The following is a 57,671-nucleotide window of genomic DNA, read 5'->3' as shown; positions in this document are numbered from 1 at the left end:
AATTCTCATGACAGATCAAAATGGTTACCGTTTAAATCTTTAATTCGAGATTTACTGTTTCAAAAATAATTTTAATATCCTAAATGAAAACAGAAACGAGATGAAAAAAACTTCGCGTATAATTCAAATGCTATTACATAAAACTTACTCTTATCTGTACTCTTATAACAAAATATATAACATTATGAATAAAAAACGAAATATTCAACATGAGAACCAGAAACAAAAATGCTTTCAAACCTCACGATATACTTTGTAACTTCTGTTTCACATGCTTTTGTTCTTTCTAAAATTTTTAATATGTTCCGCATATAAATAATCGTGATATCTTTTAGCAACATTCTTGATCATAACTATCATCTTTAGATGAGTGCTATTTATGATTATTTTTTTCAGAAAAACCGCTCCACGCAATGCTTTATCTCATATTCACTAGCCTAAATTGAGAGATGTTTTTTATCTTTATAGTTTTCCTCCATTCTTTATGATTTTATCTCCTCTTAAGAGGTTGTATAATTAATGATATAACGCTAAATGTTTATCCTAACGATAAAGCCACTGAGCACCACCATCTTTACCCTTATAAAAGAACAAGCCGGCACCATCACACACTTTGTTAGATTTCAATGTTGCAGAGGAGCCCTTGACACTTGAGAGATGGTTCATAAGAAGCATTTTAATCCTTCCTTGTACAGTTTTTAACCACCATGAACCATATTATGCAAGATCCCTTGGACTCTGCTATTTTTATGCTTACGAAGATACCAGCATTTTTTCTCTTAAAATGTTTCCACTATTCATGAAATATGGTTCAGTATATAGATACTTGAGATTTTTTATTCACATGCCAATTCCACATATAATGTACAAAAGAATATTTTTTAATTGTAAATGCAAAAAATTGAAATAAGAGAATCCTTCTATATTTGCGGTTCTTATGCCAAAGGCAAAATGATTAATTATCTTTATAAATTAAAATATTTCGCACTTGTGGTGATAACGCAGGAATAAAAATACGTCGCGACTGACGACGCTGTACGAGCAAACCCTGATAAACACGTTTTTGTGCCTGACACATTAAGAGTCCACCAAAATAAGGCAAAAGATAGCGTGCAAATGGCTCATAAAAAAATGAGAACAACCGCGAAACATAACCCGTAGAGGGCATATAATGTACAATTTCTTGTATTGGCCCAGAAACAAAATTTGTTTTTTCGAACAAACGAGTAATTTGTTGCCGACTATAGGGTTCGCCATAACCAAAGGGCGTAGTAATATTGCGCGCCCAAAAGCCAGAGCGATTAGGTACAATAACGATCAAGTGGCCATTGGGTGCTAAAACACGCCATATTTCATTCAACGTTTCAAACGAATTTTCTGTATATTCTAATGCATGTACCAATAAAATACAGTCAACTGACGCATCAGGAAGTGGCAAATCTTCTTCAAAAACAAGCGCTGTAGCAACTTGCTCAGCACAAGGCCAAGGCGAAGCACCCTGAGAAGCTGGCATAAAAGCAAAACATTGTTGGGCACGTTCACGCAATGTAGAAAGATAAGGAAGCGCATAACCCAACCCCATAATCCGTTTATCCGTAAGATCAGGCCACCATAAATTCAATTGGTCACACAGCGTCTTTTGCACACGCAGCCCAAGTGCAGAAGCATAAAAATCTTTCAGCGTAACGATATCCAACTCAACATACCATGTAGAAACAAATTTCAAACATTACAGATTTTCATATACCAAACTTATATGGACTTCTGCTCTTTTTCCGCAATAGCGAACATTTTAATATTTCATATTTTAAACTTAAATGATCAAAAAATCAGTACAGCAGGATAATTATTGCCTTACAAGCACTTTAATCATTTTTTGGGAGATGAACTCCATAGAGGTTCTTCATACACTGTTTTTGACATCAATTAAGAAAAAAGCCAACATTGGTTAATTAAAATGAAGCAATCTTTCAAGATAGTTTTTTTCTTCTTCTGAAAGATGCTCTTTACCAAGACGTTTGCGAATTTCATCCAAAATCTGCCGCGTACGCATTTGATCACTTTCTTGTGGTAGTGCCTCACCTTCTTGTTCTTCATCTGTTTTTGAAGAAAGTGGACGTCCTAACGGATCTTTAGGACCAGAATCAGCATTTTGATCATCTCTCGTTTCTTTGAGTGTTTCGCGCATTTTTTTCAAAACATTTTGTGCACCTTGCCTCAAAGATTCCAAAGCATCAGACTGATTTTGTATAGATACCTGATGATTTCCATTATCAAGAGCATTTTCCGCAGAATTCATTTTTTCTTCTGCCCTTTTCAACGCGCCCCCTGTTTCAAATCCTTGTTCTGATAATTCTTTTTCTAATGTTGATAATTCAGACTGCAATTCAGCTTGACGTTTTTTTAAAGATTTTTTTTGTGTTTCTGGCACATCTTCTCCGCGTTTTTGTTCCATCTCTAACTGATGTGTTTCATTGAGAATTTCTTGCTGACGACGCATTAAATCTCCAAGCTGGTCCATCTTTTCTTTCATTTGTGCAGATTGGCTTTTTTCTCCCTCATTTTGATTGCCTTTTTGCACATGCAAATGATCAAGCGTCTGTTCAACTTCCGCCAAGAGTTGTTCAGCTGCTAAAGAAGAGCCCGTTTTAGCCATTTCCTCAATTAAATTTAGCTTTTCTTGTAATGTAGATTCAGAAAGATTAGGACTTTTTGAGCTTTTAGAATTTTTAGAAACTTGACTATCCGGTGCTTTTTCAGCCAAAGCACGAATATACTCATCCATAGCTTGACGTAAATCTGCCATAAGCCGTTCAATTTCTGCCGCTGAAGCACCATAACGCAGTGCATCACGTAAAGCAGCTTGTGCTTGTTTTAACTTTTTTTGCACGGATTCAAGCTGATTATCTTCAATACCCAAAGCAATTTGCCATAAATAATCCACCACATCGCGCAAATCCTCGTCTGTTTGTGCTAAAGAAAGTCTTGTCCACGCACTTTGTAGAACAATAAAATGCGATGCATTTTGCAACCCCTTTTCTGGACGCACAAGCAAAGCAGAAAGCATATCCAATACACGCTCTTTCACAGAAGCATCAAGCGCTAATAGACGACGCAATTCAACCACTGCGCGTGCAACAGGATTCGAAAAAACACGCTGTGGTAATATCATAACAAAAGTTTTGCTACGCCCTTTCTGCCCCGCACCATCTTCTGCCACCAAAGTAATTTTGACTTGCGAACCTGCCCATGGATGCGCTGATATATCCTGCACCATTCGCATTTTCCCCTTTCCACCACGCGGAAGAAGAAGCTCTATTTCCGGAGCATTATAAAGAGAAGAAGCACTTTTATTCTGAGGAAGAAAAGGCTCTATTTCAACAAAAGCCTTTGTCACACCATAATCATCATCCACCACATATCGTAATTCCAACGATCCCGTTAAAATCCTCCCTGGTTTTTCTAACCAATGAATTGTCGGAAGCGTGTCCTTAATTATCTGCAAATGCCACTGCTGTTTTTTACGACGTGATGATACAAATAAATTTATTGAATGCTTTAAATGTGTTTCAAAATGAACGATTGGATCATTCAAAGCTGTTTGTTCCGTTTTCTCTAAAAACGAAACTTCCCTCCCATCTTCTACAGACTTTGCTTTTACTGTAATACCAGCTCCATTGACAACACGCACAACAACATTACTCCCTTCAGGGATTTCTAGTTGTGTTTTCTCATCTTTTGTCAAATAAATCGGTGCCACACCGGTATAAGCTGGGGGTGTTACCCAAGCATCAATCCGCATGAGTTTTTCATCAACGACAGGACGAAAATCAAAGGCATCAGCCAAACGCCCCCCTTGTGAACCAAAAGAAAAACTAAAAGCGCACACAAAAAGAAGAGCACACAAAGCCCTCAAAGCCAAAGGATCATAATCCGCACTATTAAGAGAGATAAATCCAGTTTTTAAATGGTATAATTGCTTTACCATTCGGCGTTGATGTTCACGCCAAATAACAGCACTAAAATCTTCATCATTTTCAGAACATAAACGATCTGTCTGAATATTCAAAGGCTGGTGTCTAAGATCATTGACGCGTTCAAGGCGGCAATTTACTTCCCGCATTGTGGGAAACCGAAAACGAATAAGAAAAAACAAACTTGCCCCAGCACAAACAAGTATAACCCCAAGTAAGAGCAAATGTGACCAATAGCCCAAAATGCCAAAAAGTCCCAACCAGCTAAACGAACAAAAGAGACTAAGAACGAGGAAAAATGGCAACAACCGTACCCACATCCGTTCAAATGAAAGGATCCCCCACATCAAAATGCGCACACACAAAAGCTTCATTGCAAAACCTTTGATGTTTTTATTTTTCATAAACAAGCATTTATCCCCTTTTATCGTGGTGCATTAAGATCATAAACCCCATACAAAACAATTTCTAGAAAATAAATTGTTTCATCAAAGTTTAGTAAAAATAAGACCCAAAATATTTAATAATGCTCAATCTAATTTGGGCTCAATCCAATCTGGAATATGATCACAGCCTATCAATTGTTCATAATCAAGGCGTGGACGAATGACTGCATAACGTGTATCCTGAACCAAAACTTCCGGCACCAAAAGTCGACTATTATAAGTGCTTGCCATCACTGCGCCATAAGCCCCTGCTCCTGTTAACATCAAAACATCACCCGCTTTCAACACTGGTAAAGAACGTTCCAAGCCTAAATAATCACCAGTTTCACAAATAGGACCAACAATATCAGCATTAATCAGAGGGGCATCTACTGGTGTTTTTTTCACTGGCATTACATTTTGCCACGCATCATAAAGCGTTGGACGCATGAAATCATTCATCGCCGCATCAACAATAACAAAATTTCGTCCTTCCCCCTTTTTTAAATACACAACCGATGTCACCAACACACCAGCCTCACCAACAATACTACGCCCAGGTTCTAAGATAATATTGATCCCTAAAGGCGCAATATGTTTCTTTACCAGTGCTGCATACTCAAAAGGAGAAGGTACTGGATGCTGCTCATAACCATAAGAAATACCAAGCCCGCCCCCAATATCGATATGGGTTATCGCATAACCATTATTCCATAATTGACGCACAAAATCTGCAACAATAACAAATGCATCTTCAAACGGTTTTAAATCACAAATTTGACTGCCAATATGGAGATCAACACCACACACATGAAGACCGGGCAATTGGGCTGCTTTTTTATATGCATCACCCGCCAAAGACAGTGGAATACCAAATTTATTCTCAGACTTACCTGTTGTAATTTTCTTGTGAGTCTTAGCATCCACATCAGGATTAATACGTAAAGAAATACGAGCCGTTTTTGAAAGCGCAGCAGCCCGCGCCGATAATTGTTCAAGTTCTGGCTCTGATTCAACGTTAAAACAATAAATATCTTGTGCAAGAGCAAAATCTATTTCTTTCACTGTTTTACCAACACCAGAATAAACAATATTCTGCGCAGGAATACCAACAGCAAGTGCACGCCGTAATTCCCCTTCTGAGACCACATCAGCTCCCGCTCCATTGTTAGCTAAAAGTTGTAAAACCGCTTGATTGGAATTCGCTTTAACCGCATAAGCAATTAAACTCGGCATATCATGAAATGCATTCTGATAATCTTTAAAATGTGCAACGATTGCGCTAGCTGAATAACAATAAAAAGGTGTTTCAACTTTCCGCGCAAGTTCCAAAAGCGAAAGACCTTCAGCGTGGAGCACACCCTGATGATAAGAAAAAAAACGCATAAAAATCCCTATTGTATCAACCTATCAAGAATAAAAGGTTTATCTGTTTTGCCTTGAGGAACAAAAGTTCCTTGTGAAGAATTCACTCCTGTTGAAGGAGGTAACTCTAATGACCCTTTACGCCCACACCCAACGATACCCAAGCCCCCAAAAAGGACAATCATCACCCCCTTTAATATAATTTTCATCTGTCCTCTTTCCTCATCTCGATCTCTTTTTTACCTTTAAAATACAATCACTCAAGCGCTCACGAGACGCTTTTTCCAATACGCAATTTGCCGAAAAACCTCTGAAGGCGCTGTTCCCCCAAAGCTTTTGCGACTTTCAACAGATTTTTCAACGGTCAAAACATCAAAAAGTGTCGCATTGATATCAGGACAAATTGCTTGAAGTTCATCTAATGATAAATCATGGAGGCGACACTGTTTTTTTTCTGCCAATGCCACAGCACACCCTGTGATGTGATGTGCTTCGCGAAAAGGAATCCCTGATTCGCGTACAAGCCAATCAGCAAAATCTGTAGCTGTTGCATACCCTAAATCCGCTGCTTGTTTCATGGCTTTTTTATTCACTTTCAAATCAGCAATCATCCCTGTCATTGCTGCTAGTGATAATTCCAAACTCAAAGCCCCATCAAACACATATTCTTTATCTTCTTGCATATCCTTTGAATAAGCAAGCGGTAATCCTTTCATCACCGTTAACAATCCCATAAGCGCACCATTCAATCGACCTGCTTTCGCTCGTACTAACTCTGCCGCATCAGGATTTCTCTTTTGTGGCATAATAGACGAACCCGTTGAAAAAGCATCTGATAAATGAATAAAACAAAACTGTTCACTTGACCAAAGAATTATTTCTTCTGCTAAACGTGAAAGATGTGTTGCACAAAGAGCGCCAGCGCTTAAAAATTCCAATGCAAAGTCACGATCTGAAACACTATCAATTGAATTGCGTGTAGGTTCGCGAAAGCCTAGCGCTTTTGCTGTCATAAAACGGTCAATTGGAAAGCCTGTCCCCGCTAAAGCAGCCGCTCCTAAAGGCGATTCATTCATTCGCTCAAGAGCATCACGCATCCGCGATAAATCTCGACCAAACATTTCAACATAAGCCATCATATAATGACCCAATGTTACGGGTTGAGCCAATTGTAAATGCGTAAAGCCTGGCATAAAGGTATCAACATGTTGTTCTGCGCGAATAAGTAATTGCTCTATCAATCCTTTTAAAGCTTGTGCTATCTTTTGCGTTGCTTCACGTACCCACAAGCGAAAATCAACAGCAACTTGATCATTGCGTGAACGCGCCGTATGCAAACGCCCAGCTACAGGACCTATCAATTCGCTCAGCCGCGCTTCAATATTCATATGAATATCTTCAAGCTTTCGTGAAAAAACAAATTTACCGTCTTCAATTTCTTGGCGAATAAGTTTCAAACCATGAACAATTTTTTCATAATCTGATTGTGAAATGATTTTCGTTTGCGCTAACATAGCTGCATGAGAAAGAGAACCTTCAATATCTTGTCGATAAAGTTTTTGATCAAAATCAATAGAAGCATTAATTTCTTCCATAATTGCAGCAGGGCCTGCCGCAAACCGACCACCCCACATTTGGTTCTTTAACTTCTCATCTGTCATATTCTGAAAACACCCATCCAAAGGACAAAATTATGATTTTTCAAATTTTCATCAGCAAAAAAAACAATAAAAAAAGGCAACTTTCCCTTGCATTCTTTATCATTGCATTGAGTTTATACGCAACCATAAACTACGATACCAAAAGAGAGTTTTTTCTTTTCAATTTCATTTCAGCAGCACAAGCACAAGAAATAAACATTAATAAAGCACGAGCAGAAAAAATGATGGCGATACGAAAAGCAGCAAAAGGCTTTTTTAGCCACATACGATTTGCTGATACGCCCTCAGATATGAATAAACTCTCTTTCAAGGATATTCTAGGAAAAGAGCACACACTCAGCGAATTTACTGGAAAACCAATGCTGGTCAATCTATGGGCTATTTGGTGTGCACCTTGCCGCACAGAAATGCCTGAACTTGCGCAATTAAAACGTGAATTAGGTGGAGAAAACTTTGATGTCATAGCTATTAATATCGATAAAACTGCTTCTCCTGAAAAAATTCAGCAATTTTTACAGAATATTCATTCAGATAATTTGCTTTACTATCGCGATGAAACAATGGATATTTTCAACAATGTTAGAAAACAGGGGCTCGCTTTAGGACTCCCCATTACATTGCTCATTGATAAAGAGGGATATCTCATTGCTTCTTTCAATGGTGCAGCTCCATGGGCCAATGACGATGCCAAAGCACTTATAAAAGCAGTCATTAAAGAAGCCCTATAACTTTAATAACCGCGTCTTTTTAAACGTTGTATAACAAGATCCAGTGCTGACAAAAAAGCAGAACGGTCTTTACGAGAAAAAGGACGGGGACCGCCTATTATACTGCCCTGTCCACGCAAATCTTCCATCAAATTGCGCATCGCCAAAGCCTGACCAATTGAATTTACATCAAAAATACGCCCCGTTGGCGAAAGACAAAAACCCCCAGCTTGCACAACCCGTGCTGCTAAAGGAATATCACTGGTAATAACGATACTTGCCTCATGCACATGTTCTACAATCCAATCATCAGCACCATTGAATTCACCAGCAACGACCACTCTTTCAATGAGTGCTTCATCTGGAAGGGACAAAGAACGATTTGCCACAACAAATGTCTTAAGCTGATAACGATTCATCACACGATAAACTTCATCTTTTACAGGACAAGCATCCGCATCAATCAACAAAGTGATAGCAGGCTTTATTGGGATATTCATACCTTGGCTTTCAAGCAATAATAAGCTCTTTCATTCATCTGAATGTTGCAAATCCTTGCGATAAAACATTATCGCCGCGTTTATTTCTCCTCCCAAAATAAAAATTGCACTCAATATGTAGAGAAAAATAATAGCAACCATAATAGATGCCAACCCTGCATAGGTAGAAATATAATCAAACATCGTTAAATATTGCGCAAAAGCGATAGAAGCCATAAACCATATAAACATTGTCACCACTATTCCTGGTAAAATATCTATAATTTTCCGCCGCCCTGCTGGAAGCCATTTATGAACAATCAAAAGACTGATAAACAAAATAACGATTGCAACTGTATAACGCCATACACGAATAACAGCAATATATTCAGTCATAAAAAAAGAATGATTTTGCATAATTTTGATCAACAAAGGCGCCAGAATCAATAAAAAGCTAATCACAACAAGACCAACAGCTCCAAGGATTACAAAAAACAGACTTTGAAAACGACAAAATAACAAACTCCGTCGATCAGTAACACGGTAAGCTTTATTTAAAGCCGTACGCAAAGCCTCTATCCCATTAGAAGCAAAATAAGCCGCTCCAATGACAGAAAGCGTCAACACACCTCCTCGATGAATGGTTAAAACATTGACAATTTCCTGAGATAAAGGCTCTGCAATAACATCAGGCAATAACTGCACCAGTGCTTTAATTTTTTGCGGTGTATAGGTAAAAGCCCCTAGAAAACGAGCAAACGATGTTCCAAAAATAAAAAAAGGGAAAAATGCTAAAAGCCCCGATAGCGCAACATGGCTTGCAAAAGCACTCCCATTATCACGCCAATAATGACTTACTGCGTCACCCAAAATACGATAGCTATACCAAAAGATATTTTTTAACAAAACTCAATACTTTCTGGTAAAACTCTTCCTCAGTCTATTTCAAGTTTTATAAAAATTATCAAAACTCTGCAAATAAACATTTTGCAATGTTGCAATATAAAGGTCAATAATCAATACGGTCAAGCCCGACTTTATACCAAAACAAAAACAATAACCCACTCTATGAAGTTCTACAACGACCTCATTTTTTTGTTACTTCTACAGATCAGTAACCTCTTCTGTACATCATATGCCCTATAGAGAGCTAAGCAAGATGATCGTGCACACATAAAACCTTTTGAAGTCATGATTATCTGTATCGGAGCAATCGCCCCTCCTTTTTATTGCAATCTATGACTGAATAAAGAAAAAACTTCTTATCGATTTCTAGAAAAAACCAACGAAATTCAACAAAACCCCCTTGCTTTTATTCACCCTTTTTTAGAAACACTCTGACGTCCAAAATCAGGAGCATCAATTTCCTGTCCAGCATCAATAATATTGCGACGTACAGCACGCGTACGTGTAAAAAAGTTAAACAGTGTCTCACCATCTCCTAAATGAATTGCCCGTTCTAAAAAAGCAAGCCCCTCACTAAAACGGCTCAACATTTCTAAAATAGCATCCTTATTATGCAAACAAATATCTCGCCACATAACGGGATCAGAAGATGCTAAACGCGTAAAATCACGAAAACCGGAAGCGGAATAAGCAATCACTTCCGAATTTGTTACTTTTTCTAAATCACTCGCTGTCCCAACAGTATTATACGCAATCAAATGGGGTAAATGTGAAACAATAGCCAAAACAAGATCATGATGCTTAGGTTCCATCTTTTCGACACGCGCACCACAAGCTTCCCAAAACGCTGTTAATTGTGCGACAGCAGCAGCATCGCTATCCGCAAAAGGCGTTAAAATACACCAACGATTCATAAATAAATCAGCAAAACCAGCATCCGGTCCTGAATATTCCGTTCCAGCAATTGGATGCCCTGGAATAAAATGAACCGTTTTTGGCAATAAAGGTGCCATTTCCGCAATAACCAACGCTTTCGTAGAACCAACATCACTCACAATCGCTCCAAGTTTTAAATGATCACGAATAGTTTTTGCCACTTCTGCACTAGCCCCAACAGGAACAGAAAGAATAACCAAATCTGCTCCTTCAACTGCTTTTGCATTATCTGTCGTATAAAAATCCCCAAGCTCCAATTCACGCGCTCTTTTCAGGGTTTCTGGACGACGTGTTGCAATAGAAATCTGAGCCGCAAGATTTTTCTTTTTAATCACTCTTGCTAAAGAAGACCCAATCAGACCGATCCCAATGAGTGCTATTTTTTCAAACTGAATATGGAGCATCTTTCACCTTCAAAGATTCTTTGCAAATGGCAATAAAGACAATTGTAAAATCACAATTTTCTTGTTTGTTTGTTCAAGAGTTATGCGTAAAACATTAAAAAATGACAACTAGGGAATAAAGAATAACGCAGTTTACCAATTACACCTGCGCAAGCTGACAACAGATCACTTTACCTAGAAAACACATAAAAAATAAATGACGAGAAATCTAACATCACGCTCTAAAACTCCCTCTTAATTACTGATCAAAGCGCATCACCGAAACAAAATAAAATGCACTCTCAATTAGGATAACAACGACTCTACATAAAATCCCATCAGTTTACTTTATCTTACTAATTTACTCACAAAAAAACACATCAAAAGCGTAAGCGGACACTAACTCTTCTCCAATTATCCCGATACGTTCATTAATTTGTACATTAGACCTATATAAAAACGTATTACGACTCCACCTACAACATCAACATAAGTTTCGCGAATATTGAAAACACCGTAAAACAACGCATACCAAAAGATACCATTTAAAACATTTTCCTCTCCCGATTCCGGATACCATAAATCAAATAAATATGAGAAAAACACGCCCTCTCAATAAAGAAAAAGTTTGGATAACAAAAACACTGAACATCCCTTTAATGGAATCACAACCCTCGCGTAAAATAGAACGCCCTAAATAGAATAGATTTGGATTACAAATTCATGCGTTTGTTTTAAAAAGGCATCTCGCTCCTCAGCCTATCTCACGACAATGTTCGTAAATATTATAACTATAAATCCATTAAACACGACCCTCTTTACACTTAATAAAACACTATTATTATATTTTCCTACCCCCAATGTTGCAAAAAACCTTGGAATTTTAGAGCATTCATAAGAGGCATTTTTAGTGCTTTCTTGCACAGTTTTTATCCACACACCCCCACTTATGACGTGTAAAAGACATTGTTCTGATTGATTCAATATAAAAAATAATAAATTATTAATAATAAACAATGGCTAGCTTTGTTTATGAGACACATTCATTGCTAAGATAATCATCTCTGTATCAAACATAAAAGTTTCCCCATAGGTGCTGTCGTTTTCATCATAATCTATTTTGACCTTCTCCTCATCCCACGAAGATTCTTAATTCATACAGATCTGCACACCGTTCATTTTCTTGTCTAAAAGATTCCTCTGGCTCACTATTTTATGTGATTCAATTAATCTATAGTATATTGATTTATAAAAATAATAATTTTTTTCAATTTGAATCATAACTTCGAATACTGTAAAATTCTTCCATCACAAACCCTCTTATCAATTAAAATCTCTTGTCTACACGTCACAAGAAGACATGTGAGCAAAATGATGAAAAACGCTCTCTAATGCTAAAAACTGTAGCAACATTAGAGGCTAGCAAAGTATATAATGAGTGTCGACTTGCACTTTATTAAGCGTAAAGATAGAGTTGCTCTATGGGTTTTATATTCTTCACAAGGAACTTTACTTCTACACCATTCATAAACACCGCCTCGAAATAGATATGACGCGCATTAAAAAATATTTCTAAGAAAGCGTATGAATCTACCATACAAGTGTCTTCTGTTGTTTGAGATACTCTGTTTTACATGGGGGTGTTACTCCATTAAGACTCTATGAACCAACCTAATATTCACCAAATATCCACACAAAAAAACATCGAATACATAAAATTTGATATGAGCCTCGTATCACTACTCTAAAAAACAGTACTTTACGATACAACAAAATAATAAAACTGTTTCAAAATGGCCTTTTGAAAATAAACTATTTCTTTTGAAGAAAAATTTCTATCAAGCTTTCAAGCTCCTAAAATGCATCCTCAAAAATACAAGTTCCACCAACCTCTACTTGATAGCATAACAGTTTTAATTGCTGAAAATGCCTCTGTGGTATACCAAAAATAAAAAATCATTATATTTCTAGTCTGTTAAGCTGCCATCTGGCGTCGTGCAATAATTGTAAGCCCTAACAAAACTTGACGAATGATAGCTTCGCCCAAAAGTGGATTTTTACGACTGTCTAAAACAGCACTCTGAATTCTTTCCATTGCATAAGAAATTTGTTCTAATTTCCAATATTTTAAAGCTTGTTCAACGATCTTTTTCCGTTGAAAAAAAATGGGAGGACGAGCTTCAGAAACCACCGTAAAAGGCGATTTTCCTTCAACCTCTACCTGATAACGCAATAGCTGTAATTGCTGAAAATGCCTTTGAGCTGTACTCAAAATTAAAAAAAGTGCCCCATGCACTGCTGCATGTCGATTAAAATGCACTTCAAAGCCTGATATATCGCCCAATAAAAGAGCATCAATGACTTCATCTTGAGAAAGAGCACTGACATCGCTTACAACAGCTTTCACATCTTCAAGAGTAACGTGAGCATTTGCAGCGTAAAGACAAAGCTTTTCTAATTCACCTCGTGATACAAGGCGATCCGCCCCTAAACTTTCATGCAACCATCTACGTGCATCCAAAGAAATAGTCTTCTTAAACTGCCTTAAAACCTCATCAATCAAACCGTCAAGAGAACGCATATCATCGGCAAAACAGGGCAAAGCCATCGCTTTTGACGCCGTTTCAACAGCATTGCGCAACCCTGTTCCTTTTTTTAAATCCCCTGATTCAATGAGTATAAAACAAGCTTCTGGTGGCTTCTCAATTAAAAGTTTTAAGGCAGCAAGAAAACCTTTTTGATTAGCCGCATTAGAGATCCATATCAAACGATCTCCCCCAAAAAGCGATAACGTACGCGCTTCATTTTCCAAACGCGCAGGATCTTTATCAATTTCAGCAGCATCCAAACGAATTGTCGAAAATGGATCTTCTATTGCTACCTGTGTAAGTTTTGCAAAACATTGTGCACGCTCACAAACAAGACCACGATCTGGCCCATAAATGAGAACAATAGGAAAAGCACGTGAAAAACGCGTTAAAAACTGATCAACTTCATGTGCTTTTTTCTGAGCCACATTATTAATCCATTAACAGTTCATCATCATCAAGAACTTCCCCGCGAACTTTCTGAAACATGCCAATTAAATCATTGACATTCAAGCCCTTACGCTCTTCATGACAGACATCCAAAATCACTTTTCCACTATGCAACATCAAGGTGCGATCGCCATAATCAAGAGCCTGACGCATAGAATGAGTCACCATGATAGTCGTTAATTTTTTCTCTTCAACGATTTTTTCAGTCAACCGCATCACAAAATCAGCCATTCCAGGATCAAGTGCTGAGGTATGTTCATCAAGCAATAAAACATCCGCATGTGCTAACGTTGCCATCACAAGACAAACTGCTTGGCGTTGCCCACCTGATAAACTATCCATAGGATTATGAATATATGCTTCAAGACCAATGCCTAATTGAGCAATTTTCTCTCGAAAAAATTGCCGTTTCTCATAATTTAAAGCCGCACGCAAACCACGACGACTTCCTCGAAGAGCAGCAAGAGCCAAATTTTCTTCAATTGTTAAAGAACCACAACTTCCCTCTAACGAATCTTGAAAAACACAAGCAATTTTTCCAGCGCGTTCACTGACTGATTGCCTAGAAACATTTTGTCCATTGATAACCACTTTCCCTGTTGAAGGAAGCGTTGCACCCGCTAAAACACTGAGCAAAGTTGATTTACCAGCACCATTTGAACCAATAACCGTAACAAAACTACCCTGATCAATTTTCAGGTTAATATCAATTAAAGCCTGTTTTTCCAAAGGTGTTTGCGGTTTAAATGTGACCCCAACATGAAAAAATTCAATCACGTTTACGCCTCCTCCAATAGCGTGGCACAATAAGGGTTAAAATAACCAACAGTGAAGTAATCAACTGAAGATCTGTCGACGTATCAATACCAATTCCATTTGCTTCAAATGCAAATTGCACCGCCACACGATAAAGCACAGACCCTACAATACAGCTGATTATAATCCAAAAAATATTGCGCGTACGAAAGAGAGTTTCACCGATAATCACGGCTGCCAATCCAAAAACAATTGTTCCAATTCCACCGGTAATATCTGTTGCAATCGCAGTTTGAATATAAAGAGAACCACCAAGTGCCACACACGCATTGGAAAGCCCCATTCCAAAATATATCAATGCTGATGTATGAACACCTTGCGCCGTCGCCATGCGTGGATTAGCTCCCATTGCACGCATAGCAAGACCAATTTCACTTTCCAAAAAGCGCCAAATCAAAAACGCCATAACGAGCAACACAATACCAACGAAAAAAGGACGCACAAAAATATCAGACAAACCAAACAGATTATAAAAGGGCGTTAACGCCGTATCAGCAAGAGCTAAATTAACATTAGACCCTCCCATAATTCCCATAATACGAAGATTAACCGTATAAAGTGCCGACATTGTTAAAATAGAAGCTAAAAGATTCAAAATGCCAAAACGCAAATTCAACATAGCCGTTAATAAACCAGCCACCATACCTGCACAAAAAGCACATGCCATAGCTGTCCATGCATTGAAACCCAAGAGAATCAAAACACCACAGACACAGGAACCAAGAAGAAACGATCCATCAACTGTTAAATCAGGAAAATCTAAAACCCGAAATGAAAGATAAACCCCTATAGCAACAAACGCATAAATAAGGCCTAATTCCACAGCACCAGAAAACGCAAATATATTCATGTAAAAACAATCTCCATGAAAACTTAACGTATTTTTATAGGATCAACACTTTGATCAATAAAAGTTATTGAATCACTTTTGTTGCACGGTCAATAACTGCCTGCGGAATAACAATCCCTGCTTTTTGGGCTGCTTTCAAATCAATTCGAATGTCATTATTAGCTGCCTGTACAACATCAATATCACTAGGTTTTTCACCCTTTAGAATACGCACGACCAATTTTCCAGCATCAACCCCTACATCATAGAAATTCACACCTTGCGTCATAAAAGGCCCGCGCCCGATAGTATTAGCATCAACAGTAAATACAGGCATATTGGCTTCCTCTGAGACCTTTATTGCACCTTCTAAAACAGATAAAATCGTATTATCAGCAGGAACAAAAATAATATCGACCTTACCGATTAAAGCGCGTGTTGCTGCCTGCACATCTGAAGGCTTTGGTGCCGATGAGGGAATAATTTCAATTCCAGCTTTTTTTGCTACATCCTTTAACGTTTTAAGTGTCGAAACAGAATTTGCCTCAGAAGCATTATAAAGATAACCAATTTTTTTCAAATCTGGTTTTACTTCTTGTAAAAGTCTAACACTTTCTGCAACATCTATACGATCAGAACTCCCCGTCATATTACCGCCAGGTTTGGTAAGTGAAGAAACGATTTTAGCTCCGATAGGATCAGAAATCGCTGCAAAGACGATAGGAATTGTTTTTGTTGCCGCAAGCATCGTTTGTGCTGAAGGCGTGGTAATTGCTACAATAACATCGGGTTTATCACCAACAAATTTACGTGCAATTTGCGTTGCTGTTGAAATATTACCCTGCGCTGATAAAAAGGTAAGTTGAAAATTTTCACCTTGCTTATAACCATTTGCTGCAAGCACATCTTCCACACCTTTACGAACAGCATCCGCAGCAGGATGGACCATAATTTGCGTTATTGCAACTTTAACGTGTTTAACTTGGTCATCAGCCTTTGCAACACTGTTCATCATAAAAACAGTTGCAATGATAATCCCTAATATATTTATTCTCTTCAACATTATATTCCACCCCTCTCCATGCAAAAATTAAAAAAGGAATAATTTATTACTGAAGAATTTTCTAAAATCAATCTTTATTTCATTTTATTTAAACATGGACAAAATAAATCAAACTAAAATGATATTTTTTTGTTGCAATTCGTAGAAGCCTACGCCATACAGACAAGACATATATCGAATCGGTAAGCGGGTGTAGCTCAGGGGTAGAGCACAACCTTGCCAAGGTTGGGGTCGTGGGTTCGAATCCCATCGCCCGCTCCATTGAATTTTGTATTTATTCGTTCTTGTATGGAGTTATAGCTTGTCATCGGTTGTTGTAGCTGTATGTAGCTTGCCAGCAGGTTTTGTATATTTTTCCACTCGGTTTTGTATCAATTTACTTTTTTCAAAGTTTTTCTAAGATTCGTAATTTCTTGTGAAGCATCTATTGGATTGGGGCTTAGATCTAAGATAATAATTTTTAACTTAGACGGATTTTTTTACAGCCCCCGTATAAAAGATTAATTAGAAATGATGAGCAATGACAAGAAAAACAAATGTTAAACAAATCAAAAATTGACTTATCATTAGAGAATAATTTTTGTTCAAAAGTACATTTTTTACCAAAATTGTGCCCTAAAATGAAGGTTGTTGATTTTTCAAATGGCGTGTCTTCTATTAATTCAACATTTGCTTCAGATACATTCAATATTATCTCTGCTAAAAATTTACAAGAAACTATACCTGTAGAGCAGGCAAAATCTATAATCGCTTCCTTTAATGCGCAGAAACTACCTTTAGCTTGGTGGGTTGGACCTCATTCGTCTCATTATAAAGTTGATGAAGTTCTCTTATCTATTAGCTTAGAGCATGTTGAAACAGAGGTAGGCATGGCAGCTTTAGCGCAAAATATAGACTCACATGTTACTTCTATGCCGGATAACTTCAAAATCAAGGAAGTTGAATCACTTCAAGATTTTAGAGATTATGGAAATGTTATGGCATCAGTCTTCGAGCCTTTTGATGAAGAAGCAGTTATATTTTATGAAACAATAGGCCGTTGTTATAAATAAAGACTCTGATGTAGAGATGTTCGTTGGTTATATAAATAACAATCCTATAGCAATATATTTTTGTATTAAAGCAGATGGAGTTGGTGGAGTGTATGATATTGTCACCAATCCAGATTTTCAGAAAAGAGGTGTTGGGTCATTCATGACAAAAATTGCTATTGAGCATTTAAAAAGAAAGAAATGTCATGTTATTGGTATGCAAGCCTCTCACGAGGGAATTGGCATTTATAAAAAATTGGGCTTTACAAACTTTGGTGAATTTAAAATTTATTCCAATAAACACATGATCATTGAGTGATGAATTCTTTTTTGCTCATCAACTAAAAGAATTTATTATTTTCAGCAGAGCTCAGATATGATCAAGCAATCGATACAACCAAGGAAGCTTGGCCAATCCCCTTTACTACTGATAGTGAAAAGCTAAAATCATTACAAATATAATTGTTTTAAATGACTCACTCAAATTTTCTTATTTTCTTACTTTGTCTTAAATAAAGATATCTATCACAAATCTAAGTTGAATAAGTGTAAATTTTTTATATGATCAATAATCTACTGTTTGTTACTGATAATTATGAAGAACTCGAAAGCAAATATTTAGAACGACAGTTGCATCATAGTTTGTTAGATGGTTAGTCTGTTAGTTAATTAATAGAAAAAATTTTCGCTTTATAAAATAACCAAAGGAGCTTAAAAAAACTTTCAAAGATCATTTAAAGGTCCTTTATGTGTATTGTTTCTTTTTTATATCACAGTTGATGATGAGAAATCTCTCACGCTAATTGTATTATTTTTACACGAAATAAACTATTTTCACCTATTATGTAGAGTGAATTAAGTTTTTGGGATTTCTAGCACATCATTTGAAAGACAAAAGAAATTTTCCCTTGTACTTGTGTAAACAGCGTTGACATCATTTGGTAATCCTCTTGCTTGAACAAATTCTTATCCAGAATAATCTTCAACACAAAAATAAATTAACAACTTGATTTATAAAGATAATTTATAATTATTCATATTGAGCAAGCGTCTCAAATATCATAGGACTATCTCATTTCAAATCTCTATACATTAAAATCACTCACAATCATCTTCTCACGCATAACAGGCAAAATTGACGTATCGATAAAATTCACTTGAAGAAAGGAATAAAAACTCTTCTTCTGAACGCTCTGAAATACCAAAGATTATCGCAACATTGGGAGCTAAAATAGTATAGGGGGGGACCCCTTTCACCTTGAAAACGTAAAAATGGGAAGCATAATAGTTTTATACACTTCATAGAAGCTTTAGACCATTCACGAACATTATTATAAAATGGATGTGACACACCTTGAGAGAAATCTCTTTAAAATAAACATGTGAATTAACAATATAAGTGCATTCTATTTTACATGAGGAACATAACTTCAATCAAGATAAGGTAACATAAGGTGTTGAAACCGTCATAGCGCACAATAAAATCAGACCATTTTAAATGTTTAATGGTAACATCTGCTAAACAACAGAATAAAAATTCAATTTTGAAAAGATTAAACCATACGCTACAGGTCTATTGAAACTCCGATTGTACGATCGACTATCTTCTCGCTAAAATTTAATCACTATAAATATAAAAACCTTAAAACCCGCTCTAAATGCGTGAAAGTTTCTAGATCTTGCTGTATTAAATGTTGAAACTCCTCATGGCTACTCATCTGAAACGCCAATAATTCCATCAGAAAGCATCAATTTCTATTTAGAAAACCCTATCCATACCGACAAAAAACTCTGTAAATGTTAGATATCTTCAATAATTTTGATAACGATTTTGGCTCATCCTGTTTTGCCACCAATATAAGAAACAGCAAATATAGTGGGATCAGCCAGCTTTAATATTGGTCTTTCCCTCTATCCTTTTTTCTATCAAATCCTGATTTTACAATTCCTTTCTCTCTCTTTTTTTATACTCAAAATTGCCTCTGAAACAGGATAGATTAATCGTAAAAAATATATAAAAGAAACAAATTATAACATTTTTTTCTCATCCTTCTTAATACAAAATAACTGTTAAGCTACAATGCGCTAACACTTATCAGTCATAAGTCCAAAACAGCATATAATGACGAAACAAATTCATAGAGTGAAGATTTTTCACTATCAATTGTTGTATTAATCTTTCCATAATGCATAAAAATGATGAAGCGGCCCTCGCCCTTTCCCTACTTTTAAAGCATCTGAGGCAGTTAAAGCGCCATGCAAATAATCTTTTGCTTGTTTAACAGCGCAATCCAAAGGTTGGGTAGGTAACAGAGCTGCAATGGCAGCAGAAATGGTACACCCTGTCCCATGATCATGAGTGGTTGAAAGACGAGAGGCTTCAAGTATAACAAGGTTTTCACAATCACAATAAAGATCTGGACTAGAACAATCGTAATTTTCTGTACTATTTCTGGTAAGCGTATTCAAATGTCCCCCTTTTAACAAAACTGCACGACACCCTAGCGCCAAGAGTCGTGGAGCATATTGATACATAGTCTCTAAAGACCATTGCACTTCACATCCCAATAACAATGCAGCTTCAGGCAAATTTGGCGTGATCAAAGTTGACATCGGCACAAGAACATCACGCATAATTTCAATTGCATCAGACTTTAAAAGAACATCACCACTTTTTGCAACCATAACCGGATCAAAAACAATGAAACGCGCTTTATGATAAGCAAGACGTTCTGCAATAACCTGTGCAATCTGAGCATTTGCAACCATACCAATTTTAACGGCATCAACATGGATATCCTCAAAAACAGAATCAATTTGATCTGCAACAAAAGAAGCATCTAATGCCTGAAAAGAACGCACACCCTGAGTATTTTGTGCAACAACAGCTGTAACCACACTCATACCATAAGTTTTCATAGCTGAAAAAACCTTCAAATCCGCCTGCATTCCAGCGCCACCAGAAGGATCTGTTCCCGCAATAGATAAAATCCGTGGAATAAAAAGTTTATCTTTTTGTAATTCCATCAACCTCTTTCCTTCTGTTTTTAAATATCGGAAAATGAGTTACCGAAAAATAGATGCTTGAAAAAATATAAAGAAGATGTTTTCTCACGTGAATTATATTATATACGAAGTCTTCTTATAGATATAAAATGGAAAATGTAGTGCTTATCCTTCGTTCTATTCTTTTTACGTTCGCTTTTTATACAACAACTTTCATACAAATGATTCTTTACGCTCCCGTTTATTTTTTAATGCCCCGCAAAAAGGCATGGATTGTCCCTAAAACATGGGCGCGCGTTACTCTCTTTTTGCAAAAATACATCGCAGGCACAAGTTATGAGATTGAAGGTTTAGAAAATCTTCCCAAAGGACCCTATATCATTGCTCCAAAGCATCAATCGGCTTGGGAAACTTTCAGTCTTGTTCCCTATTTTGATGATCCCACTCTCATTTTAAAACGTGAATTGATGTGGATTCCATTGTTTGGCTGGTATATGGCAAAAACGCAAATTATCCCCATTAACCGCACAACACCCATCAAAGCCTTAAAAATGATTATACAAAAAGCAAAAGAGAAAGTAAAACAAGGGCGCCAAATCTTGATTTTTCCCGAAGGAACACGCCGACAACCCGGTCAAGAACCAGATTATAAGTCAGGAATTGTCGCGCTCTATAATGAATTAGGACTTCAAGTTGTTCCTATTGCACATAATGCGGGTTTATATTGGCCACGCAATAATTTTCGCCGCTATCCTGGAACAATTCGTGTCCGTATTCTTCCCCCGATAGAGGCTGGTTTAAGCAAACGTGATTTTCTAGATCAACTTGTCCAAAAAACTGAAAAAGCGTGTGATGAACTGCTTCTCTTAGCAGCTCAAGATCCTACCCCTCCTCCTATGCCACCATACGCTGTTCAGAAACTTCAAAAACTAAATCATCATGAAACAATGCACTGATTGATAAGAATAATGCATCACTTTGTATATTGAGCGGAGTATAGGAAACAAAAATATAAGAAAGATACTTCAAACTTTCTAATTCAAAATTATAAAACACATGTACATGATAAGAAATAATCAATGTGTAAATTTTTTTGAAAAAGAATTCTTCCTCTCTTTAAAATCATTTAAATAACTTACATCTCATTGATTTATAAGGATATTTTAGCGTTATTCAACTTGAATGAGAACCCTGAATACCGTAAGATTTTCTCATTTCAAATCTACTCTAGGTTGAATCAATTAGAATTATTTTCTTGCACATTACAAGCGGGGATACCTCGTGTGAATAAAACGATACAAGAAAAGATTAAAATACTTTTTACGAACCGTCTCAAATACCAAGGGCTGTCCTAATAGGAAAGCAAGAAAAATGTATGATTATGCAGATTCGTTCCTTCCTAAGAAACATCAATCCCCCAAGAATCTGAAATCTTGTACAATCTTCATTATTTAAAAAGTATTTCTTGAGATACTTAAGTCATCAAACCAAATTCAAGGGGAAAATAAAAATGAGTGTTGTTTTTTATCCCACATACACAACGGATACAGCAATTAACCATCTTTCCTCCCTATCCTAGACTTAAAAGCTTTGTGTGCTACATTAAAACAATTCTAAATAACGAATAAGAGGGAACTAGATTTAAATTAATGCAACGTCTCTTCTATAATTTATTTTTTTCTGTGATTTTGAGTTTATCCAGCGCTGTTGCTCTAGCGCAGCCTTTTATTTCTGTTGATGTTACAACGAGGCGTATCTTAAAACATAATCAAGCTTTTGAGCGTTGGTATCCTGCTTCCTTGACAAAATTAATGACCGCTTATGTTATTTTTCGTGCCATGAGCCGAGGGGAAGTTTCACCAAACAAACATATCACCATCAGCGAATACGCCGCAAAAGCTCCCTCATATCGTTCAGGCTATAAAGCTGGTTCTGTACTCACACTTGATACAGCCTTAAGTATTACCATGGTTAAATCTACCAATGATTTAGCCATTGCCATGAGTGAAGCTATTGCGGGTTCACAGAAAGATTTTGTACGTAAAATGAATAGCGAAGCTAAACGTTTAGGCATGTTTGGCACCCATTTTGCGAACGCAAGTGGTTTACCAGATCCTCAAAACTACTCCACGGCACGCGATATTGCTCTTTTAGCCGTTCAAATACGTCGAGAATTTCCACAATATGCTCATTATTTTTCTATTCCAGCCATTGATTTTGGTAATAATCGAAAAATCCAACATAACTCAAACAACCTCATTGGCCGTTTTTATGGGATAGACGGTATGAAAACAGGCTTTATTTGTGCCTCTGGTTTTAATCTTGTTGCCTCAGCCACCCGCAATAAACGTACAATTATTGCTGTCATTCTAGGTGCTAACAACATAAGTGAAAGAGAAGAAAAAGCTGCACAACTTCTTGAAACAGGATTTTTGCACCAAGGAAACCCCCAATTAACACTAGCAACATTAAAACCTTATGGGAGCAACATAACACAAGCCAACAATATGAGACAACAAACATGCACACCTGAAGCCATAAAAATGCATGCAAATTCATATGATGATCAAGGAAATATTATTCTCACCTCACCTTTTATCACTGCTCCACCTTCTTTTTCTCATCCTTTATCAGTACATCTCATTCGTACGCCACAAACACCTAAAATGACAGTAAAACCACTAAGAAAACCCTATATTCCGTATAAAAGGCACGCAAACCATTCTATAAAAAGTCATAAATCATAATCTAAAATTAATTATAATACTTTGATTTATAATGATAATTAATTATTTTGTACCTTATGTCAGAACCACAAGTATTGTAAGATTCTCTCATTTCAAATCTGTATTTGTTGAAGCAATAAAAACCAGTTTCTTGCCACCACAAGGTGGATGAACATGTAGATAAAATAATTAAAACAAAGAATAAAAATTCTTCCTATAAGTCCTTTCAAGAACTAAGAATTATCGTAACATTGACGCTAAAAAGTGTATGATATACCCACGTGCACCTACCTTTATAAGCGTAAAGATAGTGGTACAATGGATTTCATGGGGGATTAACCATTATATCCCTCACGGACACCATTATAAATTGGTTAGACATACTGAGATATATTTTTTAAAAACAAAACTATGATTGATGATTAACATGAAAATAAAGCGCATCCCCCTCACGCTTATTACAGGTTTTTTAGGCTCTGGCAAAACAACTTTGCTCAACCGTATGCTACAAGACCCTCTTTTAACAGAATGTGCTGTTATCATCAATGAATTCGGCGAAATCAGTATTGACCACCTTCTGGTTGAAAAAACGACAGAAGGAATTATTGAGCTTGCCAATGGCTGCTTATGCTGCAATTTACGCAGTGATCTCATCGACACATTAATTGATTTAATAAATCGCGTTCAGACAGGACAGATCAAACAACTCCATCATATTATCATTGAAACCACAGGGATGGCTGATCCCGCCCCTATTTTACAAATACTTTTAAGCCACCCGTTGTTTATTCAAACATTGTCCATAAATGCTGTTCTTGCAACATTTGATACATTAAGCCCGCTTTCCATATGTGAGCGCTATCCTGAAATATATAAACAATTAATATTTGCTGATAAAATCATTCTCACCAAAACAGATCTTAGAGACCCACAAACGCTTTCAGATACACTCCTTAGCACACTTAAAACAATGAATCCTACAGCACAAATCATTGACGCCCATTCTGAAGATTTCTGTTCAAATCTATTAATAAATAACACATTATGGGATGAAAAAGTAGAAAATACAAAACTTAAACAAAATCTTACGACTACCCCGCATGATCATACCCCCCATAAAACCATTCGTACCTTTTCACTAAACTGTGAGGGTCCTGTTGATTACGCCACAATTGAAGCCTTTTTAGATCTCCTACAAGAGCGTTATGGTACAAAATTATTACGTATTAAAGCAATTATCGCATTGCGTGATGACCCTTATCGCCCACTCGTATTACATGGCGTACAAACATTTTTTCACCCTCCCATAAGATTGCCAGCATGGCCAAAAGGAATAAAACAAACACGTTTCGTCATCATTGCCGATGGTGTTGAAAAAGAAGCTATACAAAAACTCCTCAATGCTTTTTTTAATAAACCAGCAATAGATACTGCAGACAAAACAGCTCTCTTAGAAAATCCTCTGGTCATTCCAGGAATAAAATTTTAATTTTTTCTCCTCTTCAATGATATAGCATTAAATTCATTGACACCACCATCTTTATGTTTTTAAAGGAGCAAACCGGCACATCATTACACACTTTGCTAATTCCCAATGTTGAAATAGCTTTTGGCACTTGAAACGGTTTGTAAAAAGCATTTTAGTCTTTCTTGTACAATTTCACCCACGCAGCAATCCTCGCTTGTAATGTGCAAGCAAATGGTTTTAATTTATTCAACATGCAACAGCTTTGAAATGTGGAATCTTACGGTATTCAGGGTTCTAATTTAACTTGAATAACACTAAATTATCTTTATAATCAATATGTTATAAATTTATAAAAAACTTTCATAAATATTTCTATTCAAGTTTATTAACATAATGGAATAAAAAATAAGAAAATACACATTTTTAACAATGCTTTCTGCACAATAATGCCTCTCATAAAATTATTCGTACCTTTTCACTGAGCGGCAAAATCCCCATAGACTACCACAATTGAAACTTTTTAGCTCTCTTACAAAATCACATGCCGGAAAATGACTATCTATTAAAACACTCCAGCGCTAACATATTACCCTTATCTGTAAAATCGTCGCCCTCACACAAAATAGAATACCATTGTATCACGAATTCACGCACTCGTTTAAAAACACCGTCTCTCAATACGCATTATTCCTATTTCAAGACGCTACCCATAAATAATATAATACAAAATTCTCCATGAAATGTATAAGGCCCATTCTCCATCTTTACTCTATAAATATGTAAACTGATCGCCTCATACTTTTGCCAGTTAAAAATGTTTTGAAAAAACTTGGCACTTTAGAGTACTCATGAGAACTATCTGTACTCCTTTCTTTAAAAATTTTATTCACATGCCAATCCAATTTTATGGCGTGCAAAAAATGGTTTCGATTGATTCACCATAAACAAATTTTAAGATAAAAGGATCTTATGATATTTAGTCCCTAATTCAAACTGAAGAATTATAAACTATCATTATAAATCAAATTGTTATGATAAAAATTTTCAATATCCATCAATCTGTAAACAGATTGTTTTCTCTCTAAATGCGCTTCATCTGCAAACCACTTCATGTGATTCATTTCACAGACAGATTGGCCAAATTCTTGGTTCTAAAATATTCTGCTCAACTCTATATTTATTCAAGCTAATTGAAATCAAAATCCCTGTTAAGAAAAAAACCAAAATCAGACAGAGGCAATATCGCATTTTAAAATATGTGAATGTATCTTATATAACAGCACGACAAGACAATATTTTACAGCATAAAAGAATAAAACTCTTTGAAAGAAATAAAAAGAGAGGTGCATTTTATGTTAACTTACTCTTCACTAAAAACGAAGATTGACACCAGTGCCGATGTGCAAACAATCCAACTTCTTTGAGAAAATTCCTCTTGGCTTCCCACCTCATCTGATTTACTTACATAAGGCTCTATGAAAAAACTCTGCGCTTTAAAATATTGACTACTCACTTAAACACCTTATGTGCAAAGTTTTTGCATATCCTGTATCGCCATTATTAAGTGATAGTGTTACAGTGCAATAGAATACAATAACACTCACGGCATTCGAGAAACTGAAGTTTTATCAATATCGCGATTAAAAACGTAACGTTTTCCATAAACCTCAACAGTTGGAGGTTGACGATTTTTTTCAAAAAAATCATAACCTTTCTTAAGCATAACCCAGAATTGATAATGAGGATCCTTGCTATGACGTGACATATTATCCTCGGTCATGCGGAAAGGAAAAGCCTGTAACTGAAACTCTCTTTGTCCTCCTTTAAAAGCATCCCGTGCAAACGCGTAAATCTGAGCCATGTTCTTATCACTCATAGAATAACAACCTGCGGAAAAGCAAGAACCATGCACCATAAGATTGCTTCCTGTGCGACCATTTTCTTGATCATAAAGGTTAGGAAATCCTATATTAAAAGAAAGATAATATTTTGAATAAGGATTCATTTGGTTTGCGCTAATAGTATAAAAACCCTCTGGTGTCTGAAGATCCCCTTCTTTATATTTAGGTCCAAGCTTACCAGACCATTTGCAAATGCCATAGCGAGCAACCAAGATAAAAGGTCCTGAACGAGATTGTTTCCAAACTTCAGCAAGATTTTCTTCCTTGAAAAATCGCATTACAATTGGTGCATAAGGATCAATATCGTACAAAGCCATTCTATTCTGGATTTCTTGCGGCAACGGCTGCTCAACCTTAGCACGAATAGAAGCTGGTAATCTTCCTTCACATGCTGTCAATATTCCCATTACAAACAACATGCACACAGCGAGGAATCTGCTAAATGTCATCGAATAAAACTCCAATCCAACACCCCTCACAAAAAATAACCTATGTTAGAGATCGACCAATTTGAAGATATTTTTCCCTTCGCTCTTGTTTAAGAGCTTCCCCATCTTTTCCAGCCATAGCTTTTAAAGCCTCTGAAATAACATCACCCGTTGCATCAATGGCAATCTCTTTGCCACGATGTGCTCCCCCTAAAGGTTCCGAAATAATGCCATCAATAATCTTTAAGCGATACAAATCTTGAGCGGTAATACGCATATTCATTGCAGCATCTTTCGCACGAGCTGGATCACGCCATAAAATAGAAGCTGCTCCTTCTGGTGAAATAACAGAGTAAATTGCGTGCTCCAACATATAAACTTTATTGGCAGCCGCGATTGCTATCGCCCCTCCAGAACCGCCTTCTCCAATAACAACGGAAACTACAGGAACTTTCAAACGCAAAGTTGTAGCTGTTGATTGGGCAATTGCTTCTGCCTGCCCCCGTTCTTCAGCACTCACACCAGGATAAGCGCCTGCCGTATCAACAAAAGTGAGAAGTGGCAAACCAAAACGATCAGCCATTTCCATAATACGTACAGCTTTACGATAGCCTTCTGGACGTGCAGAACCAAAATTATAGCGCAAACGTGTTTGCGTGTCATAACCTTTCTCTTGACCGATATAAGCAACGGCCTCACCTTTAAAGCGTGCAAACCCCGCTTGAATAGCCTCATCTTCAGCAAACTTGCGATCTCCGGCCAAAGGCGTAACGTCACTCAATAGGCGTTTAGAATAGTCCATAAAATGGGGACGATTAGGATGACGAGCGACTTGCGTTTTTTGCCACGGCGATAATTTTTTATAAATATCGCGCAAGGCTGTTTGGGAACGCGTTTCAAGGCGAGCAATCTCATCGCTCATATCAAGACTGCCTTTTTCCTGAGAAATTTTTTTTAATTCAAGAATTTTCCCATCAAGATCAGCAACTGGTTTTTCAAAATCAAGATAATTATACATTTGTGTCAACTCATTCAGTGTCACTTATACACTTATAATTTGCTTTATAAAGTCTTTTTCAAAAACATCACCTTTTCTTTAACGAGCCTTTTGCTCATCGGCAAGTGGATGATGCTCATTGACTAAACGATAAAGTCCCTCTTCCAACACATGGGTATAAATCTGAGTAGTAGCAATATCAGAGTGACCTAACAAATGTTGAACGGCACGCAAATCAGCACCATTTTGCAAAAGATGACTAGCAAAAGCATGACGCAACACATGGGGAGAAAAGCTATCACTTTCTATTCCTGCTCTTCTAGCGAGATTTTTCAACTCCCGCGCAACGACTTGACGAGCAATATATCCTGTCTCGGAATGCGCGGGAAAAAGATAAGAACTCGTAGCACCCTTTCCCTGATCACGCAAGTTTAACCACTGTGAAAGAACTTGGCATGCTTTTTTTGATAACAGCACCATTCGTTCTTTTTTGCCCTTACCACGAACCAAAACGCTGTACTCCTTCCTTCGAACAGACTGAACCGGCAGACTCACCAACTCACTGATGCGTAATCCCGTTGCATACAGCATTTCAATCAATAGCTGAAGACGCAGTGCACGGAAATACTCTTTGGACCCATAATCTGCTTGATTGACTTCTAACTGTGCCAAATCAAGCAATTTTATCACTGCATCTTCACTCATGATTTTGGGCAAAGGACGCCCCTGACGAGGTGCATCAATATCATGAGAGGGATCATCTGCTCTCAACCCTTCAGCATAAAGAAATTGATAAAACTGACGCAAAGTCGATAAACGGCGCGCTTGCGATGATGCCGCAAAACCAAAAGTATGCATAAGCGACAAAAGGGTAATTAAATCTTCTTTTTGTGCTGAAAAAAGCGAAACAGAGTGTGAAGACAATTCGTCTTGTGCCCACTGCAAATCATGCTGATAAGCCGCAAGTGTATGAGGTGAAGCCCCTCTCTCCGCGCTCATCATCTCAAGAAAATGATCTATCACAGCACCACTTTTCATTTCATTGATTCACTTCCGTAGAAAGATTCCATGAATCCAAGGGAACATCAATGTACATATCCACAGTTACTGGTTCAACCCAAACCACAAGAGCACCCATTATAATGAAAAAAACAGAAAACAAAATGAAAAGAATCATCAAAAATCTAGTCAATGTTGGCATAAGACAATAACCTACCCAAAAATATTCTATCTCGTATAATGCCTCACAAAGATTAACAGGAATTGACTTTAAGATGGATAAATGCCGAAATAAAGTTATGAAAAGCAATCGACCAAAACGAATCCCCATAACACAAATAAAGAATCAGCTCTTATCGTCCCTTGATAAAAGAGCACTTGTCCTTGTTGGCCTTATGGGGGCAGGCAAATCAGTGATCGGAAAACGCGTCGCCACCATGCTTCGTTTACCCTTTTATGATTCTGACCAAGAAATTGAAAAAGCTGCACAAATGACAATCACGGAACTCTTTGAAATTTATGGTGAATCCGAATTTCGTGCTCTTGAACAGCGTGTTATTCTAAACCTCATGAAAAAAAGTCCCCTTATTTTAGCAACAGGTGGTGGTGCCTACATAAATGAAAATATCCGAAAAGCCATTCACAAAAATGGTATATCTATATGGCTAAAAGTCGATCTTGATATCCTCATGCAACGTGTCTCAAAGCACCCGACACGTCCCCTGCTTAAAACAGCCAATCCTAAAGAAACCATGCAAAAACTCATGGAACAGCGTTATCCTATCTATGAAAAGGCAAACTTAACAATTAACAGTCATAAAGAAAGCCGTCATACCGTAGCACAAAATGTTATACGATCCGTACAGCACTACCTATACACAGAAATTAACAATAGGGATAACCAGCATGCAAACCAAAACCGTCACTGTTAAACTGGACAAACACTGTTACGATATCATCATTGGTCCGGGTCTGATTACACAAGCTGCTTCACAGATTAAACATGCTCTTAACAAAAAAGATCCTTATCCAACGCGCTTTGCACTTGTTACAGATACAAATGTTGCTTCCCTTCATTTGGAGATATTGCAAGCAGAATTAACAAAAAATAAAATTCATACTGTCCCTATTATTGTAGAAGCGGGAGAACAATCAAAATCATTTTCAACCCTGCAAGTTGTTATCGATCAAATTCTTGCCGCGCGTTTAGAAAGAGGCGACTGTGTTATTGCTTTTGGCGGTGGTGTCATTGGCGATTTAGCAGGATTTGCTGCAAGTATAATCCGCCGTGGTATGAACTTCATTCAAATGCCCACAACGCTTCTTGCACAAATTGATTCCTCTGTTGGTGGAAAAACAGGCATCAACAGCCGATATGGCAAAAATCTTATTGGTGCTTTTTTTCAACCGCAATGCGTTATTGCTGACACCTGTGTCCTTGATACCCTATCACTGCGTGAATTTCGTGCTGGTTACGCGGAAATGGTCAAATATGGACTCATTAACCAGCCTGATTTTTTTGAATGGCTTGAAAAAAATGGACAAGAAGTCTTTTCTAATGGCCCTATGCGAACAGAAGCCATTGTCCGCTCATGCCAATTTAAAGCTGCCATTGTAGCACGTGACGAACACGAAACAGGAGAGCGCGCACTCTTAAATCTCGGCCATACATTTGGACACATGCTTGAAACAGCAACCGCTTATGACTCAAAGCGTTTAATTCACGGTGAAGCTGTAGCAATTGGAATGATTCTAGCGCATCAATTTTCTGCTCAATTAAATTTAATAAGCCCCACGCTTACACAACGCGTTGAAGCACACCTTAAAGCAATAGGATTACCTACACAATTAAAGGATATCCCAGGGTGTCTACCAGATGCTGAAACTTTAATGACTCTCATTGCCCAAGATAAAAAAGTTTTACAAAATAATTTGACCTTCATCTTAACGCGCGGACTTGGCCAATCATTTATTGCAAAAAATGTTTCACCAGATGCAGTTTTATCTTTTTTGGAACAAAAATTAACAGAAATTCGTTAATTCATATTGAATATAATTGATTCGTTTTTATACTTCTATTAAAGATTAAATATGATGATGTCTGCGTAGCTCAGTAGGATAGAGCACAGGATTCCTAAAGAAATTGGGCACTTTGAGGAGAAATCCTCAAAGTGAATCTGCTCAAATTCGGGGAAAGCTTCATGGGCGACTATATGCCAATCCCGAGCCAAGTCTCTCTTAAAATGAGAGAAAGGTGTAGAGACTGAACGGGCAGCACCTAAAGAGCAAAAGCTTCAAGGTGAAGAGACAGTCCAGACCACAAACAGCCGATAAGGCTGGCGGTGAAAATCGAAGTGGTATGAATCCTGGGGTCGCAGGTTCGAATCCTGCCGTAGACACCATCGTATCAGTCAAATTATTCTTTGTGCACAATATTAGGAATATAGGGAAGCATCATGAAAAAAACTTTGCACATTTTAGGATTTTTCACCGCTTTAAGTTTATCACTCTTCAGCTCAAACAATAGCTTAGCTGGTTCTTTAATCATTGAAGTACCAGACAATCCAGAGCCCAAAACAGAGATCATTACCTATCAGTGTGATACTGAAACAGGTAAAGAGCGCGTTGAGGCAGTCTATCTTAATGCTGACAATATTTCGTTGGTTGATTTCAAATGGAACGGTGATCGTGTCATTGCTGCTAATGTCATCGCTGCGACAGGAGCAAAATTTGCAGGAGCTCAGTATATCTGGTGGGAGAAGAACAAAGAAGTCACGCTTTATGACCTTGCTCAGGATCCAGAAGAAAAAAAACCTATCCTCTGTAAAGATGAGTCAACATTATTATTTTAAATAACACGGGAAATATTATGAAAAAAATTTCTTTTACTAAACAATTTTTCATTACTTTAAGTGTGTTCCTCCTCGGTTCAATTAATGCATTAGCAAGTTCTTTAGTCATTAAAGTACCAGATGATCCAGAACCAACAACAGAGACCGTCTCCTATCAATGCGATATGGGAACAAGCAAAGAGCATGTTGAAGCAACTTATCATAATGCTGGCAATATTGCGCTTGTTGATTTAAAATGGAACGGTAAGCGCATCGTTGGTTCTAATGTAATTGCCGCTTCTGGAGGAAAATATGTGGGTGGTCAATACATTTGGTGGATAACTAAAAATGAAGCCATATTTTACGATCTTATTAATGATCCAAAAGAAGAAAAGCCCATCCACTGTGTAGAAGAAAAAAGCACAGAATAAGGAAGGTTCTTACATTTCAAGAACCGCGCTGGCTCTCATCTCTTGATGTTCCTTCTGATGTGGGTAACTTTTCCTCCGTCTGGTGTAATAAAAGAGCCAGCGGTTTTTCTGACTGTTCTTCTGAATGATGTCGATAAGCTGCTGTATGTGAAAGCAACATAGAAGCTATCGGCGCTGTTAAAAACAAAAAAAACATCAGCAACGCTTCATGAAAAACAAAATAATGGTCCACAAATATTGAATAAAGAAATGAAGAAATAAGAATACTACCAACGCCCCAACTCGTACATACTGAAAGCATATGCAAACGCTTATAAAAATTGGAAAAACGCACCAAACCTATTGTTGCGATCAATGTCAGTCCCGACCCTAATATTAAGAAAATCGTGATAGCAATAGCAACCACAAGCGATACATCATCTTTCATTCAATAATCTCCCCTCGCATGAGAAATTTCGCCAAAGCAATACTCGAGACAGGACCCAACAACCCAATAATGAGAGCTGCGACAAAATAAATGGTTGTTCCAGAACGAATATCGAATGTAAGAAACAAAAGAATAGTGGTTATATAAAGGGCATCCAAACCAACAATTCTATCCTGTGCCCGTGGACCACGAATCAACCGAAACAGCGCGAAAATCACCGCTAAACTTAAAAAAAACTGTGAAAAGAAAAGCCCCCAATAAAGAATCACCATACTCATAAAAAAATCTCCAAAAGCAATTGCTCATACCGTTGTTTGATCAACTGTTTGTAATCATATCCATTTTTTAAATTTAAGACATGAAGCAAAAGTTCACCTTTTTTACTATTATAGGCAACCCAAGCAGTTCCAGGGGTTGCCGAAAGGATGCACGCTAAAATAGCCAAAGCAGTGCGATTATGAAGCAGAAGAGGTACTACAATAAAACCAGATTTCTGCTCTCGAGACCTTTTTGTTAAAACAAACCAAGCCACCGAAACATTTGAGAATATAGAATCTATAAATACTCGAAAAACGAGACGAAAAACCGCACTCCAGCTTTTAATAACAGCCTTCTCTGGCTCCAGAAGCCGTATCATCCAACCACAAAACAAAGCGGTTAAAATCCCTAAAAGCAATTGCCCTAAACTAAAACCATTTAAAATAAGCCACATAAGGACAATGCCACCACTGAAAAAAGGGGAAGTATAAAAACGATTCATTTACTCATCTCCCTATTTTCGAGAGAAAAATCCGTTAAAACGCTCCCAATATAGTTTTGAGGTTCATACAAAGTCTTAGCGGTTTCAGACATATAATGACTAACAGGACTGGCTACAATTGTTATAAGAAAACACAAGGCAAGAAGAACGGCAATAGGTGCAAATTCTATCACCTGCACACGAGGAACGCGACCTTCAAGAGAAATCCAAAAAGTTCGGATACCCGTTCGTGTCAGTGCAATCAAAGCTGCAAAGCCAGAGAGGGTGACAAAAACTACAAAAAGCCAATCTTGGTAAACCGGAAGAGAGGCAAAAAAATCCTCTCTACTATGGTTTAAAATTGCCATGAACATCATAAGTTTAGCAACAAAACCAGAAAAAGGTGGCAATCCAATAATCAAAATGGCACAGATACCAAAACAAGCCCCAAGAATTGCCAAGGTTACAGGGAAATATGTGCCAACTTCATCTTCTTCCTCCTCTTCATCGTCGCCATAAACCTCCATTGTGACAGCAAGAACATTAGCAGCCACATCTTGACAGCGCTCAACCAACTCTACCAAAAGAAAAAAAGCTCCCAGTGCTAAAGTTGAAGAAACAATATAAAAAAGTGCACCTGCTGTCAGTGCTGCATTGCCGATGCCGATCGCAGCCAACAATGTACCAGAAGAGACAAAGACACTATAAGCTGCCAAACGCACCAAAACTTGACTCGCCAATACCCCAATAAAACCAACAATCATAGTGGCAAGCCCACCATAAAACAAAACCGTATGACCAAAATGGTTAAAATATTCACTTTCAGGACTAAACCATAGCAACGTTAAACGTAAAATAATATAAATACCCACCTTGCTCAAAAGTGCAAAAGAAGCTCCAACGGGTGCTGCTACTGCACTGTAAGTTGGCACCAACCAAAAATTAAGCGGCCACATACCCGCTTTAAGCAAAAAAGCAATACCTAAAAGTGCAACACCTATTTCGAACAAAACAATATCTGTAGAAGATATATATTTTATTTTAACAGCCAAATCGGCCATATTAAGAGTACCAACGACTCCATAAATGAGCGCTATACCCACTAAAAAAAATAATGAAGCAACAAGATTAACCACGACATAATGCAACCCTGCGCGCACGCGTGTCTGACCAGAACCATGCAAAGCAAGCCCATAGGAAGCCGTTAACATAACTTCAAAAAACACAAATAAATTAAATAAATCGCCGGTCAAAAAAGCACCATTTATTCCCACCATAAAAAATTGCATTAGTGACTGAAAATGAGAACCAGCTTTGTACCAATGAGCCCGCGCAAAAACCAACACGCTAGTCACCAACAAGCTGGAAAGTAAAAGCATCATAGCGCTTAAGCGATCAAGGACTAAAACAATTCCAAAAGAAGACGGCCAATTACCAAGTCGATAAACATCGCAAGCCGGTGCTATTTCAAGAGTACGTATAATCAATAAAATGGCAGTAACGACCAACAGTCCCGCAGAAGAAAGACTGATGAATGATTTAAGTTTTGCACGACGTTCATCATAAAAAAGAAGAAGTGCTCCAGTGATTAACGGCAAAAGAATAGGCAAAATAAGGAGATGATGCACCCCTACTTCCATTATTGCACCTCACGTCCATCAACGTGATCAGAACCCGTTAAACCACGTGAAACCAACAAGATAACTAAAAATAAAGCTGTTGTTGCAAAACCAATCACAATCGCAGTTAACACCAAGGCTTGTGGGAGAGGATCGACATAATTAGCTGGATTAATAACAGTGGTAGGATCAACAATTGGAGCAGCATTACTACGCGGTCTACTCATTGAAAATATAAAAAGATTAACACCATAGGAGATCAAGGACAAACCAAGAATGACTTGAAAAGTACGTGGACGCAAAACAAGCCAAATACCTGATCCGACAAAAACACCAATACCCAAAGAAAGAACAATTTCCATTAATTTTCCTTCTCTTTTAAAATAGGTTTCTTACCGATTCGGTAACTCCGAATTGACTGGTGTGCAAGTGCAATTAAAATGAGAACAGTTGCTCCCAACACAAGAGAAAGTACACCAAAATCAAACAAAAAAGCAGATGTCATGGGAACTTTCCCAATTAACGGAAGATGAATATATCGAAAAAAGGATGTTAAAAAAGGATATCCAAAAAACCAAGAGCCCATCCCCGTTACAACTGACAACAATAAGCCAAAGCCTATCCAACGCAAAGGTAAAACTCTCAAATGCGTTTCCACCCACCGAATATCGCGTGCAAGATATTGTAAAATAAACCCTATCGCCAAAGTAATACCACCGACAAATCCACCTCCTGGCAGATCATGCCCTCGCATGAATAAATAAATAGCAAAAGCAATAATAATCGGAAAGAGCCAACCCATAATAACAGCAGGAACAGCTAAATAATTTAATACTGTATCTCCCACATTTCGATTAGGCTGTGCTATATCAAAGGCTTTCTGGATACGTTGTTGAAAAGGCGCATCAATACTCTCAGGCGCAGGACGAAAACGTCGTAAGAGGGCAAAAACAGTAAGGGAAACAACACCCAAAACCACAATTTCTCCCATGGTATCAAAACCACGGAAATCAACCAACAACACATTCACAACATTGCGACCACCAGCATCTGAGTAAGCATGCGTTAGAAAAAAATCAGAAATCGTTGTACCTTGAGGACGTGTCATCACTGCAAAAGAAAGCCATGCTACACCAGCACCTCCTACAAGGGATATGATGAAATCACGGAAACGACGCAAACGAATCCAAAAATGAACAGCAGCTGGCCTAGGATCATGCAAACGTTTAGGCAACCACCGTAAACCAAGCAATAATAAAACGACTGTAACAACCTCAACAACCAATTGTGTTATTGCTAAATCAGGAGCAGAAAGCCATAAAAAGGTTGCACAAGTCATCAAACCAGCTCCCCCTAAAAGCATAAGTGAAGCAAGACGATGAAACTTTGCTCGCCAAGCAACTAAAAGCGCACATAATCCGCCAACCAGCCAAAGAGCGAGAAAAGGAATATCAAGTGGAAAAAGCGGTAATGTCCCCACTGGAATGAAACCATCGCACCAAAGTAAAAGACCAACAAATGCAAAACAGACCCAAAAAATCCAATGCAACTGGATCTGCAAACGGCGTGTTGACAAAGCAGATTCCACCGCACGGGCCCATTTCCAAGAAATAATTACGAGAATGCGTTCAAAAATACGCGGTCCTTTTAAGTGACGGAAAAAAGGAGCCCCATCATCACAGGATAAAAAATAACGATGCCCGACAGCATAGAGCAATCCGCCCCCTAATAATGCAACAAAACTCATCACTAATGGAGTGTTAAACCCATGCCAAACAGCCAAACTATAAGGAATTGTCATTGGTCCTAAAACAGACACGACCGCATTATCTAAAATAGGTCCTATTGTTAAATTAGGAAAAATACCAACCGCTAAACAAATAAACACCAAAAGCTCCATTGGTAAACGCATGAAATGCGGTGGTTCATGGGGAGTCTTGGATAAATTGTCAGGCTTTGGTCCTAAAAAAACACCGTGAATAAAGCGTATAGAATAAGTCACACTAAACAGACTAGCTAGCGTTGCCACATAAGGCGCAATCCAATCGAGCCATGATTCCATATGCGTTTCAACAGCTTCAGCAAAAAACATCTCTTTCGATAAAAAACCATTCAACAAAGGAACCCCAGCCATCGCTGCACTCGCAACTAAAGCAAGAGTTGCTGTAATAGGCATAGAACGATAAAGCCCTGACAGTTTACGCATATCACGTGTTCCTGTCTCATGATCAATAATGCCAGCAGCCATAAATAAAGAAGCCTTAAAAGTAGCATGATTGGCCATATGAAAGATCGCCGCAACACATGCAAGTGGACTACCAAGACTTAAAAGCGTTGTAATTAATCCAAGATGACTAATAGTCGAGTAAGCAAGCAGTCCTTTTAAGTCTTGCTGAAACATGGAAAAATAGGCACCTAGCAGCAATGTCGAGAGTCCTGAAAAGCCAACCAGCCAAAACCAAGATTCTGTTCCAGAGAGCACAGGCCATAAACGAACAAGCAAAAACAATCCCGCTTTTACCATTGTTGCCGAATGCAAATAAGCCGATACGGGGGTTGGAGCAGCCATCGCGTTGGGTAGCCAAAAATGAAAGGGAAATTGCGCGCTTTTTGTTAACCCTCCCAATAAAATACAAATAAGGATAGGACTATAAAGAGAACTTGACCGGATCATATCTCCAGACTGTAGCACCTTATCCAAATCAAAACTGCCAACAGTATACCCAATCAATAAAACTCCAATAAAAAGGGCAAAGCCGCCAAAACCTGTGATCGTTAGAGCCATACGCGCACCCTCACGCGCACTTGCATTATGGTACCAATAGCCGATCAACAAAAAAGAAAAAATACTGGTGAGTTCCCAGAAAACAACCAAAAAGACGAGATTACCTGATAAAACTATTCCTATCATTGATCCCATAAAAGCCAAAAAAAAGGAAAAAAAACGAGGTACAGAATCCGCTGGATCCATGTAATAACGTGAATAAATGACAACAAGCAGCCCAATCCCTGTAATGAGCAAGCAAAAAAGCCACGATAAACCATCTATACGAAGAATCAAATCGCTTCCCCATTCTGGAAGCCAAGAAATATCTAAACGCACTATGTGGTTTCCGCGAACTTCCGGATAAAGCATTATTGTAAAAATAAGACAGAAAAGCGCGACAATCCCAGCAAACCAGGCTTCATTATTTTTTGCTGTCGAACGAAAAAAGCCAATGACAGCACTTCCACCAAAGGGAAGCAAAACGAGCAATACCAACATTGCTTCCCGTGTTGTCATTCTTTAAACTCCATTTTGCCTTAATATTTTGTCATCGACAAAAACTTATATTCTCACCCCCCATTCCACACTTAATGATAATAAGATTTAATAAAACTTAAAAGCATTTAAAATTTTAAAAAAAACAATGCTGGCATGAAAATACTGCGCACCACACAAGTCTTCTCTTTATTTTAAGAACAATAACGCCCACGACAAGAAGCAATTAAAATTTTATTTAATAATTTCTATCCTTTAAAAAAGCGTGATAAACACTGCTTACGCCCCCCATGAAAAGGCTGAAAACTATTATCATTTTTATTATAAGAGCGATAACGCGCAAGGCAAGATTCAATATGTTGTTTAAGCATCCATGGCTCTTTTTTTTCTAATTTTTCCGAAGAAGAAGTTAAAAACACTTTTTTAGCATCTGGTACAACTTTTAATGATGCGCCTTTTGTGCTTAAGTGCGGTGATGTAATAAATGCCACTTCAGGATACCACCAATTATCACTGTATTTACGATAACCACGCCGATAATGACGATAACCTTTAAAACCATTAAGTTCTCTACGCCCCGTAAAAATCAAAGGCACCGAACTATCTTGGAGAGAGGTCTGAGTAACCAGTTTGGCTTTAGCATCACTCCTATTTTGCCCCCAATTAACAAGAGTGGTTATTATAATGAAAAAACTGCTAACAAATACAAAAGCTAAAGCATAATATAATTTTTTTTTCATACTCATAACAAAAAACTCAACATAATAAACAACAGTAATTACAGAAAGCCTTTCTCTTGCTGGACAGAAACAGATTCTTTTCTTAAGATTCTTTTTTCTTGAGACATTCTGTTACTCTTTGTACTAAACGTTGATCTTGGCAATAAGATCCTACAAAAAAGAATGAATAAATAATGATAAAAACCCCCTACTATCTTATAGACAAATCGAAACTCATCAAAAACATGCAAACAATTTCTCGTTTACGGGAAATGTCCGGAGCTAAAATTTTACTTGCTTTGAAATGTTTTGCCACATGGAGTGTTTTTGATTTAATGTCTGAGTTCATGGATGGAACCACATCATCATCCCTTTATGAACTGCGTTTAGGAAGAGAAAAATTTGGCAAAGAAACCCATGCTTATTCAGTGGCTTGGGCAGATGATGAAATTGATGAAGCCTGTGGTTATGCAGATAAAATCATCTTTAATTCCATCCAACAGCTTCAACGCTTTTCTGATGCAACAAAAACCATTCAAAGAGGTTTAAGGTTAAACCCAGGAATGAGCGCATCAAATTTTGATCTTGCCAACCCCTCTCGCCCTTTTAGCCGCTTAGGAGAAACAAACCAAAGCGCTATCAAAGAAGTTCTGCCTCTTATCAACGGATTGATGATCCATAACAATTGTGAAAATGCTGACTTTAATCTTTTTAACCAAATGCTTGGGTATATGGAAGAAAAATTTGCAGAACTTTTTTCTGCTGTTGACTGGATAAGCCTTGGCGGCGGAATCCATTTTACGGCTGAAAATTATCCTCTAGAAGCTTTCGCAAAACGCTTAAAACAATTTTCTAAAACTCATGGTGTCACTCTTTTTCTAGAACCAGGAGAAGCTGCTATTACCAAAAGCACCACACTGGAAGTAAGCGTTCTTGACACATTGTATAATGAAAAAAAACTTGCCATCGTTGATAGCTCCATTGAAGCTCATATGCTTGATCTTTTAATTTATCGTGAGAATGCCAAATTAGAACCCAATCAAGGTCCACACGAAATTATGATTTGTGGAAAGTCTTGTCTTGCCGGCGATATTTTTGGAACATTTCAATTTCAAAAACCTCTTAAAATAGGCGATAGACTGTCTTTTCAGGATGCAGCAGGTTATACAATGGTCAAAAAAAACTGGTTTAATGGCGTTACAATGCCTGCTATTGTTCTCAAAGAGTGCGATGGTACATTAACACTTCAACGCCAATTCAGCTATAACGACTATCAGGAAAGCCTTTCATAAAGATAAACCATAAAAAACGTCATACAACAGTATTAAAAAGGAGATGGACCTACAATGAAAAAAAATGTTCTCATTATTGGTGCCGGAGGTGTTGCACAAGTTGTTGCGCATAAATGCGCTCAAAACAACGATATTCTTGGTGAAATTCATATTGCTTCACGAACACTCAAAAAATGTGAGGCCATCATTGCTTCTATTAAAGAAAAAAACACAATGAAAGAACAGGGTGTTCTCAAAAGCCATTCGCTCAATGCCATGAATGTAGAAGAAACTATAAAGCTCATCCAAAAGACCAAATGCGAAATTGTCATTAATGTTGGTTCTGCCTTTCTTAATATGTCTGTTCTTTCAGCTTGTATTGAAACCAAATGCGCTTATATCGATACCGCAATTCATGAAGACCCATTGAAAATTTGTGAAACACCTCCTTGGTATGGCAATTATGAATGGCCTCGACGTCAAGAATGTGAAAAAGCTGGTATAACCGCTATTTTAGGAGCAGGTTTTGACCCAGGTGTAGTGAACGCTTATGCTGCATTAGCGCGCGATGATTATTTTGATAAAATCACAGATATTGATATTATTGATATTAATGCCGGAAATCATGGGCGTTGGTTTGCTACAAATTTTGATCCAGAAATTAACTTCCGTGAATTTACAGGACAAGTATGGTCATGGCAAAATAAAAAATGGACTTCTAATAAAATGTTTGAAATCAGCCATGAATGGGATCTTCCCGTTGTGGGAAAACAAAAAGCCTATATGACAGGACATGATGAAATTCATTCACTTTCCAAAAATCTTGATGTAGAGAATGTCCGTTTCTGGATGGGATTTAGTGATCGTTATATCACTGTTTTTACGGTTCTAAAAAACCTCGGACTCTTATCCGAACAACCAATTAAAACGGCAGAAGGTCAAGAAGTCGTGCCCTTGAAAGTCGTGAAGGCCGTCTTACCCGACCCTTCCTCTCTCGCCCCAGACTACACAGGAAAAACCTGTATCGGAGATCTTATTAAAGGCGAAAAAGATGGAAACTCGAGAGAAGTTTTTATCTATAATATAGCCGATCACAAACAAGCTTTTCATGAAACTGGGGCACAAGGCATTTCCTATACAGCTGGCGTACCAGCAGCCGCAACAGCTCTTCTTATTGCCACAGGCGAATGGGATGTTAAAACTATGGTCAATGTAGAAGAATTACCACCCCACCCTTTCCTTAAATATCTTGATCATATGGGGCTTCCCACTTTTATAAGAAAACAACAAGAAGATAAAAAATTACAATTTTAATACCTATAGAAAGCATATGCTTGATTTTTTAAGTTATCACAAAACTGCCCAATGAAAACAAACTTAATATTCTCGTGTAATTATGGTTTTCAAAAAAATTTTAGCTATTCGTTATATTTTGGCAACATTACGATTTCTTAACAACCTTAAAGAAGAGACATATCATCTTTTTAAGACATAGCAAGCAATGATCAAGAAAAGCAGAGAAGAAAAAACTAACTTAATCACACTGTATGACTTGTCATTATCATCAAAAAGATAGTGTCATAAACAAAAGATATAAAAATACCGCTTTTTTAAAGAAGAGCGGTATTTTGTAGAATATCCAATCCCTCCCCTCTTCATCTTAAATGACAAAGATCCTTAACCCACACCAATCATTAAACAATTCAATTTCTTTGGGTGAATTCCTCTTGGCTTCTCTCTTCATATGATTCATCATCATATATAACACATTGATTTATAACAATAAAATATCATTTTCAACTTGATTCATAACGCTGAATACTGTAAGATTTTCTTATCACAAACTTTCTCACATTGAAGCAATTAAAATCTTTTGTCTGCACATCACAAACAAAGCGAGCGTGTGAGGTAAAATGATAAAAGAACAGAATAAAAATTCTCTTATGAAAACTCTCAAATAATAAAGAGCTTTAGAAATATTGAGAACTGAAAAAGTGTATTATCAATGTCAGCGTGTACTTTTACTAAACATAAAGATGATGGTGCACAATAGGTCTTATAACAGTTTGAATGAATTTCATATATTTCAAGAGAAACTTTACAGCTATACCATTCACGAGCACCATTGCGAAGTAGATTTGGGCATTTTGAGAGATGTTTTCTTAACACAAAGCACGCAGATAGGCTCAGAATCCTATCTTAAATATTTATAACAGTATAAAAACTACCCCATATATAAAACTTTACATAGACTAAACACCACCGCTCTAAACGATAGTGCACAACAGAATAATCAATCAAAACTGCACAACAGATATCTAAAACAGTAATTATCGAAAAGCATACAACAAATGGAACATTTTAATACAATTGGTTATATTCCTTTTTAAAGTTTTAAAATGCTGTTGCATGCTTCACTAATATTTTCCGCCTCATGTGCCTTTTAAAATGTACTTTTTAAAAGCTTTTTAAATATGAAGTGGTTTAGCAAATGTTGCCAAAGCTGCCTCACGCACGGCTTCTGATAAGGTAGGATGTGCATGGCAACAACGTCCCAGATCTTCTGATGAACCACCAAATTCCATTAAAACTGCAATTTCATGGATCATTTCACCAGCACCAAATCCAAGAATATGCCCCCCTAATACCCGATCTGTTTTTTTATCAGAAAGGATTTTAACGAACCCATCACTCTTTTGCATTGCACGTGCACGACCATTAGCCATAAAAGGAAATTTGCCAACATTATATTCAATACCAGCAGTTTTTAGCTCTTCTTCTGTCCTTCCTACACTCGCAATTTCCGGCTGTGTATAAACAACACTAGGAATAACATCAAAATTAACATGTCCTTTTTGACCTGCCAAAATTTCTGCCACAGCAACGCCTTCTTCCTCTGCTTTATGTGCTAACATTGGTCCTTTTACGACATCACCAATTGCATAAATTCCTGGAACATTCGTCTGCCAATGAGCATCAATTGCAATAAATCCGCGTTCATCTAACTGAACACCAGCCTCTTGTAAGCCAAGCCCCTCTGTATAGGGAGAACGTCCAGTAGCAATAAGCACAACATCAGCCTCTAAAGTTTCAGATTCACCACCTTTGACAGATTCAAAGCTCACCTGAGCAGTTGAGCCAGATTGTGTAACAGCTGTCACCTTTGCACCCGTTTTATATTCAATTCCCTGTTTTTCCATTAATTTCTGAAATTGCCGTGAAACTTCACCATCCATTGAGCCCAAAACTTTATTAAGATACTCAATAATGGTCACCTTAGCACCTAAACGGCTCCAAACTGATCCAAGTTCTGAACCAATAACACCAGCACCCACTACAATCATATGCGCTGGTACTTTTTCAAGTGAAAGAGCTCCCGTAGAAGAAACAATAGTCTTTTCATCAATTTCAACATTCACCCCTGGAATGCCTGAACTCTCTGAACCGGTAGCAATAATAATATTTTTTGTTTCAATTGTTTGTTTATTACCATCTCTGGCAACAACTTCCACATGACCCGCACTCAAAATTTTGGCTGTCCCAAAAAAAGTATCAACTTTATTTTTTTTCATCAAAAAAGAAACACCACTCGTATTGGCTGTTACCACAGCTTTCTTATGAACCATCATTTGTTCAAGGTTAAGCTTAGATTTACCAATAGAAATACCAAGCGTTTCAAAACCATGCTGGGTTTCAGAAAACACTTCTGAAGCATGCAACAACGCTTTAGAAGGAATACAACCAACGTTGAGACATGTTCCTCCTAATGTTGTACGCTTTTCAATAATCGCTACTTTAAGTCCCAGTTGTGCCGCCTTTATTGCTGCTACATAACCACCTGGACCCGCTCCGATCACAGCCACATCATAAGACATCCGTTTCTCCTTTCATCCTGAAAACTGTATTTTACAAATCAAGAACAAGGCGTTCCGGATCTTCTAAGCTTTCCTTAACACGCACAAGGAAAGTCACAGCTTCTTGCCCATCCACAATACGGTGATCATAAGAAAGCGCTAAATACATCATGGGACGAATCACAACTTGGCCCTCAACAACCATTGCTCGCTCTTTAATCGCATGCATTCCCAAAATACCAGATTGTGGTGCATTCAAAATCGGTGTTGACATCAACGATCCATACACACCACCATTGGTAATGGTAAAAGTTCCGCCCTGCATATCAGAAACGGCTAATTTTCCATCACGCGCAAGACGTCCCAAACGACCAATCTCTTTTTCAATCTCTGCCAATGACATTTGATCTGCATCTCGCACTACTGGAACAACAAGCCCTTTATCCGTTCCAACAGCAATTCCAACATTGACATAGTTTTTGTAAACAATATCTGTCCCATCAATCTCGGCATTAACAGCAGGAAGTTCTTTTAATGCATGACAAACAGCCTTGGTAAAAAACCCCATAAAACCAAGTTTAACACTATGTTTCTTTTCAAAAAGATCCTTATAACGCTTGCGCAAATCCATCACAGCTGACATATCAACCTCATTAAATGTGGTTAACATCGCTGCTACATTTTGTGCATCTTTAAGACGGCGAGCAATTGTTTGACGCAATTTCGTCATACGAACCCGCTCTTCACGTGTTTCTTGGACAGGAATTGCCGAAGAACTCGTCGCAGAAGAAGAGGGTGTAGGGGCATTTGTACTTTGTTTTAATCCACCAAGAACATCTTCTTTAAGAATTTGTCCACGTTTTCCAGAACCTGAAATATCGCTTTTTACAACATTATTTTCAGCCATCAATTTTGCTGCTGAAGGAGAAGGAGGCATTGCACTGCTCAAAGCAGGCTTCTCCGCTTCAGATGAAGCCGCTGGAACAAGCGTAGCAGAAGGTGAAAATGATTGGGAGACACCAGCTTCTCCAGCTTTCACCACTCCTAAAAGAGCATTTACTTCAACCGTATCGCCTTCTTTTGCAATGATTTCAGATAATTTCCCAGCAACAGGAGAAGGAACTTCAACGGTTACCTTATCAGTTTCTAATTCAACCAAAGGCTCATCCATAGCGACAGCTTCGCCAAGTTTTTTAAACCATTTGCCAACCGTTGCTTCGGTAACCGATTCGCCCAAAGTAGGAACACGAATTTCAGTAGTCATAATATTTTTCCATACATCAGAGTAGTAATAAATTAAGAACCTAACGCGTCTTTAAGAAACGCAGCCAGTTGTTCAAGGTGTTTCACCATTAACCCAGAGGCCGGTGACGCACTCGCAGGACGTCCTGCATAACGAGCACGTGAATATTGCGCATTAATATGCGTCAAAACCCATTCCAAATAAGGCTCAATAAATGACCAAGCCCCCATGTTTTTTGGTTCCTCTTGGCACCAAAAAACTTCCGCCTGCAAAAAGCGCGATAACACATTCACCAAAACTTTTGCAGGGAAAGGATAAAGCTGTTCAATACGAAGGAGATAAACATCATCAATACCCTTTTTTTCACGTTCTTCATAAAGGTCGTAATAAACCTTACCAGTACAAAGAACGACACGGCGAATTTTATTATCTTTTTGCAACTTAATGACAGAATCTTTGAGACATTCTGCATCATCAAGCAACACACGACAGAAACTTGTTTCTGGCCCCATTTCATTGAGAAGAGAAACCGCTCGTTTATGACGTAAGAGTGATTTCGGTGTCATCAAAATCAATGGCTTACGGAAATCACGCTTAATTTGTCGACGCAAAATATGAAAATAATTTGCAGGGGTTGTACAATTAGCAACCTGCATATTATCTTCCGCACAAAGTTGAAGAAATCGTTCTAAACGTGCAGAAGAATGCTCCGGCCCTTGCCCTTCAAAACCATGAGGCAATAAACACACAAGACCAGACATACGAAGCCACTTACGCTCTGCGGATGAAATAAATTGATCAAAAATGACCTGTGCACCATTAGAGAAATCACCAAATTGTGCTTCCCAAAGTGTTAATCCTCGTGGTTCAGCAAGAGAATATCCATATTCAAAACCAAGAACAGCTTCTTCAGAAAGCATAGAATTAACAACGTCATAAAGCGCTTGCCCCTTTTGTAAATGATTCAAAGGAATATAACGCGCCTCATTTTCTTGGTCATAAAGAACGGAATGACGTTGTGAAAAAGTTCCCCGCTCAACATCTTCACCGGAAAGACGAACCGGTGCACCTTCCAAACAAAGTGAACCAAAAGCTAAAGCTTCAGCGGTTGCCCAGTCAATACCCTCACCGGTTTCAAAAATTTTAGCACGATTATTTAAAAAACGTTGAATGGTTTTGTGAACGTGAAAATTCGCCGGAATTTCAACAATTTTCTGACCAATTTCCTTTAAAGTTTTTAATTCAACACCGGTTGCTCTAGAATGCTGCTCATCAGAACTACTAAAAGCTTTGAGTCCCGTCCAGCTTCCATCAAGCCAATCAGCCTTATTAGGCTTATAAGAAGCACTCGCTTCAAGTTCACCTTCAAGCTTATCGCGCCATAATTTTTTTTGTTGCTCAATCTCTTCTGAAGAAATCATTCCTTCTGCTACCAATTGGTCACTATAAAGTTGAAGTGTTGTTTTATGATTACGAATTGCTTTATACATAAGCGGCTGCGTAAAGGAAGGTTCATCACCTTCATTATGCCCATAACGGCGATAACAAAACATATCAATAACCACTGGTTTATGGAAAATTTGGCGAAACTCTGTTGCTATTTTGGCAACAAAAACAACCGCCTCAGGATCATCACCATTCACATGGAAAATTGGTGCATCAATCATTTTTGCGACATCTGATGGATAAGGCGAAGAACGTGAAAAACGTGGAGATGTTGTAAAACCAATCTGGTTATTGATAATAACATGAAGTGAGCCTGCAACACGATAACCTTTAAGACCTGAAAGACCAAAAGTTTCTTGAATAACGCCTTGTCCTGCAAAAGCAGCATCACCATGAATAAGCAATGGCATCACTTTTGAACGCTCACTTAATGGGAGTAAATCAGTATGCGCAGGTCCCATAAGTTGATCTTGTTTAGCACGTGCTTTCCCCATAACAACCGGATCAACAATCTCAAGATGAGATGGATTAGCCAACAGCGATAAGTGAACTTTTTTACCATCAAAGTCCAGATCAGCGGTAGTTCCCAAATGATATTTGACATCACCGGATCCCTCCACATCATCAGGCTTATAAGATCCCCCTTTGAATTCATGAAAGATAGCCCTATGCGGTTTGGCAAGAACTTGTGAAAGAACATTTAAACGACCACGATGTGCCATTCCTAAAATAACTTCCTGCACCCCCAAAGCACTACCACATTTGATAATTTGTTCAAGAGCGGGAATCAGCGCCTCACCACCATCGAGTCCAAAACGCTTTGTACCTTTATATTTAGTGTCTAAAAACTGTTCGAATCCCTCTGCCTGAATAAGCTTATTCAGAATAGCTTTCTTGTCTTGTTGTGTGAAAGAATTTTTTTTATCTCGCCCTTCAATGCGTTCTTGAAGCCATGCTTTCTGAACTGGATCAGAAACATGCATATATTCCACACCGATTGTTGAACAATAGGTCCGATTGAGAATCTCAAGCATTTGCGGAATAGTTGCATATTCCAATCCTAAAACATTATCAATAAAAATGGGACGCTCGTAATCAGCTGGAGTAAAACCATAAGCTTCTGGAGAAAGTTCCTTATAATCTTCTTGTTTTTCGGCCAATTGAAGAGGGTCAAGCTGCGCATGAAGATGTCCCCGTTCTCGAAACGCACGAATCATCATAATTGCATGAACGGAATCACGTGTTGCACGAATAATATCTTGTTTACTGGAAGTTTTTCCCTTTTGTGCAGCACCTGTTATTGCTTTTTCCTTTAATTTATCGCCAAGATATTTTTCAAGAGAAGACCAATCACCATCAAGAGCAGAAACCAATTCACCCTCTGCTTTTAATGGCCAATGATCACGCTGCCATGTTGCTCCTTCAGCATTTTTAAGAACATCTTCTTTATTATCATGAAGTCCTTCAAAAAAAGCACGCCACTGTGAATCAACACTGGTAGGATCTTTTTCATATTGAGCATAAAGTTGATCTATATAATCCGCATTCCCACCATAAAGAAATGATGTCTGTGCAAAAAGGCTATTTATTTCGTCCTGCCTTGCCATATACCTCTCCGGAACATCTATTCCGTCTCCTTATATCTCTTTTGACCTTTAAATGCTTACAAACAAGCAGTGATTTGAACATTCAAAAAAGTTTTACCTTTTTATACTCAAGTTTTTTCACCTGAATCTAAGAACCTTTGCTTATTCAGGTGAAACTTTCTTTTAGCCTTTCAAAACTGACATCAAAGTCTTACCTATCTGTGATGGTGAAGAAGACACACGAATCCCTGCTGATTCCATTGCTGCAATTTTATCTTCTGCTCCACCCTTACCACCAGAAATAACAGCACCGGCATGTCCCATTGTCCGTCCTGGAGGAGCCGTACGGCCAGCAATAAAGCCAACAACTGGCTTTTTTCGACCTTTTCTTGCTTCATCTTGCAGAAACTGTGCTGCTTCTTCTTCAGCAGAACCACCAATCTCACCAATCATAACAATAGACTGAGTTTCATCATCTGCTAAAAACATTTCCAACACATCAATAAATTCAGTACCCTTAACAGGATCACCACCAATCCCTATAGCAGTTGTTTGTCCGAGACCTTCCTGACTCGTCTGAAAAACAGCTTCATAAGTTAAAGTTCCCGACCTCGAGACAACCCCAACAGAACCTTTTCTAAAAATAGAACCAGGCATAATACCAATTTTACATTCATTTGGTGTAAGAATACCGGGACAATTAGGACCAATAAGACGAGACTTTGAGTTTTCTAATCGCGCCTTCACTTTAACCATATCCATAACGGGAATACCTTCCGTAATACAGATAATTAAACGAATTTCAGCTTCAATAGCCTCTATAATAGCTGCCGCAGCCCCTGCAGGAGGAACATAAATAACGGAAGCATCCGCACCTGTTTTTTCTTTTGCTTCTGCAACATTAGCAAAGATAGGAAGAGTTTCACCTTTTGAACCTTCCCATGTTTCTCCACCCTTTTTAGGATTAACGCCACCAACCATTTGCGTACCATGATAAGCAAGCGCCTGTTCTGTATGAAATGTTCCTGTTTTTCCTGTAAGCCCTTGAACTAGAACTTTTGTCTCTTTATTCACAAGAATCGACATAGCTTAAGCTCCCTTCACGGCTGCAACAATTTTTTGGGCAGCATCATCTAAATCATCAGCAGGAATAACATTCAAACCACTCTCATTAATAATTGCTTTACCCTGCTCAACATTAGTGCCTTCAAGACGAACAACCAAGGGAACTTTCAAACCAACCTCACGAACAGCAGCAACCACACCTTCAGCAATGACATCACAACGCATAATACCACCAAAAATGTTAACCAAAATGCCCTTAACATTTGGATCGGCCGTAATAATCTTAAAAGCAGCTGTCACCTTTTCTTTTGATGCTCCACCACCAACATCCAAAAAATTCGCTGGCTCTGCTCCATAAAGCTTAATGATATCCATTGTTGCCATAGCAAGCCCAGCACCATTAACCATGCAACCAATCGTACCCTCAAGAGCAACATAAGCAAGATCATGCTTTGATGCTTCTATTTCCTTTGGATCTTCCTCTGAAAGATCGCGTAATTCTAAAATATCTGGATGACGAAACAGAGCATTATTATCAAAAGAAACTTTCGCATCAAGAACACGCAAACGACCATCTTTCATCACAATAAGTGGATTGATTTCTAAAAGGCTCATATCTTTTTCACAAAATGCCTTATAGAGAATCGGAAAAAGCTTTTCACCATCTTCTCGCGCACTACTTTGTAGTTTCAACGCATCACAAAGTCTTGCACAATCAGCAGAAGTAACACCCTCTCCAGCATCAATGGGAAGCGTGAATATTTTTTCTGGTGTCTCTTCAGCAACCGTTTCAATATCCATTCCACCTTCTGTTGAAACAACAAAAGCAATTCGACCAATGCTACGATCAACCAAAAGTGAAAGATAAAGCTCCCGTTCAATATCGGCACCGTCTTCAATATAAAGGCGGTTGACCTGCTTACCCTCTGGACCAGTTTGTTTGGTTACCAAAGTTTTTCCAAGCATTTCTTGAACATTTGCAACAACTTCTTCAACAGATTGTGCAAGCCGAACACCACCCTTTGCATCAGGATCAAGTTCTTTAAACTTACCCTTACCACGACCACCAGCGTGTATCTGACTTTTAACCACATAGAGAGGTCCGGGCAATTTTTCCGCCCATTTTTCCGCTTGCTCTACAGAATAAACAGCGACACCATTTGCAATTGGTGCTCCATATTCATGAAGCAGACGTTTGGCCTGATACTCATGGATATTCATGCATTTGTCCTTTTCTTTTATGGATCATGGATCTTATTAATCCTAAAGTTTTAATATTCTAAATACTTATTTTAATGAATTAAACCTTGTTCAATTTACTTGAGACTAGGTACAAGAGCAATACAAGCTTCACAAAGCTTTTTAACCGCATTTACTGAATGATCAAAAGCACCTCTTTCTTCTTTATCAAGATCAATTTCAATGACTCGTTCAACACCACCTGCACCAAGTACAACAGGAACACCAACATAGGTATCATTAACCCCATATTCCCCTGAAAGATAAGCTGCAACAGGCACAACACGCTTAGTGTCCTTTAGATAAGCCTCAGCCATAGAAACAGCAGAAGCTGCTGGTGCATAATAAGCAGAACCTGTTTTTAACAAACCAATAATTTCTGCACCACCATCGCGGGTACGCTGGATAATTTGATCAATTCTTTCCTGTGTTGTCCAGCCCATCTTTACAAGATCAGGCAAAGAAATACCACCAACCGTTGAATAACGCACGAGAGGAACCATTGTATCACCGTGGCCCCCTAAAACAAACGCTGTCACATCTTTAATAGAGACCTTAAATTCCTCAGATAAGAAATGACGAAAACGCGCTGAATCAAGAACACCTGCCATACCAACCACTTTATGTGTAGGGAGACCTGAAAATTTCTGCAAAGCCCACACCATCGCATCAAGGGGATTAGTAATACAAATAACAAACGCCGAAGAAGCGTATTTTTTAATTCCAGCTCCAACTTGTTCCATAACCTTTAAATTAATGCCCAAAAGTTCATCACGGCTCATACCAGGTTTTCGCGCAACGCCTGCTGTTACAATAACAACATCAGCACCTTCAATTGTTTCATAAGCATTAGCACCTTTTAGACTGATATCAAAACCATCAACAGGAGAAGATTCGGCGATATCTAGAGCCTTACCTTGTGGCACACCTTCTGCAATATCAAATAAGACCACATCAGCAAGCTCTTTAAGCCCAATAATATGTGCTAAAGTACCACCAATCATACCTGAACCAATGAGAGCTATTTTTTTCCGTGCCATTTTATTTTTTCCTAACTTTTAGATAATTCAGCGCACACCCATCAGCGTCCGTATACTGAATATTTTTGACTTCAACCATATTCAAACAATATCATAAAAAGGAGTAAAGAAATGAAATTTACAAATTTCTCTCTTTACAGAAACAACAACCCTCCGCTGAAACAACTATTAGAAAATTATCACGATGTATCGATAAAGTGAATTTAAAAAAAATACAACAGAATTATTATATTTCTTTAATTTCAAAAAGTTATTGTTTTTACAGTTTACGTAAAGGTAAAAGTATAATCAATGCTTCTTCTTCAAAAGAAAATGTTCTTCCCAAAGTTTTAAATAATCGTAGCTTTGCATTTCGAAAAGACGTGATTGTGTTCTTTTAAATTCAAATGTTTCCGTAATCTGCGCATGCCCTTTATACAAATCCCCTACCCCTGCCGCAGCCGACATAAACAACCGTATGTGGCGTTCATAAAGAATATCAATAAGCAAAATAAACCGTTTTGTTTCATTGCGACATGTATCATCCATGACCGGTACATTATCAATAAAAATCGTATGATAACGCTCTCCTAATAACAAATATTCAGCCGCGGCCAAAGGCTTTGCACATAAATCCCCATAATCAAAACGAGCACATCCTGCACCAAAGCGCGGAATAGAAATAAGGCGCCCTTTTATAGAAAGCTCATCAGATGTCTCCTTATGTCCTTGCAATACAAGTGCCCATGCTTGATCCATATATTCATTTGCTGGGACCCCCAACGGCGACACATACACCTGTTGTAGATTTGATTTTTCAAGGCGATAATCTGTTTTTGCATCAAGATTAACAACGCGAACATATGCTTTCAAAACTTGAATAAAAGGCAAAAAGAGTTCACGATTTAAACCGTTACAATAAAGGTTATCCGGCGCCACATTTGAGGTTGCAATAAAGAAAATTCCTTTATCAAACAAAGCAGAAATAAGCCGTCCCAATACCATAGCATCAGCAATATCTGTTACACTAAACTCATCAAAACAAAGTATTTTTGCTTCTCGTGCAAGATCCTCAGCAACAGCTAAAATAGGATTATCTTGTTTAAATTTTGCACACCCAGATGCTTGACGATAAAAATTAATACGCTCATGTACATCAGCCATAAAATCATTAAAATGGGCACGCTTTTTATGACCTTTAGGCAAACAAGAAAAGAACAAATCCATCAGCATGGTTTTGCCCCGTCCTACTTCACCATAAATATACAGTCCCTGAAAAAAACCTGTTTCATCTCCTTGTTTTACAACACAAGAAATATTTTGTTTTTTCCTTTTAAATATTCTATTAAAGAAAGAGCAAAATATCCAAGTCCAAGGACGAGAGATATTTTGTTCCGTAATTTTTTTTAATAAATGATCAAAATATTCTGTTATAGCTAATTGAGCGGGATCAAAACAAACCTCTCCTTTAGCGACAAGCTCCTTATAACGTGTTGAAACGAGAATCATCCAAAAAACCTTTTTCAAACCGATCTCAATGAAAAATACAAATACTTTTCACGAATCTGTCCGTCTAGCTTAGCTTGTCATAAACGGTCAAAAATGATTTAACGACTTAAAACAACGGGATGATCATCAAGTGTACGTCCCTCAAAACGATCAACATTTGAAGAATAAAGAACGAGGATAACACGTCCAGAGTTATTATAAAAATATAATCTTTTTCCTTTAACGTCCCACGATCTCACTTGGGAAGCAATTCCTAGACAATGTAAAGGACCAGCACGGTACCCTTTTCCAAACTTTGTTTGTGGAGTTGCAATCCGGCAAACTTTTCCTCCCATAGAAAGATTCCATACCCCAGCAATACTTGCAGGAAATAAATCAGTGGCACTGCTTGGCAATTCGAGACTAGCCATTCGTCCATCGCTCTGAGAATCTCCTTTTTCATACACCAAAGCGTTTGCGTCTTCAGATATCGACGAAGAAGGAGACGACAGATCAGACGCTTCCAATATTGTCATTTGTTGAGATGGATAAAAAACTTCTAATGCGTTATTATCGTCATTACCATCAAACCGTGTTGTTGAACATCCCCCTAAAAACATTACAGTTGATAGTGCAACGAAAAACGAAACTCTTGAAAACGCCATGTCTGTACTCTCTCCCACGACAATAAATAAGTTCACAAAAAAATTAAGCGAATATTTGTTATAGTTACAAAGATAAATTAACAAATTAAAAAAAACAGGTTAAAATCACTTATTTTAAACGAAATAACTTATGTACCAAATTTTATATTTATTAAACACTGGAAATTTATAAGATTTTCAGCCATATATCTCTTTTATAAGTAATCATTAGAAATAGAGAAGTTTCATGAAAACGCCATTTAGCAAAATGGACGGTCTTGGAAATCAAATTATTGTTGTTGATATGCGTGAAAGCACTCATGCTCTTACACCAAAAGCAATCCTTGCTTTGTCAGCAGATCCTGAAATGCATTTTGATCAAATCATGGCTATCCACACACCAACCCAGAAAAAAGCCAACTTCCGCATCGAAATATGGAATGCCGACGGATCAATGGCTAAAGCTTGTGGCAATGGTACCCGCTGTGTCATCGCATGGCTTAAAGATCACAATTTTGGTGAAAAATTTCATTTAGAAACTCCCGCTGGAATTATTGAAGGGAAATACCAAACCGACAATCTCATTTCTGTTGATATGGGATGCCCAAATTTCAATGCAAAAGAGATGCCTGTTTCACGTGAAATAGTTGATACCAATCACGTAGAAATTACGGCTGGTCCCCTAAAAGACGCTTGTCTCATATCCATTGGCAATCTCCATGCTATCTTTTTTGTTGAAAATGATATTCAACATATTCCATTAGAAAAATATGGACCAAAACTTGAACATGATCCCCTGTTTCCCGAACAGTGCAATATTTCCATTGCTTGCATAACGTCAAAGAAAAGTCTAAGTTTACGTACATGGGAGCGAGGAGCAGGATTAACACAAGCATGTGGGAGTGCTGCTTGTGCAAGTGCAGTGGCTGCTTATCGTCGTGGTCTTACACAACGTCATATTGATGTAAACTTACCAAAGGGAACACTTAATATTTTTTACCGAGAAGACAATCACGTTATTATGACAGGACCAATAAAATATCAATTTAGTGGCTTTTTAAGCCCTTTAACAGGGTGCTACAAAAAGGATCACTCCTGATGGCAATAGAAATTGTAACTTTTGGTTGTCGACTTAATAGCTACGAATCGGAAATCATTCGCAAAGAAAGTACTTCTTCAGGGCTAGATCAGCTTAAAGATGGTGCTATTATCTTTAATACCTGTGCTGTCACTGCCGAAGCCGTACGACAAGCAAAACAAGCTATCCGCAAAGCACGACGTGAAAATCCTCATGCACGTATCATTGTAACAGGGTGTGCCGCCCAAACAGAAGCACAAAATTTTGCCTCAATGACAGAAGTGGATCTCATTTTAGGAAACGAAGATAAACTTCACGCCCATTCTTATCGTCAACTTCCTGATTTTGGTATTAACCATTCTGAAAAGGTGCGTATCAATGACATTATGGAAGTACAAAAAATTGCTCCACATATGGTCAGTGCAATGCAAGAGCGCACCCGCGCTTTTGTACAGGTACAAAATGGATGTGATCATCGCTGTACATTTTGCATTATTCCTTATGGACGAGGACCATCTCGTTCAGTACCCATGGGTGCTGTCATAGAACAAATAAAAAAGCTGATAGGTGAGGGTATCCAAGAAGTGGTCCTTACAGGTGTTGACCTTACAAGTTATGGCCACGATCTTCCTGGAAAAGCTACTCTAGGAAAATTAACTTCAGCAATTTTGCATCATGTTCCTGACTTAACGCGATTACGCCTCTCATCTATTGACTCTATTGAAGCAGACGAAGAACTCATCAATCTTTTAGCTTATGAAACAAGAATCATGCCCCATTTGCATTTATCTTTGCAAGCAGGTGATAATATGATTTTAAAACGGATGAAACGGCGTCATCTGCGCGAACATGCCATTCAATTTTGCCAAGAGTTGCGTGCCAAACGTCCTACAATGGTGTATGGTGCCGACTTAATTGCTGGTTTTCCTACAGAAACAGAAGAGATGTTTCAAAACAGTCTTGTTTTAATCAAAGATTGTAATTTAACCCATCTCCATGTCTTCCCCTTTAGTCCAAGAGAAGGAACACCTGCCGCACGTATGCCACAAATCAACCGTAAAATAGTTAAGATGCGTGCTGAAAAATTGCGTAAAGCAGGTGAGATGGCTTACCAAAAGCATCTTGCTCATTTACAAAACAGTCTACAAACAATTCTCGTTGAAAAAGATGAAATCGGACGAACAGAAGATTATACCCTTGTACAGGTTAAAGGTGCAAAAGCAGGAACAATTGTTCAAGCCCTTATCGTTGATCATGATGGCGATAAATTGATTGCTGTCCTTCCAAAATTAAACGCTGCTTGAGCAGGAAAATTCTTATGACGAAATCTTTTATTAAAAAAATATTCTCTTTTAACAAATCTCAAGAGCAAGAAATTGAACAACAGATTTCTATTCCTGATAAAAGCGATATAATAGAAGAAAATAAAGACAAAAATGAAAAGACAAAAAATAACCAAGTTTCTATAGACACAGAAAAAGAAGAACAAACAAAAAATCCAGAGTCAATACTTACAAAATATGATGAAAAATCTCCATTTTTAGAATCCCGTTCTGATAAAATTCCTTTTTCTGGTAAAATTATTGTCACAGACAACATCCGTGAAAAAAAGAATGAAGAAATTTTATCTGAACCTTCTGTTGAACAAAAAAAGACAGCGTGGTTTGGGCGCCTTAAAAAAGGTCTATCCCTTTCTTCACAACGCTTAAGCGGATCAATTAGCGATCTCTTTGTTAAAAGAAAACTTGATGAAGACACATTGCAAGAGCTCGAAGATATTCTTATCCAAGCTGACATAGGTGTAGAGACGGCAACACGCATCACAAATACTTTAGCTTCCAGTCGTTACGGAAAAGACCTCTCCCCAGATGATATTCATACTATTGTAGCGGATGAGGTCAAAAAAGTTCTGGAACCTGTTGCAATACCATTGGAACTTGATCTCAGCCATAAACCGCATGTTATTTTGCTGGTAGGTGTAAATGGCACTGGAAAAACGACAACTATTGGAAAACTTTCAGCAAAATTAACAGAAGGGGGATTAAAAGTTATGCTGGCAGCTGGTGATACTTTCCGAGCCGCAGCTATTGAGCAACTACACATCTGGGGTGAACGTACCAATTCTCCTGTTATTTCAACAAAATTGGGTGCAGATGCCGCCAGCTTAGCATTTGATGCTTATGAAAAAGCAAAAAAAACAAACAGTGATGTATTAATTATTGATACAGCAGGGCGTTTACAAAATAAATCTGAATTGATGGATGAATTAGCAAAAATTATTCGTGTTTTAAAAAAACATACCCCCCAAGCACCCCATACAATCCTTCAAACGCTTGATGCAACAACCGGACAAAATGCACTCAACCAAGTAGATATTTTCCGCGATATTGCTGGTGTTAATGGTTTAGTCATGACAAAGCTAGATGGGACTGCACGAGGAGGAATTCTTGTCGCTATCGCAGCAAAATATAAATTACCCGTTTATTTTATCGGTATAGGAGAAGATATTGAAGACCTTCAACCCTTTTCTGCTTCTGACTTTGCCGAAACTATCGCAGGAAAACATGCATGA

At 37.9% G+C, this 57,671-nt stretch carries 49 protein-coding genes and 1 tRNA gene (2 of these 50 cut by a window edge); 18 read left to right on the top strand and 32 right to left on the bottom strand.

Annotated features, from left to right (window positions below; genetic code table 11):
- Positions 1–43, top strand: partial view of a response regulator transcription factor gene (locus tag ACFILY_RS01045; protein ID WP_375630684.1) — the 3' end only. 638 nt of this gene lie to the left of the window's left edge; the window shows 43 of its 681 coding nt (coding positions 639–681); its start codon lies beyond the left edge, outside the window; it ends in the stop codon at positions 41–43.
- A gap of 500 nt (positions 44–543) precedes the next feature.
- On the opposite strand, the gene ACFILY_RS01040 is transcribed toward ACFILY_RS01045, so the two are convergent.
- The 6 genes from ACFILY_RS01040 to argH form a co-directional block, all read right to left on the bottom strand.
- Positions 544–675, bottom strand: a complete 132-nt coding sequence (locus tag ACFILY_RS01040) for a DUF4102 domain-containing protein (RefSeq protein ID WP_375630682.1) — start codon at positions 673–675, stop codon at positions 544–546.
- A 280-nt stretch (positions 676–955) separates the two neighbouring features.
- Positions 956–1,726, bottom strand: a complete 771-nt coding sequence (locus tag ACFILY_RS01035) for a class I SAM-dependent methyltransferase (RefSeq protein WP_273790085.1) — start codon at positions 1,724–1,726, stop codon at positions 956–958.
- Between the two features lie 222 nt (positions 1,727–1,948).
- A complete protein-coding gene (locus tag ACFILY_RS01030) occupies positions 1,949–4,378 on the bottom strand; it encodes a TIGR02302 family protein (RefSeq protein ID WP_375637321.1) in 2,430 nt (809 codons plus the stop codon).
- Positions 4,379–4,504: 126 nt separating this feature from the next.
- Complete coding sequence (gene lysA / locus ACFILY_RS01025) at positions 4,505–5,785, bottom strand: diaminopimelate decarboxylase (protein ID WP_375630678.1); 1,281 nt, start codon at positions 5,783–5,785, stop codon at positions 4,505–4,507.
- A gap of 8 nt (positions 5,786–5,793) precedes the next feature.
- Positions 5,794–5,973 carry an LPS translocon maturation chaperone LptM gene (locus ACFILY_RS01020; RefSeq protein WP_375637319.1) on the bottom strand — a complete coding sequence of 60 codons (180 nt, stop codon included), beginning with the start codon at positions 5,971–5,973 and terminating at the stop codon, positions 5,794–5,796.
- A 51-nt stretch (positions 5,974–6,024) separates the two neighbouring features.
- The gene (gene argH, locus ACFILY_RS01015; RefSeq protein WP_375637317.1) at positions 6,025–7,425 is read right to left on the bottom strand and encodes an argininosuccinate lyase; all 1,401 of its coding nucleotides are present in this window, start codon (positions 7,423–7,425) and stop codon (positions 6,025–6,027) included.
- 32 nt (positions 7,426–7,457) lie between these two features.
- Here argH and ACFILY_RS01010 point away from each other — a divergent pair, with 32 nt between their 5' ends.
- The gene (locus tag ACFILY_RS01010; protein ID WP_273790090.1) at positions 7,458–8,153 is read left to right on the top strand and encodes a TlpA disulfide reductase family protein; all 696 of its coding nucleotides are present in this window, start codon (positions 7,458–7,460) and stop codon (positions 8,151–8,153) included.
- A gap of 2 nt (positions 8,154–8,155) precedes the next feature.
- On the opposite strand, the gene ACFILY_RS01005 is transcribed toward ACFILY_RS01010, so the two are convergent.
- The 7 genes from ACFILY_RS01005 to ACFILY_RS00975 all read right to left on the bottom strand — a co-directional run bounded on the left by ACFILY_RS01005 (position 8,156) and on the right by ACFILY_RS00975 (position 16,582).
- Entirely contained in the window at positions 8,156–8,632 is a 477-nt protein-coding gene (locus ACFILY_RS01005) for a YaiI/YqxD family protein (RefSeq protein WP_273790302.1), read from the bottom strand.
- Between the two features lie 30 nt (positions 8,633–8,662).
- Positions 8,663–9,517, bottom strand: a complete 855-nt coding sequence (locus ACFILY_RS01000; RefSeq protein ID WP_273790091.1) for a YihY/virulence factor BrkB family protein — start codon at positions 9,515–9,517, stop codon at positions 8,663–8,665.
- A gap of 410 nt (positions 9,518–9,927) precedes the next feature.
- Positions 9,928–10,857 carry a prephenate/arogenate dehydrogenase family protein gene (locus ACFILY_RS00995; protein ID WP_375618338.1) on the bottom strand — a complete coding sequence of 310 codons (930 nt, stop codon included), beginning with the start codon at positions 10,855–10,857 and terminating at the stop codon, positions 9,928–9,930.
- Between the two features lie 1,954 nt (positions 10,858–12,811).
- Positions 12,812–13,852, bottom strand: a complete 1,041-nt coding sequence (gene holA / locus ACFILY_RS00990) for a DNA polymerase III subunit delta (RefSeq protein ID WP_375637315.1) — start codon at positions 13,850–13,852, stop codon at positions 12,812–12,814.
- A gap of 4 nt (positions 13,853–13,856) precedes the next feature.
- Positions 13,857–14,651 (bottom strand): ABC transporter ATP-binding protein, encoded by a 795-nt coding sequence (locus ACFILY_RS00985; RefSeq protein ID WP_375637313.1) that lies wholly within the window; start codon positions 14,649–14,651, stop codon positions 13,857–13,859.
- Complete coding sequence (locus ACFILY_RS00980) at positions 14,644–15,540, bottom strand: ABC transporter permease (protein ID WP_375637311.1); 897 nt, start codon at positions 15,538–15,540, stop codon at positions 14,644–14,646. Before ACFILY_RS00980 ends, ACFILY_RS00985 begins: the two co-directional genes overlap by 8 nt.
- Before the next feature lie 64 nt (positions 15,541–15,604).
- Entirely contained in the window at positions 15,605–16,582 is a 978-nt protein-coding gene (locus ACFILY_RS00975) for an ABC transporter substrate-binding protein (RefSeq protein WP_375637309.1), read from the bottom strand.
- Positions 16,583–16,768: 186 nt separating this feature from the next.
- Here ACFILY_RS00975 and ACFILY_RS00970 point away from each other — a divergent pair.
- The 3 genes from ACFILY_RS00970 (at position 16,769) to ACFILY_RS00960 (ending at position 17,932) form a co-directional block, all read left to right on the top strand.
- Positions 16,769–16,843: transfer RNA gene (locus ACFILY_RS00970), tRNA-Gly, on the top strand.
- 275 nt (positions 16,844–17,118) lie between these two features.
- Positions 17,119–17,634 carry a hypothetical protein gene (locus ACFILY_RS00965; RefSeq protein WP_375637307.1) on the top strand — a complete coding sequence of 172 codons (516 nt, stop codon included), beginning with the start codon at positions 17,119–17,121 and terminating at the stop codon, positions 17,632–17,634.
- Positions 17,635–17,650: 16 nt separating this feature from the next.
- Positions 17,651–17,932: a GNAT family N-acetyltransferase gene (locus ACFILY_RS00960; RefSeq protein WP_375637305.1), complete on the top strand. Its 282-nt coding sequence runs from the start codon at positions 17,651–17,653 to the stop codon at positions 17,930–17,932.
- Between the two features lie 1,853 nt (positions 17,933–19,785).
- Here the strand turns inward: ACFILY_RS00960 and thiD are convergent.
- Entirely contained in the window at positions 19,786–20,640 is an 855-nt protein-coding gene (thiD, locus tag ACFILY_RS00955) for a bifunctional hydroxymethylpyrimidine kinase/phosphomethylpyrimidine kinase (protein WP_375637303.1), read from the bottom strand.
- Positions 20,641–20,768: 128 nt separating this feature from the next.
- Here thiD and ACFILY_RS00950 point away from each other — a divergent pair, with 128 nt between their 5' ends.
- The 3 genes from ACFILY_RS00950 (at position 20,769) to ACFILY_RS00940 (ending at position 24,834) form a co-directional block, all read left to right on the top strand.
- Entirely contained in the window at positions 20,769–21,575 is an 807-nt protein-coding gene (locus tag ACFILY_RS00950) for a 1-acyl-sn-glycerol-3-phosphate acyltransferase (RefSeq protein ID WP_273790137.1), read from the top strand.
- Between the two features lie 693 nt (positions 21,576–22,268).
- Positions 22,269–23,366 (top strand): D-alanyl-D-alanine carboxypeptidase family protein, encoded by a 1,098-nt coding sequence (locus tag ACFILY_RS00945; RefSeq protein ID WP_375630665.1) that lies wholly within the window; start codon positions 22,269–22,271, stop codon positions 23,364–23,366.
- Between the two features lie 406 nt (positions 23,367–23,772).
- Positions 23,773–24,834 (top strand): CobW family GTP-binding protein, encoded by a 1,062-nt coding sequence (locus ACFILY_RS00940; RefSeq protein WP_375637301.1) that lies wholly within the window; start codon positions 23,773–23,775, stop codon positions 24,832–24,834.
- A 1,579-nt stretch (positions 24,835–26,413) separates the two neighbouring features.
- Here the strand turns inward: ACFILY_RS00940 and ACFILY_RS00935 are convergent.
- From ACFILY_RS00935 to ACFILY_RS00925, 3 genes are all read right to left on the bottom strand, one after another.
- The gene (locus ACFILY_RS00935) at positions 26,414–27,163 is read right to left on the bottom strand and encodes a murein L,D-transpeptidase family protein (RefSeq protein ID WP_273790140.1); all 750 of its coding nucleotides are present in this window, start codon (positions 27,161–27,163) and stop codon (positions 26,414–26,416) included.
- A gap of 40 nt (positions 27,164–27,203) precedes the next feature.
- Complete coding sequence (locus ACFILY_RS00930) at positions 27,204–28,160, bottom strand: acetyl-CoA carboxylase carboxyltransferase subunit alpha (RefSeq protein WP_273790141.1); 957 nt, start codon at positions 28,158–28,160, stop codon at positions 27,204–27,206.
- Between the two features lie 78 nt (positions 28,161–28,238).
- A complete protein-coding gene (locus ACFILY_RS00925; protein WP_273790142.1) occupies positions 28,239–29,177 on the bottom strand; it encodes a site-specific tyrosine recombinase XerD in 939 nt (312 codons plus the stop codon).
- 260 nt (positions 29,178–29,437) lie between these two features.
- On the opposite strand from ACFILY_RS00925, the gene ACFILY_RS00920 reads away from it, so the two are divergent.
- The 4 genes from ACFILY_RS00920 to ACFILY_RS00905 all read left to right on the top strand — a co-directional run bounded on the left by ACFILY_RS00920 (position 29,438) and on the right by ACFILY_RS00905 (position 32,400).
- Positions 29,438–30,070: a shikimate kinase gene (locus tag ACFILY_RS00920; protein WP_273790308.1), complete on the top strand. Its 633-nt coding sequence runs from the start codon at positions 29,438–29,440 to the stop codon at positions 30,068–30,070.
- Complete coding sequence (gene aroB, locus ACFILY_RS00915; protein WP_273790143.1) at positions 30,045–31,178, top strand: 3-dehydroquinate synthase; 1,134 nt, start codon at positions 30,045–30,047, stop codon at positions 31,176–31,178. Before ACFILY_RS00920 ends, aroB begins: the two co-directional genes overlap by 26 nt.
- Positions 31,179–31,594: 416 nt before the next feature.
- Complete coding sequence (locus ACFILY_RS00910) at positions 31,595–31,990, top strand: MliC family protein (RefSeq protein WP_273790144.1); 396 nt, start codon at positions 31,595–31,597, stop codon at positions 31,988–31,990.
- A gap of 17 nt (positions 31,991–32,007) precedes the next feature.
- Positions 32,008–32,400 carry an MliC family protein gene (locus ACFILY_RS00905; RefSeq protein WP_273790145.1) on the top strand — a complete coding sequence of 131 codons (393 nt, stop codon included), beginning with the start codon at positions 32,008–32,010 and terminating at the stop codon, positions 32,398–32,400.
- Between the two features lie 16 nt (positions 32,401–32,416).
- Here ACFILY_RS00905 and mnhG read toward each other — a convergent pair whose 3' ends face one another.
- From mnhG to ACFILY_RS00870, 7 genes are all read right to left on the bottom strand, one after another.
- Complete coding sequence (gene mnhG, locus ACFILY_RS00900) at positions 32,417–32,827, bottom strand: monovalent cation/H(+) antiporter subunit G (protein ID WP_273790146.1); 411 nt, start codon at positions 32,825–32,827, stop codon at positions 32,417–32,419.
- Entirely contained in the window at positions 32,824–33,105 is a 282-nt protein-coding gene (locus ACFILY_RS00895; protein WP_273790147.1) for a K+/H+ antiporter subunit F, read from the bottom strand. The genes mnhG and ACFILY_RS00895 overlap by 4 nt, the downstream gene beginning before the upstream one ends.
- Positions 33,102–33,587: a Na+/H+ antiporter subunit E gene (locus ACFILY_RS00890; RefSeq protein WP_273790148.1), complete on the bottom strand. Its 486-nt coding sequence runs from the start codon at positions 33,585–33,587 to the stop codon at positions 33,102–33,104. Before ACFILY_RS00890 ends, ACFILY_RS00895 begins: the two co-directional genes overlap by 4 nt.
- Entirely contained in the window at positions 33,584–35,206 is a 1,623-nt protein-coding gene (locus ACFILY_RS00885; protein ID WP_375637298.1) for a monovalent cation/H+ antiporter subunit D, read from the bottom strand. The genes ACFILY_RS00890 and ACFILY_RS00885 overlap by 4 nt, the downstream gene beginning before the upstream one ends.
- Positions 35,206–35,547: a Na+/H+ antiporter subunit C gene (locus ACFILY_RS00880; protein ID WP_273790150.1), complete on the bottom strand. Its 342-nt coding sequence runs from the start codon at positions 35,545–35,547 to the stop codon at positions 35,206–35,208. The genes ACFILY_RS00885 and ACFILY_RS00880 overlap by 1 nt, the downstream gene beginning before the upstream one ends.
- On the bottom strand, positions 35,547–38,468 hold the full coding sequence (locus ACFILY_RS00875; protein WP_375637296.1) for a monovalent cation/H+ antiporter subunit A: 2,922 nt from the start codon (positions 38,466–38,468) through the stop codon (positions 35,547–35,549). The genes ACFILY_RS00880 and ACFILY_RS00875 overlap by 1 nt, the downstream gene beginning before the upstream one ends.
- A gap of 227 nt (positions 38,469–38,695) precedes the next feature.
- Complete coding sequence (locus tag ACFILY_RS00870; protein WP_273790152.1) at positions 38,696–39,193, bottom strand: BA14K family protein; 498 nt, start codon at positions 39,191–39,193, stop codon at positions 38,696–38,698.
- 167 nt (positions 39,194–39,360) lie between these two features.
- Here ACFILY_RS00870 and ACFILY_RS00865 point away from each other — a divergent pair, with 167 nt between their 5' ends.
- Both ACFILY_RS00865 and ACFILY_RS00860 read left to right on the top strand, forming a co-directional pair.
- On the top strand, positions 39,361–40,458 hold the full coding sequence (locus ACFILY_RS00865) for a carboxynorspermidine decarboxylase (protein WP_273790153.1): 1,098 nt from the start codon (positions 39,361–39,363) through the stop codon (positions 40,456–40,458).
- Between the two features lie 54 nt (positions 40,459–40,512).
- Complete coding sequence (locus tag ACFILY_RS00860; protein WP_375630655.1) at positions 40,513–41,751, top strand: saccharopine dehydrogenase NADP-binding domain-containing protein; 1,239 nt, start codon at positions 40,513–40,515, stop codon at positions 41,749–41,751.
- A 1,154-nt stretch (positions 41,752–42,905) separates the two neighbouring features.
- Here the strand turns inward: ACFILY_RS00860 and lpdA are convergent.
- The 8 genes from lpdA to ACFILY_RS00820 form a co-directional block, all read right to left on the bottom strand.
- Positions 42,906–44,312: a dihydrolipoyl dehydrogenase gene (gene lpdA, locus ACFILY_RS00855; RefSeq protein ID WP_375630654.1), complete on the bottom strand. Its 1,407-nt coding sequence runs from the start codon at positions 44,310–44,312 to the stop codon at positions 42,906–42,908.
- Positions 44,313–44,343: 31 nt separating this feature from the next.
- A complete protein-coding gene (gene odhB, locus ACFILY_RS00850; protein ID WP_375637294.1) occupies positions 44,344–45,555 on the bottom strand; it encodes a 2-oxoglutarate dehydrogenase complex dihydrolipoyllysine-residue succinyltransferase in 1,212 nt (403 codons plus the stop codon).
- 32 nt (positions 45,556–45,587) lie between these two features.
- Positions 45,588–48,587: a 2-oxoglutarate dehydrogenase E1 component gene (locus tag ACFILY_RS00845; RefSeq protein WP_375637292.1), complete on the bottom strand. Its 3,000-nt coding sequence runs from the start codon at positions 48,585–48,587 to the stop codon at positions 45,588–45,590.
- Positions 48,588–48,749: 162 nt separating this feature from the next.
- Positions 48,750–49,652: a succinate--CoA ligase subunit alpha gene (gene sucD / locus ACFILY_RS00840; RefSeq protein WP_273790158.1), complete on the bottom strand. Its 903-nt coding sequence runs from the start codon at positions 49,650–49,652 to the stop codon at positions 48,750–48,752.
- 3 nt (positions 49,653–49,655) lie between these two features.
- Entirely contained in the window at positions 49,656–50,852 is a 1,197-nt protein-coding gene (sucC, locus tag ACFILY_RS00835) for an ADP-forming succinate--CoA ligase subunit beta (RefSeq protein WP_273790159.1), read from the bottom strand.
- A 95-nt stretch (positions 50,853–50,947) separates the two neighbouring features.
- Positions 50,948–51,910, bottom strand: a complete 963-nt coding sequence (mdh, locus tag ACFILY_RS00830; protein WP_273790160.1) for a malate dehydrogenase — start codon at positions 51,908–51,910, stop codon at positions 50,948–50,950.
- A 288-nt stretch (positions 51,911–52,198) separates the two neighbouring features.
- Entirely contained in the window at positions 52,199–53,398 is a 1,200-nt protein-coding gene (zapE, locus tag ACFILY_RS00825) for a cell division protein ZapE (protein WP_375637355.1), read from the bottom strand.
- A 98-nt stretch (positions 53,399–53,496) separates the two neighbouring features.
- Positions 53,497–54,042: an AprI/Inh family metalloprotease inhibitor gene (locus ACFILY_RS00820; RefSeq protein ID WP_375637290.1), complete on the bottom strand. Its 546-nt coding sequence runs from the start codon at positions 54,040–54,042 to the stop codon at positions 53,497–53,499.
- A 226-nt stretch (positions 54,043–54,268) separates the two neighbouring features.
- Here ACFILY_RS00820 and dapF point away from each other — a divergent pair, with 226 nt between their 5' ends.
- Positions 54,269–55,120, top strand: coding sequence for a diaminopimelate epimerase (gene dapF, locus ACFILY_RS00815; RefSeq protein WP_375637288.1), 852 nt, complete (start codon positions 54,269–54,271; stop codon positions 55,118–55,120).
- Positions 55,120–56,403, top strand: a complete 1,284-nt coding sequence (gene mtaB / locus ACFILY_RS00810; protein ID WP_375630643.1) for a tRNA (N(6)-L-threonylcarbamoyladenosine(37)-C(2))-methylthiotransferase MtaB — start codon at positions 55,120–55,122, stop codon at positions 56,401–56,403. Before dapF ends, mtaB begins: the two co-directional genes overlap by 1 nt.
- A gap of 14 nt (positions 56,404–56,417) precedes the next feature.
- Positions 56,418–57,671 carry a signal recognition particle-docking protein FtsY gene (gene ftsY / locus ACFILY_RS00805; RefSeq protein ID WP_273790164.1) on the top strand — a complete coding sequence of 418 codons (1,254 nt, stop codon included), beginning with the start codon at positions 56,418–56,420 and terminating at the stop codon, positions 57,669–57,671.
- Positions 57,668–57,671 carry the beginning of a septation protein A gene (locus ACFILY_RS00800; RefSeq protein WP_375637286.1) on the top strand. Its footprint extends 683 nt past the window's final position, so the window shows 4 of its 687 coding nt (coding positions 1–4); its start codon is at positions 57,668–57,670; the stop codon falls past the right edge of the window. The genes ftsY and ACFILY_RS00800 overlap by 4 nt, the downstream gene beginning before the upstream one ends.

It is taken from the genome of Bartonella sp. CL25QHWL, from assembly GCF_042195335.1.
GTDB lineage: Bacteria > Pseudomonadota > Alphaproteobacteria > Rhizobiales > Rhizobiaceae > Bartonella.
This window is presented reverse-complemented; position numbering and strand designations above follow the sequence as displayed.

Bases quoted from the DNA above. Each gene is read 5' to 3' on its own strand.
- ACFILY_RS01040 (WP_375630682.1), bottom strand. From the start codon at position 675: ATGCTTCTTATGAACCATCTCTCAAGTGTCAAGGGCTCCTCTGCAACA.
- ACFILY_RS01030 (WP_375637321.1), bottom strand. From the start codon at position 4,378: ATGAAAAATAAAAACATCAAAGGTTTTGCAATGAAGCTTTTGTGTGTG.
- lysA (WP_375630678.1), bottom strand. From the start codon at position 5,785: ATGCGTTTTTTTTCTTATCATCAGGGTGTGCTCCACGCTGAAGGTCTT.
- ACFILY_RS01020 (WP_375637319.1), bottom strand. From the start codon at position 5,973: ATGAAAATTATATTAAAGGGGGTGATGATTGTCCTTTTTGGGGGCTTG.
- argH (WP_375637317.1), bottom strand. From the start codon at position 7,425: ATGACAGATGAGAAGTTAAAGAACCAAATGTGGGGTGGTCGGTTTGCG.
- ACFILY_RS01010 (WP_273790090.1), top strand. From the start codon at position 7,458: ATGATTTTTCAAATTTTCATCAGCAAAAAAAACAATAAAAAAAGGCAA.
- ACFILY_RS01005 (WP_273790302.1), bottom strand. From the start codon at position 8,632: ATGAATATCCCAATAAAGCCTGCTATCACTTTGTTGATTGATGCGGAT.
- ACFILY_RS00995 (WP_375618338.1), bottom strand. From the start codon at position 10,857: ATGCTCCATATTCAGTTTGAAAAAATAGCACTCATTGGGATCGGTCTG.
- ACFILY_RS00980 (WP_375637311.1), bottom strand. From the start codon at position 15,540: ATGAATATATTTGCGTTTTCTGGTGCTGTGGAATTAGGCCTTATTTAT.
- ACFILY_RS00975 (WP_375637309.1), bottom strand. From the start codon at position 16,582: ATGTTGAAGAGAATAAATATATTAGGGATTATCATTGCAACTGTTTTT.
- ACFILY_RS00965 (WP_375637307.1), top strand. From the start codon at position 17,119: ATGTTAAACAAATCAAAAATTGACTTATCATTAGAGAATAATTTTTGT.
- ACFILY_RS00960 (WP_375637305.1), top strand. From the start codon at position 17,651: ATGTTCGTTGGTTATATAAATAACAATCCTATAGCAATATATTTTTGT.
- thiD (WP_375637303.1), bottom strand. From the start codon at position 20,640: ATGGAATTACAAAAAGATAAACTTTTTATTCCACGGATTTTATCTATT.
- ACFILY_RS00950 (WP_273790137.1), top strand. From the start codon at position 20,769: ATGGAAAATGTAGTGCTTATCCTTCGTTCTATTCTTTTTACGTTCGCT.
- ACFILY_RS00945 (WP_375630665.1), top strand. From the start codon at position 22,269: ATGCAACGTCTCTTCTATAATTTATTTTTTTCTGTGATTTTGAGTTTA.
- ACFILY_RS00940 (WP_375637301.1), top strand. From the start codon at position 23,773: ATGAAAATAAAGCGCATCCCCCTCACGCTTATTACAGGTTTTTTAGGC.
- ACFILY_RS00935 (WP_273790140.1), bottom strand. From the start codon at position 27,163: ATGACATTTAGCAGATTCCTCGCTGTGTGCATGTTGTTTGTAATGGGA.
- ACFILY_RS00930 (WP_273790141.1), bottom strand. From the start codon at position 28,160: ATGTATAATTATCTTGATTTTGAAAAACCAGTTGCTGATCTTGATGGG.
- ACFILY_RS00925 (WP_273790142.1), bottom strand. From the start codon at position 29,177: ATGAAAAGTGGTGCTGTGATAGATCATTTTCTTGAGATGATGAGCGCG.
- ACFILY_RS00920 (WP_273790308.1), top strand. From the start codon at position 29,438: ATGAAAAGCAATCGACCAAAACGAATCCCCATAACACAAATAAAGAAT.
- aroB (WP_273790143.1), top strand. From the start codon at position 30,045: ATGCAAACCAAAACCGTCACTGTTAAACTGGACAAACACTGTTACGAT.
- ACFILY_RS00910 (WP_273790144.1), top strand. From the start codon at position 31,595: ATGAAAAAAACTTTGCACATTTTAGGATTTTTCACCGCTTTAAGTTTA.
- ACFILY_RS00905 (WP_273790145.1), top strand. From the start codon at position 32,008: ATGAAAAAAATTTCTTTTACTAAACAATTTTTCATTACTTTAAGTGTG.
- mnhG (WP_273790146.1), bottom strand. From the start codon at position 32,827: ATGAAAGATGATGTATCGCTTGTGGTTGCTATTGCTATCACGATTTTC.
- ACFILY_RS00895 (WP_273790147.1), bottom strand. From the start codon at position 33,105: ATGAGTATGGTGATTCTTTATTGGGGGCTTTTCTTTTCACAGTTTTTT.
- ACFILY_RS00890 (WP_273790148.1), bottom strand. From the start codon at position 33,587: ATGAATCGTTTTTATACTTCCCCTTTTTTCAGTGGTGGCATTGTCCTT.
- ACFILY_RS00885 (WP_375637298.1), bottom strand. From the start codon at position 35,206: ATGGAAGTAGGGGTGCATCATCTCCTTATTTTGCCTATTCTTTTGCCG.
- ACFILY_RS00880 (WP_273790150.1), bottom strand. From the start codon at position 35,547: ATGGAAATTGTTCTTTCTTTGGGTATTGGTGTTTTTGTCGGATCAGGT.
- ACFILY_RS00875 (WP_375637296.1), bottom strand. From the start codon at position 38,468: ATGACAACACGGGAAGCAATGTTGGTATTGCTCGTTTTGCTTCCCTTT.
- ACFILY_RS00870 (WP_273790152.1), bottom strand. From the start codon at position 39,193: ATGAGTATGAAAAAAAAATTATATTATGCTTTAGCTTTTGTATTTGTT.
- ACFILY_RS00865 (WP_273790153.1), top strand. From the start codon at position 39,361: ATGATAAAAACCCCCTACTATCTTATAGACAAATCGAAACTCATCAAA.
- ACFILY_RS00860 (WP_375630655.1), top strand. From the start codon at position 40,513: ATGAAAAAAAATGTTCTCATTATTGGTGCCGGAGGTGTTGCACAAGTT.
- lpdA (WP_375630654.1), bottom strand. From the start codon at position 44,312: ATGTCTTATGATGTGGCTGTGATCGGAGCGGGTCCAGGTGGTTATGTA.
- odhB (WP_375637294.1), bottom strand. From the start codon at position 45,555: ATGACTACTGAAATTCGTGTTCCTACTTTGGGCGAATCGGTTACCGAA.
- ACFILY_RS00845 (WP_375637292.1), bottom strand. From the start codon at position 48,587: ATGGCAAGGCAGGACGAAATAAATAGCCTTTTTGCACAGACATCATTT.
- sucD (WP_273790158.1), bottom strand. From the start codon at position 49,652: ATGTCGATTCTTGTGAATAAAGAGACAAAAGTTCTAGTTCAAGGGCTT.
- sucC (WP_273790159.1), bottom strand. From the start codon at position 50,852: ATGAATATCCATGAGTATCAGGCCAAACGTCTGCTTCATGAATATGGA.
- mdh (WP_273790160.1), bottom strand. From the start codon at position 51,910: ATGGCACGGAAAAAAATAGCTCTCATTGGTTCAGGTATGATTGGTGGT.
- zapE (WP_375637355.1), bottom strand. From the start codon at position 53,398: ATGATTCTCGTTTCAACACGTTATAAGGAGCTTGTCGCTAAAGGAGAG.
- ACFILY_RS00820 (WP_375637290.1), bottom strand. From the start codon at position 54,042: ATGGCGTTTTCAAGAGTTTCGTTTTTCGTTGCACTATCAACTGTAATG.
- dapF (WP_375637288.1), top strand. From the start codon at position 54,269: ATGAAAACGCCATTTAGCAAAATGGACGGTCTTGGAAATCAAATTATT.
- mtaB (WP_375630643.1), top strand. From the start codon at position 55,120: ATGGCAATAGAAATTGTAACTTTTGGTTGTCGACTTAATAGCTACGAA.
- ftsY (WP_273790164.1), top strand. From the start codon at position 56,418: ATGACGAAATCTTTTATTAAAAAAATATTCTCTTTTAACAAATCTCAA.